The organism is Pseudomonas sp. HMSC063H08, from assembly GCF_001813645.1.
In the GTDB taxonomy this organism is placed as follows: Bacteria; Pseudomonadota; Gammaproteobacteria; order Pseudomonadales; family Pseudomonadaceae; genus Pseudomonas; species Pseudomonas aeruginosa.
The window spans coordinates 42,538-99,266 of the sequence record NZ_KV813626.1 but is presented as its reverse complement, the minus strand read 5'-3'; the positions used below and the strand labels follow the sequence as shown (position 1 = coordinate 99,266).

Genomic DNA, 56,729 nt, shown 5'->3' with positions numbered 1-56,729 from the left:
CGCACTGGATGGCGAAGGTGCCCGCCGCCACCGCCTCCATGCCCAGGCCGGCAGCGATCCCATAGCCGACCGCGAAACCGCCCCAGACCCGCACCAGAGACAGCAGCAACGGCCGCCATGTCTCGTGCAGGCGCAGACCGGCCAGCGACAGGCCGAGCATCACCAGCATCAGCGGCACGGTAATCCCGCCCAGCAGGCGGGTCACATCGCGCAACGGCGGCGGCAGGCTCCAGCCCAGGGCGATCAGGCCCAGCGCCACGGCCAGGGCATAGATCATCGGGTTGCGCAGGATGCTCGCCGGGGTGATATCGCCCGAAGCGAACCAGACGCCGAGCGTCGCGTGACCCACCTGGATCAGGGTGGAGAACGCCACCGCATACACCAGCGCCTCCTCGCCGAAGGCCAGGTAGGCGATGGGGATGCCCATGTTCCCGGAGTTCGGCAGCATGATCGACGGCAGGTAGCGCCGCACCGGCATCCGCAGCAGGCGCAGGGAGACCAGGCCCAGCAGGGCGAACGCCAGCACCGCCAGCGCGGTGGCGAGGAACACCCCGGCCACCATGCCAATGGACAGGCCGGGGCGGTCCAGCGACGACAGCAGCAGGCAGGGAAAGCCGACGTTGGCCACCAGGAACACCAGCGCGCGGGTATCCACCGGCCCGGCGGAACGGCTCCAGGCGAAACCGATCCCGGTGCAGAACAGGATTGGCAGCACCACCGCGACGAACTGGGCGATCACAACCCCACCTTGAAGCCCAGTTCCAGCTCCGCTCGCAGGCGGCCGTGGCCGTCGAAGTTGAGCCGGCGCATCTCGCGCAGTTCGTTGGCGCAGAAGGCAGTGCGCCCGTGCAACACCGCGGTGTTGTCGAGCACCAGGATTTCCCCCGGCTCGAGCTTGATCCGCAGTTGGCAGGCCGGATCCTCGAGCGCCGCCACCAGTTCGGCGAAGGCCTCCACCGCCACAGGGTGCTCGACCACCTCGGCCGCCCCGTCGTTCTGCCGGAACTTGATGCCCAGCGCCTCGCCGTTCAGGCGGAACACCGGCTGGGTGCTGCTCTGGTGCTTGCGCACGATGGTCAGGGCGTCGCCGCGCAGCAGGCCGAGATGCTTGGTCGGCATGCGCCGGCGCAGGCGCTCGAAGGCCAGTCCGGCGCTGGCCAGCAGAGTCTCCCCGCCCTCCCGGGCGTTGCGCACGCATTGCAGGCTGCACAATTGCTCCGGGGTGTCGAGGAAAGCGCCGTCGGTGTGCAGCTTGTGCTCCAGCGGCGTGGAGCCGAGGTAGCCGCTGACATACCGCGCATTGCTGATCGGCACGATGCCGTCGGCGTCGGCGCGCGGGTGGGGGGCGGCGCGGCCGAACAACTCCTTGAGCGCGAGAAGTTCCTGCCTGTCTTCGCCCTGTTCGCTGCGCAACAGCAGGAAACCAAACTCGTTGAGGGTCCGGATGATCGCCGATTGTTCCTGGCGGGATAACTTCACCAGCGTTCTCACCGAAACTTTCACGCGTTCGAGATCGAGTGTCGCGTCGAACAATTTGCTATCGAGATTCATATGACCGCTCTCCTCCGAAAGAAAATCAGGAATGCCGCCGACGCGCAGGGCGAGGCCCGGCGCTGGCGCCGCGCTGTCGTAGTGATGGGCAGGCTAGATGCGGGACGCGGCGGTTCGCCGCGAGATACTTGGAGTTGTTTCCGGGGAGGGTCGGGAGAATTGTCGGAAGGGAAAACTGGAAGAATTGGCAGTGCCGATTTTGTATCTGAATATATGGGGCGATTAACGAACGAAATGATCGAGGAATAACCTGCGGATTACCCGCGTGAAACTTTCATGACGCGATATACGCAGAATCCCCGACCAACGGCTGGATACTTCGCTCGATCCAGTCATTGGTTGGGTCGGTGCAAGAATTTCGAAACATATTACAAATTGCTACGAAACGGCGCCGCCTCGGCCGTCCCCGGCTCGGCGTCACTCCGCCGCCTGCGCCACGGCCTTGGCCTTCGCCAGCTTGCCGGCCGCCTCCAGCAGTTCCGGCGCGGCCCACTGCTCGGCGCTGAATTCGCGACGGATCAGGCCGAAACGCTTGGCCGCCTGGATCGAAGCATCCAGCCGGCCAAGGAAATCGGCGTCTAGGCGCGGCGACAGGGCGTCGCCCAGCTTGCGGCCACGGTACTCGCTCTGCAGGATCACCACCGGGTAGCTGGCCTGCTTCGACACCAGTTCGATGTAGGCGTCGCGGTTCTCCTCGCGGGCCAGCCAGTCCTGGGCCTGCAACTGCACCTTGAGCAGCCGCTCGGTGATGTCCGGATGGGCATCGACGAAGGCTCCGGAGCCGACCAGCAGCGCCTGCAGGGTGCCGGCGCCGTTCAGGTCGCGGGTGCTCAGCGGAATTTCCGCGAGCCCGCGGTCGCGCAGGGCGAACAGCCCGGCCAGGCCCCAGGTGGCATCGATCTGCCTGGCTGCGAGGGCGGACAGGGCGGCGCTGAAGTCGAGGTTGATCACCTTCAGGTCCTTCTCGCTGAGACCGACGCTGGCCAGGGCATTGTCGAACGACAACTGGCTGGCGGTGCCACGAAAGATGCCTACGCGCTTGCCCTTGAGATCCTCCAGGGTCTTGATCCCGGACCCCGGCTGCACGCCGAGATAGTGGTTGACCCCTCGCGCGGTAGCGGCCAGCAGACGGCTGTCCAGGCCTCCGGACTTGCCGATGATCGCCGCCAGGTCGCCGAGGTAGGCGAAGTCCACCTGGCCATTGGCGAACGCTTCGTTGACCACCGGACCGGCGCCCTTGAAGAAGCTCCATTTCACCGCGATGCCGTCGTTGGCGAACTCCTTCTCCAGCAACTGCCGGGTGTAGAGCACGTCGACCACGCCGCCACCCGAGTGCGAGCTGCCGGCGCTGACGTCCGGCACCGCGATGCGGATTTCCTTCGGCGGAGCGGCGCTCGCCAGCGGCACGTAGGCACCGAGCAGGCCGGCGAGGACAGGCACGGCGAACAGACCGAGCAGGGAAGACGTAAGCGCTTTCATGGGGCGGCTCCTTGGAACGGGAAGAGAGGGATTCCCGCCGGGAGCGGGTGAGCGGCTAGCTATGCACAGCGGCGCCTCGAAAATAAATAATAAAAATTCATTTTTTTATAACCATAAGCAGTATAACAGGCCGCACGGGCCTCTCCGCGTCATATGCAGCCAGAGCATGGAAAATATTCTCCAAATGCATTTGCCGCTGCCTGGCGCCTTTCTTTAAATGACCCTTCTTAGCGAAAAAACGCATTGATGTGGCGATTTATATTCCCATGAAGAATATCGATAAAACCCTTTCGCCCGCCTGGAGCCGGCCCCTGCCGCGCCTGGCGCCGCCGCCCTCCGCGGCTTTCGCCCGGCGCCTGGGGGACAGCCTGCTGCCCTGGTTGCTGCCGCTCGGGCTGGCGCTGCTGTGGTGGGTCGCCAGCCATCGCCACTGGATGTCGGCCCAGGTGCTGCCGACTCCCGAGCTGGTCTGGCAGAGCGCCCGCGAGTTGCTCGCCGGCGAACTCTGGAGCGAATTGGCGATCAGCCTGCGGCGCCTGGCCTGGGGCCTGCTCGCCGGGGTCGCCAGCGGCGCCGCGCTAGGCGCCTGGCTGGGCTTCAGTCCGCGTGCCGAGCGCCTGGTCTTCCCCACCTTCAGCGCCCTCGCGCAGATCCCCACGCTGGCCTGGATCCCGCTGTTCATGCTGTTCTTCGGCATCGGCGAACTGCTCAAGCTGGTGGTGCTGGTGAAAGCGGTCGTGGTGCCGGTGACCATCCATACCCTGGTCGGCGTGCGCGACGCCCAGCCCAAGCTGCGCGAAGCCGCCGCGGTGCTGCGCCTGCCGCCACGCCTGCTGGTCTGGCGGCTGATCCTGCCGGCGGCGCTGCCGGCCTTCCTCACCGGGCTGCGCCTGGCCCTGGCGCAGGGTTGGACCTCGCTGCTGGCGGTCGAGCTGCTGGCTTCCAGCGAGGGCATCGGCTACCTGATGGTGCAGGGCCGGCAACTGTTCATGCTCGACATCGTGTTCGTCTGCATCCTCGTCATCGGCCTGGTCGGGGTGGGCATGGACCGCGCCATCCAGTGGCTCGACCGCCGCCTGCTGCACTGGCCGCAAGCCGCCACCGGCGAATTCCGCCGGCGCCCGCCGGGACGCGGCTGGCAGCGCCTGCAGGTCTGGCTGCCGCCGCTGGCGCTGCTGCTCCTGTGGCAGTCGGCGAGCAGCGCCGAATGGGTCGATCCGGCGATCCTCGCCAGCCCTCTGGAAGTGGCGCGGGCGACCTGGAGCGGAGCGCTCGACGGCAGCCTCCCGGGCGCCCTGTTCGACAGCCTGAAGCGCACGCTCGGCGGCCTCCTGCTGGGCGGCGGCCTGGGTTTCCTCGGCGGCCTGCTGCTCGGCCTGTGGCGCCCGGCGGAACGCTTCTTCGGCCCCACTTTCGCGGCACTGCGGCAGGTGGCGATCTTCGCCTGGGTGCCGCTGCTCACCGCCTGGTTCGGCCTGGGCGAACCGGCCAAGCTGACGTTCGTCGCAATCGCCGCCTTCTTCCCGCTGCTGCTGGCCACCCAGCGCGGCATCGCCAGCCTGCCGCCGAGCCTCGGCGAGGCGGCCCGGGTGCTGCGCCTGGGTCCCTGGCGACGGCTGCTCCGGCTGGTCCTGCCGGGTGCCGCCCCGTCGGTGTTCGCCGGCCTGCGCCTGGCGCTGATCTACGCCTGGCTGGGAACCATCGGCGCCGAGTACTTCATGCCCTCCGACGGCGGCATCGGCAGCCTGATGATCGGCGCCCAGCAACTGTTCCGCATGGACCTGATCGGTGCCGGCATGCTCCTGGTCGGCCTCACCGGCGCCCTGCTCAATGCTCTCGGCCAACGCATCGAAGCGCGCGCCACGCGCTGGAGACACGCATGAACGCACTCACCGCGCCCGCCACGGGCACCCCGCTGGTCAGCTTCCGCCAGGTGCGCAAGCACTTCGCCGTGGACGGCCGGCGACTGGAAGCGATCCAGCAGTTCGACCTGGAGATCGGCGAGGGCGAGTTCATTGCCATCGTCGGCGCCAGTGGCTGCGGCAAGTCGACCCTGCTGCGCCTGCTGATCGGCCTGGACCGCGACTACGACGGCGAGATCCGCGTCGACGGCCGGCCAATCGCCGGCATCGGCGGCGAACGCGGCATCGTGTTCCAGGAGCACCGCCTGTTCCCCTGGCTGACGGTGCAGCAGAACGTCGCCCTCGGCCTGGTCAACGAAGCCCTTGGCGAAACCGACAAGGCGGCGCGGATCGACGAATACATCCGCCTGGTCGGCCTGCACGGCTTCGAGCGTGCCTACCCGCACCAGTTGTCCGGCGGCATGGCCCAGCGCGTGGCGATCGCCCGCGGCCTGGTGGCCAGCCCGCGCCTGCTGCTGCTCGACGAGCCGTTCAGCGCCCTCGACGCACTGACCCGCCAGCAGTTGCAGGAAGAGTTGCTGGCGATCCGTCGGCGCACCCGCATCACCACCCTGCTGGTCACCCACGACGTCGAGGAGGCGCTCTACCTGGCCGACCGGGTGGTGGTGATGGAGCCGCGCCCGGGGCGGATCAGGCGGGTGGTCGAGGTGGACCTGGCGCACCCGCGCGAGCGCGGTGGCTTCGACTTCCTGCGCCAGCGCGAAGCGCTGCTGCACGAACTGACCGCCGACGGCGAGTACGTCGCGCCGCCGCCGCGACGGGTGGAAAACCTGCCCTTCGAATTCCTCGCTTGCTGAAAAGCCCCTTGCCCTGGCCCTTTCCCCCTGCGGGAAGGGCGGGGGCGAGGGCCCCACCCTCTCCTCCCATCCAGACGAGACCCGCGCATGAGCAAACGCCCCAACTTCCTGGTGATCGTCGCCGACGACCTGGGCTTCTCCGATATCGGCGCCTTCGGCGGCGAGATCGCCACGCCGAACCTCGACGCCCTGGCCATCGCCGGCCTGCGCCTGACCGACTTCCACACCGCCTCGACCTGCTCGCCGACCCGCTCGATGCTGCTCACCGGCACCGACCACCACATCGCCGGGATCGGCACCATGGCCGAGGCGCTGACCCCGGAACTGGCAGGCAAGCCGGGTTACGAAGGGCATCTCAACGAGCGCGTGGTGGCGCTGCCGGAGCTGCTCCGCGAGGCCGGCTACCAGACCCTCATGGCCGGCAAGTGGCACCTCGGTCTGAAGCCGGAACAGACGCCCCATGCACGCGGTTTCGAGCGTTCCTTCTCGCTGCTGCCGGGCGCCGCCAACCACTACGGCTTCGAGCCTCCCTACGACGAAAGCACTCCGCGCATCCTCAAGGGCACGCCGGCGCTCTACGTGGAAGACGAGCGCTACCTCGACACGCTGCCGGAGGGTTTCTATTCCTCCGATGCCTTCGGCGACAAGCTGCTGCACTACCTCAAGGAGCGCGACCAGAGCCGGCCGTTCTTCGCCTACCTGCCGTTCTCCGCGCCGCACTGGCCGCTACAGGCGCCGCGGGAGATCGTCGAGAAGTACCGCGGTCGCTACGACGCCGGTCCAGAAGCGCTGCGCCAGGAACGCCTGGCCCGGCTCAAGGAGCTGGGCCTGGTGGAAGCGGACGTCGAAGCCCATCCGGTGCTCGCCCTGAGCCGCGAGTGGGAAGCCCTGGACGACGAGGAACGGGCGAAGTCGGCGCGGGCGATGGAGGTCTACGCGGCTATGGTCGAGCGCATGGACTGGAACATCGGCAGGGTCGTGGACTACCTGCGCCGGCAGGGCGAGCTGGACAACACCTTCGTCCTGTTCATGTCCGACAACGGCGCCGAAGGCGCCCTGCTGGAGGCCTTTCCGAAATTCGGCCCGGATTTGCTGGGCTTTCTCGACCGGCACTACGACAACAGCCTGGAGAACATCGGCCGCGCCAATTCCTACGTCTGGTATGGCCCGCGCTGGGCCCAGGCGGCCACCGCGCCGTCGCGCCTGTACAAGGCGTTCACCACCCAGGGCGGCATTCGCGTGCCAGCGCTGGTGCGCTACCCGCGGCTAAGCCGGCAGGGTGCGATCAGCCATGCCTTCGCCACGGTGATGGACGTCACCCCGACCCTCCTCGACCTCGCCGGTGTCCGCCACCCAGGCAAGCGCTGGCGCGGCCGCGAGATCGCCGAACCGCGCGGCAGGTCGTGGCTGGGCTGGCTTTCCGGCGAGACCGAGGCGGCCCACGACGAGAACACCGTGACCGGCTGGGAGCTGTTCGGCATGCGTGCGATCCGCCAGGGCGACTGGAAGGCGGTGTACCTGCCGGCCCCGGTGGGCCCGGCCACCTGGCAGCTCTACGACCTGGCCCGCGACCCGGGCGAGATCCACGACCTCGCTGACAGCCAGCCGGGCAAGCTGGCGGAGCTGATCGAGCATTGGAAGCGCTACGTCAGCGAGACCGGTGTCGTAGAGGGGGCTTCGCCTTTCCTGGTGCGATAAGCGGAACCTCTCCCCTCGCCCTCTCCCTTCAGGAGGGAACGTCTGGCCATAAGGTCGGGGAGAGGGGCTACTTCGCCGGGCGGAACGAGGCGCCCCGGGTCAGGCCGAGAAACCGCCATCGATGGTCAGGCTGGCCCCGGTGATGTAGGCCGCTTCCGGCCCGGCCAGGTAGGCGACGAAGCTGGCGATTTCCTCGCTGCGGGCGTAGCGCGGCAGCGCCATCAGGCCCTTGAGGGTCTCGGCGAAGTCGCCGTCGTCCGGGTTCATGTCGGTATCCACCGGACCCGGCTGCACGTTGTTCACCGTGATCCCGCGCGGGCCGAGGTCGCGGGCCAGGCCCTTGGTCAGGCCGACCAGCGCCGACTTGCTCATCGCGTAGGTGGCGCCGCCGGCGAACGGCATGCGTTCGGCATTGGTGCTGCCGATGCTGATCACCCGCCCGCCGTCGCCCATGTGCTTGACCGCCGCCTGGGTGGCGACGAAGACGCTGCGCACGTTGATCGCCAGGGTCCGCTCGAAGTCGGCCAGCGGCAACTCTTCCACCGAACCGAGGGCGAGGACGGCGGCGTTGTTGACCAGGATGTCGATGCGTCCGAAGCGAGCCGCCGCTTCGTCGACGGCGGCGACGAGCGCGGCCGCGTCGGCGCTATCGGCATGCAGGGCCAGGATGCTGGCTCCGGCGCCTTCGAGTTCGGCCGCCAGGGCCCGGGACTTGTCCGCCGAGCTGACGTAGGTGAAGGCGACGCTGGCGCCTTCGGCGGCCAGCCGGCGAACGATGGCGGCGCCGATGCCGCGGGAACCGCCCTGGACGAAGGCGACTTTACCGGCGAGGGATGCAGAGGATACGGACATGGAAATCTCCATCGGAGTGGATAGACAGGCCCCGAGTTTCCGTCGTCCATTGCAGACCTGGTAGCGGGTAATCGCTATATTCAGCCGATACCAATGGTTTATGCGGGCCCTTTCCCATGGAAACCCTCAGCAACATCCAGTGCTTCGTCCGCAGCGCCGAGGCCGGCAGCTTCGCCGAGGCCGCCAGGCGCCTGGGCCTGACGCCGGCCGGGGTGGGCAAGAACGTCGCCCGCCTGGAAAGCAACCTCGGCGTGCGCCTGTTCCAGCGCAGCACCCGGCGCCTGACCCTGACCGAAGCCGGGGAGCGTTTCCTGCAAGAGGTCGGCGGCAGCCTGGAGGGCATCCAGACCGCTCTCGCCAACGTCTCCAGCGTCGGCAACCAACCCAGCGGCACGTTGAAGGTCAGCATGGGGCTGGCCTTCGGCCGCGACTACATCCTGCCGCTGCTCGGCGAGTTCCTCGAACGCTATCCCGACATCGTGCCCGACTGGCATTTCGACAATCGCCAGGTCGACCTCATCGGCGAAGGCTTCGACGCCGCCATCGGCGGCGGTTTCGAACTGCCTCCCGGGGTGGTGGCGCGCAACCTGACGCCGGGCCACCTGATCCTCCTCGCCTCGCCCGCCTACCTCCGCGACAAGCCGCCGATCCGCCATCCAGGCGACCTGGGCGGCTTCGACGGGATCCGCATCCGCTCGCCGCAGACCGGCCGCGTGCGCTCCTGGCCGCTGCGCCGGCGCAACGGCGAGGAGGCGCCGATCGAGCTGCGCGAACGCATGACCATGAGCGACCCGGAAGCCACCTGCGAGGTCGCCGCCATGGGCCTGGGCATCACCCTGGTATGCATGCAGCACGCCTATGCCTACCTGGAGTCCGGCGCCCTGGTGCGGGTCCTGCCGGACTGGTACGTCGACGCCGGCAACACCAGCCTCTACTACGCGGCGAACAAGCTGCTACCGGCCAAGACCCGGGTCTTCGTCGACTTCGTCGTCGACTACTTCCGCCGCCAGGACCTGGCCCGGCGCTTCTCCGCCTTCCCAACCGGCTAGCGCCAGCCATCCGTCGCTTCGGCAACCGGGAAAAGGCCCTGGCACCGGCCTCGCCGGAAAAACGGCAGTTTGACATTACCGATTGGGACTCTAGTTTTAGAAAACGCCGCCGACGAGCTTGGAAGGTGTCTTCCGCACGGTCCCGGGACCACCTGGAAGCCCTGCTCCGATCCGGCACATGGAGTGCAGCATGCGCGAGTCCCTCGGTGTTTCGTTACCATCCCGGCCCCTGCTGCTGAAGCTGGGCCTGCTTTCCCTACCCTGGGCGTTGTGTGCCGGGCTGCATGCCGTCGGCCTCGGCGTCTGGCTGGCCCTGGCGCTCGGTTGGTTCGCCAGCCTGGCCATGCTCTTCCTCCTCCTGCGCGACTCTCGGCAAGCGGTAGCTAACGCCAGCCCGCAGGCGGATGCCGCTTCGCCGGCCTGGAGCGCGGCGCAACGGGCGCTCGCCGACGAAACCGCGCAACTGGACGGCCACGCCCGGCAGATCGATGAACTGCTGCATTCGGCGATCCGCCAGCTCAGCGACAGCTTCCACGGCCTCGCCGAACGCATCGATACCCAGCGCGGCCTGTCCCATTCGCTGATCGAGCGCTACGACGGGCGCGGCCAGGTCGACGAAGGCATCAACTTCCAGGACTTCGTCAGGACCACCCAGCAGACCCTCAGCCTGTTCGTCGAGGCTACCCTGGAAACCAGCCGGACCTCGCAGCAACTGGTGGAACGCATGGACCAGGTGCGCCTGAAGATCACCGAGATCCTGCAATCGACCCAGGACATGGACGCCATCGCCAAGCAGACCAACCTGCTCGCCCTCAACGCCGCCATCGAGGCCGCCCGAGCCGGCGAGAGCGGCCGCGGCTTCGCCGTGGTCGCCGATGAGGTGCGCGCGCTGTCGACCCGCTCCACGGAGTTTTCCGCCGCCATCCGCAAGCACGTCGACGTGGTCCACCACGAGATCCAGGACGCCGAGAGCGCGATCTCGCAACTGGCCGACAAGGACATGTCCTTCGCCCTCGATTCCAAGCAGAAGATCCAGGGCATGCTCGATGACCTGGAGGCGATGAACCGGCACACCCTGAAGGTCATCCACGAACTGGACCGGCTCTCGCTGGAAGTCGGCCAGGGCGTCGATGCGGCGGTCACCGCCTGCAATTCCAGGACATGGGCAGCCAGTTGCTCGGCCAGATGCGCAAGCACCATGCGCGTCTTGGCGCCTTCGCCCTCGGCCTCGGCGCGCTGGAGGCGCGGCCGCGCCAGGAATGGCCCGAACGGGTCGCGCGGGAGGTCGAGGAACTGCGCCGGCCCTTGCCCAGCCCGGTGAGCCAGAACAGCGTCAACGTGGGCGAAGTGGAATTGTTCTGAGGGGTATCGATAGCCAATCCGTCTAACCGGATAACTATCCGACGAGAAACCGGCGCCAATAATTGAAATCCACCGGACATTGTCTTTACTGGAACTAGCAAAGGGCCATCAGAGCCCTCCGTCACAGCCACCTGGCACACACCACCTTCGCCGCCGAACTTGGCGCTGCGGTAGGGACACCGTGAGGACGCAAGACCATGGGCAAACCGATTCTGATCGTCGACGACTCGGCGTCTATCCGCCAGATGCTGAGCTTCACCCTGAAGTCCGCCGGCTACGAGGTGGACGAGGCCGCGGACGGCAAGGAAGGCCTCGGCAAGGCCCAGAGCAAGAGCTACAGCCTGGTGTTCACCGACCAGAACATGCCGAACATGGACGGCCTGTCGCTGATCCGCAGCCTGCGCAACCTGGCCGGCTACCGCAGCGTGCCGATCCTCATGCTGACCACCGAATCGAGCGACGCGATGAAGCAGCAGGGACGCAGCGCCGGCGCCACCGGCTGGCTGGTGAAGCCGTTCGACCCGCCGAAACTGCTCGAAGTGACACGCAAGGTCCTGCCCTGATTCCCGTTCCCCCGCGGGGGAGGTCCCATGCCCCAGGATATGAGCCAGTTTCTCCAGGTGTTCTTCGAGGAAACCGAGGAACACCTGGCCACCCTCGAACTCCTCCTGATCGGTCTCGACCTGGACCGGCCGGACAGCGAGACGCTGCACAGCATCTTCCGCGCCGCGCATTCGATCAAGGGTTCCAGCGGAATGTTCGGTTTCGACGACATCACCGCCGTCACCCACGAACTGGAGACCCTGCTCGACCGCATCCGCTGCGGCCAGATGGGCCTACGGCCGGACATGATCAGCTCCTTCCTCGAAGCCCGCGACGTACTGCAGCGCCTGCTCGACGCCCATCGCAGCGGCCGTCCCGACCCCGGGGTGCCGTTGCTGGAGACGGTCGAGCGGCTGCGCGGCTGGCTGCGGGCGCCGGAGCAGGAAGCGGCGGAGGAAGGCTTCGGCCTGTTCGACGACGCGCCCACCAGTCCCGCCAGGGAAACCGCGGACGACGATGCCTTCGGCTTCTTCGACGAAGGCCCGGGCGCTCCGGAACGAGCGGCCGCGCCGGAAGCGTTCGGGCTCTTCGACGAGGCGCCCGGCGCACCGGCCGCGAGCGAAGCGTTCGGCCTCTTCGATGACGCGCCGGGCTCCCCGCCCACGGAGGAACGCGCCTTCGGCCTGTTCGACGGCGCCCCCGGCAGCCCCGCCGCGCCCAGCGCGCCCGCGCAAGCCGTCGCCGCGCCGGCCAGGGGCGCAGTCGCGCCCGTGCGTGGCGACGGCGAGTCCGGCTCGATCCGGGTCAGCGTGGAAAAGATCGACAGCCTGATCAACCTGGTCGGCGAACTGGTGATCACCCAGGCCATGCTCGGCCAGCTCGGCGAGCAGCTCGATCCGAGCCACCACGAGCGCTTGCAGCACGCCCTGGCCCAGCTCGAACACAACACCCGCGACCTGCAGGAATCGGTGATGTCGATCCGCATGCTGCCGATCAACTTCATCTTCAGCCGCTTCCCCAGGCTGGTGCGCGACACCGCCACGCGCCTGGGCGGCAGGTCGAGCTGCACCTGCACGGCGAGCACACCGAACTGGACAAGAGCGTGATCGAGAAACTCAGCGATCCGCTCACCCACATCGTCCGCAACAGCATCGACCACGGCATCGAAACACCCGCCGAACGCCTCGCCGCCGGCAAGCCGGCGAGCGGCACGGTGAAGCTCGCCGCCAGCCACCAGGGCGGCAGCGTGGTGGTGGAGGTTTCCGACGACGGTCGCGGCCTGTCGCGTCCGCGCATCCTCGCCAAGGCCCGCGAGCGCAACCTGCCGGTGCATGACGGGATGAGCGACGCCGAGGTCTGGCAACTGGTGTTCATGCCCGGCTTCTCCACCGCCGAGACGGTCACCGAGCTGTCCGGACGCGGCGTCGGCATGGACGTGGTGAAGCGCAACATCGGTGCCATGGGCGGGCGCATCGACATCGACTCGGCGCCCGGCATGGGCACTCGCATCGGCATCCGCCTGCCACTGACCCTGGCGATCCTCGACGGCCTGATCGTCGCCGTCGAAGCGGTCAACTACGTGATTCCGCTGACCTACATCGTCGAGTCGTTGCAGGCGCGCAGCGACGACGTGCGCGGCCTCGGCGGCGAAGACAACGCGATGATCCGCGTGCGCGGCGAGTACCTGCCGCTGTTCAGCCTGCACGAGCTGTTGCGCATCGGCGGCGAAGCGCCGGCGCCGGAGCAGGGCATCGTGGTGATCCTCGAGTCCGAGGGGCGCAGCTTCGCCCTGCAGGTGGACGAACTGGTCGGCCAGCAGCAGGTGGTGATCAAGAGCCTGGAACAGAATTTCCGCCGCGTGGAGGGTATCGCCGGCGCCACCATCATGGGCGACGGCAGCGTCGCCCTGATTCTCGACGTCGATGCGCTGCCACGCCTGGCGGCGCGGGAGGACACCGCCGATGAACGGCACTGAGGCAAGCCAGGCGAACGGCCCGGCGCAGGAATACCTGACCTTCACCCTGGGCCGCGAGGAGTACGCCATCGACATCCTCCGCGTGCAGGAGATCCGCGGCTACGACCAGGTCACCGCGATCGCCAACGCGCCGCCCTTCATCAAGGGCGTGATCAACCTGCGCGGGGCGATCGTGCCGATCGTCGACCTGCGCATCAAGTTCCACCTCGCCGAGGTCACCTACGACCCGTTCACCGTGGTGATCATCCTCAACATCGGCCGGCGCATCGTCGGCGTGGTGGTGGACTCGGTATCCGACGTGATCGCCCTGGGCGGCGACGCGATCAGGCCGCCGCCGGAGTTCGGCGCCAGCTTCGACACCGAATACCTGCTCGGCCTGGCCACCGCGGGCGAGCGCATGTTGATCCTGGTGGACATCGAAAGACTGATGACCAGCCGCGAAATGGCGCTGGTCGACGAAGCCGCGGCCTGAGCGGCGCCAACGAGGGATAGGCAGGGGATATCGAAATGGGTCTGTTCAATGCACATGCGGTGGCGCAGCAACGCGCCGACCGGATCGCCACGCTCCTCCAGTCGTTCGCCGACGGCCAGCTCGACACCGCCGTCGGCGAGGCCCCGGCGCCCGGCTACGAGCGTCTCTACGACAGCCTGCGGGCGCTGCAGCGGCAACTGCGCGAACAACGCGCCGAACTCCAGCAGGTGGAAAGCCTGGAGGCGGGGCTGGCGGAGATGAGCCGCCAGCACGAAGCCGGCTGGATCGACCAGACGATTCCCGCCGAACGCCTGGAAGGTCGCGCGGCGCGCATCGCCAAGGGCGTCAACGAACTGGTGGCCGCGCACATCGCGGTGAAGATGAAGGTGGTCAGCGTGGTCACCGCCTACGGCCAGGGCAACTTCGAGCCGCTGATGGACCGCCTGCCGGGCAAGAAGGCGCAGATCACCGAAGCCATCGACGGCGTTCGCGAGCGCCTGCGCGGGGCCGCCGAGGCGACCTCGGCGCAACTGGCCACGGCGGCCTACAACGCGCGGATCAAGAGCGCGCTGGACAACGTCTCGGCCAACGTGATGATCGCCGACAACGACCTCAACATCATCTACATGAACCGCACCGTCAGCGAGATGCTCGGCCGCGCCGAAGCGGATATCCGCAAGCAACTGCCGAACTTCGACGCCGGCCGCCTGATGGGCGCCAACATCGACGTGTTCCACAAGAACCCGGCGCACCAGCGGCACCTGCTGGCCAACCTCACCGGCGTGCACAAGGCCGAGCTCAACCTCGGCGGCCGGCGCTTCTCCCTCGACGTGGTGCCGGTGTTCAACGACGCCAACGAACGCCTCGGCTCCGCCGTGCAATGGACCGACCGCACCGAGGAACACCGCGCCGAGCAGGAAGTCTCGCAACTGGTGCAGGCGGCGGCCGCCGGCGACTTCAGCAAGCGCGTCGAGGAGGCCGGCAAGGAAGGCTTCTTCCTCAGGCTGGCGAAGGACCTGAACAGCCTGGTGGATACCGCCGACCGCGGCTTGCGCGACGTCTCGCGGATGCTCGGGGCGCTGGCCCAGGGCGACCTCACCCAGCGCATCGAGGCCGACTACCAGGGCACCTTCGGCCAGCTCAAGGACTTCTCCAACGAGACCGCGCTGAGCCTGTCGCGGATGCTCGGACAGATTCGCGAGGCCGCCGATACCATCAACACCGCCGCCAGCGAGATCGCCAGCGGCAACGCCGAACTGTCGGCGCGCACCGAGCAGCAGGCGTCGAGCCTGGAGGAAACCGCCTCGAGCATGGAAGAACTGACCAGCACGGTGAAGCTCAACGCCGAGAATGCCCGCCAGGCCAACTCGCTGGCGGCCAATGCCTCGGAAGTGGCGACCCAGGGCGGCACCGTGGTGCAGAAGGTGGTCAGCACCATGTCCTCGATCAACGAGTCGGCGCGCAAGATCGCCGACATCATCGGGGTGATCGACGGCATCGCCTTCCAGACCAACATCCTCGCCCTCAACGCCGCGGTCGAGGCAGCCCGCGCCGGCGAGCAGGGCCGCGGCTTCGCGGTGGTCGCCGGGGAAGTGCGCACCCTCGCCCAGCGTTCCGCCGCCGCGGCCAAGGAGATCAAGACGCTGATCTCCGACTCGGTGGACAAGGTGGAGAACGGCAACACCCTGGTGGCCCAGGCCGGACAGACCATGAGCGACATCGTGGTGGCGATCCGCCGGGTCACCGACATCATGTCGGAGATCGCCGCCGCTTCCGCCGAGCAGAGCACCGGCATCGAAGAGGTGAACAGCGCGGTCTCGCAGATGGACGACATGACCCAGCAGAACGCCGCGCTGGTGGAGGAAGCCGCGGCCGCCGCCGAGGCCATGCAGGAGCAGGCGGGCCTGCTCAACCAGTCGGTGGCGGTGTTCAGGCTGGACACTCCGCCGAGCGTGGTCCAGCTCGCCAGCGCGCGGCCGTCCGCGCCACGCCCCAGCGCGCCGGCGCCGCTGGCCCGCAGCGGCATGGCGCGGGCCAGCAAGGCGCGCAAGGAAGACGGCTGGGAAGAGTTCTGAGACCACGCCGCGCCTCCGCCAGGCGGAGGGCGGCAAGCCCTTAGGGTCGACCAGGGAAACCCGACGCCAATGCCCACCTCCACGCCTTCGCCGGTGTTCGGCAACCAGGAGTTCCACTACACCCGCGAGGACTTCCAGCAAGTACGCGAGCGGCTCTACCGGCTGACCGGCATCAGCCTGGCCGAGAGCAAGGCGCAACTGGTCTATAGCCGCCTCTCGCGGCGCCTGCGCCTGCTGCGGCTCGGCAGCTTCGCCGAATATTTCACCCACCTCGACCGCGAGCCGGGCGAGCAGCAGTTGTTCGTCAACGCGCTGACCACCAACCTCACCGCATTCTTCCGCGAACGCCACCACTTCCCCCTGCTCGCCGACCTCGCCCGCCGCCAGTTGCAGCGGCATCGCCCGCTGCGCATCTGGTCGGCGGCGGCGAGCACCGGCGAGGAACCCTATTCGATCGCCATCACCCTGGTGGAGGCGCTGGGCAGCTTCGATCCGCCGGTGAAGATCGTCGCCTCGGACATCGACACCGGGGTGCTCGACTGCGCCCGCCTGGGCGTCTATCCGCTGGAACGCCTGGAGCAGATGCCGGCGCCGCTGAAGAAACGCTTCTTCCTCCGTGGCACCGGGCCCAACGCCGGCAAGGCGCGGGTGGTGGAGGAACTGCGGCAACTGGTGGAGTTCCGCCAGATCAACCTGCTGGAAGCGGACTGGTCGATCGCCGGGGAACTCGACGCGATCTTCTGCCGCAACGTGATGATCTACTTCGACAAGCCGACCCAGACCCGCCTGCTGGAACGCATGGTGGCCCTGCTGCGGCCGGAGGGCCTGTTCTTCGCCGGGCATTCGGAGAACTTCGTCCACGCCAGCCACCTGGTGCGGCCCGTCGGCCAGACCGTCTACAGCCCGGCCTGATCGCGATGAATCTCCAGGCCCGGGAAGGCGCGCCGCTGAACCGCTACTACGATCCGTACTTCGCCTGCGATGCGGTGAAGCTGTTGCCCGGCGAGTACTTCGCCAGCGGCGAAGACCTGGTGATCGTCACCGTGCTCGGCTCCTGCGTCTCGGTGTGCCTGCGCGACCCGCTCAACGGCATCGCCGGGATGAACCACTTCATGCTCCCCGAGCGCGGCCTCGGCGGCGACCCGGCCTCGCCGTCGGCGCGCTACGGCAGCCACGCCATGGAACTGCTGATCAACCGCATGCTGGCCCTCGGCGCCAGCCGCGAGCGCCTGCAGGCCAAGGTCTTCGGCGGCGGCTCGGTACTGCGCCAGATCAGCGCCGCCATCGGCCAGCGCAACGTCGAGTTCACCCTCGACTACCTGGCCACCGAGCGTATCCCGCTGCTCGCCAGCGACGTGCTGGAGGCCTTCCCGCGCAAGATCTACTTCTTCCCGCGCAATGGCCGGGTCCTGGTGAAGTCCCTGGTGGAGCTGAAGAACGACACCGTGCTGCAGCGTGAACGCGACTACCGCCGCCGTATCGATCGCAACGCGGACGGCGGCCCCATCGACCTGTTCTGACTCTCCGGGAGAGCCCGCCATGCCCATCAGTGTCCTGGTCGTCGACGATTCCGCCCTGATCCGCAGCCTGCTCAAGGAGATCATCCAGGCCGACCCGGAGCTGCGCCTGGTCGGCTGTGCGCCGGACGCCTTCGTCGCCCGCGACCTGATCAAGCAGCACGCGCCGGACGTGATCAGCCTCGACGTGGAAATGCCGCGGATGGACGGCCTGACCTTCCTCGACAAGCTGATGAAGGCGCGGCCGACCCCGGTGCTGATGATCTCCTCGCTCACCGAGCGCGGCTCCGAAGCCACCCTGCGCGCGCTGGAACTGGGCGCGGTGGACTTCATCGCCAAGCCCCGGCTGGGCATCGCCGAAGGCATGCAGGCCTATGCCGAGGAAATCCGCGCCAAGCTCAAGACCGTCGCCCGCGCCCGCCTGCGCCGCCGTGCGGCGGACGCGCCGGCGCCGCCGGAAAGCGCAGCGCCGCTGCTCAGCACCGAGAAGATCATCGCCCTCGGCGCCTCCACCGGCGGCACCGAGGCGCTCAAGGAAGTGCTGCTCGGCCTGCCGGCGCACAGTCCCGGGGTGGTCATCACCCAGCACATGCCTCCCGGCTTCACCCGCAGCTTCGCCGAGCGCCTGGATCGCCTGACCCGGCTCAGCGTCAGCGAAGCGCGCGACGGCGACCGCATACTGCCCGGCCACGCCCTGGTCGCGCCGGGCGACCACCACATGGAGGTGCAGCGCTCCGGCGCCAACTACGTGGTGCGTTTGAACCGCCAGGCGCAGGTCAACGGCCACCGCCCGGCAGTGGACGTGATGTTCGAGTCGCTGGCTCGCTGCGCCGGGCGCAACCTGCTCGCCGGCCTGCTCACCGGCATGGGCAAGGACGGCGCGCGCGGGCTCCTGGCGATCCGCCAGGCCGGCGGCTACACCCTGGCCCAGGACGAGGCTACCTGCGTGGTCTACGGCATGCCCCGCGAAGCGGTGGAACTGGGCGCCGCGGAAGACGTGCTGCCGCTCGAACGGATCGCCGCCGCGCTGCTCCAGCAAGCCGCCCGGCGCGGCAGCGGCAACCGCCTCTGAGCGGGATCCTGGCCGGCCCGCTGCGCTTTTTCGCCGCCCCCCGCAACCTCCCCCGCCGAGACCCCGCCGACGACAGGCCCGAACCACGGGCCTTTGCCTGCTCGCCATCATTGTGACGTCAAATTAATGGCGAAATAAAACCAAATTACGTTGCCTGAAATAATGCACATCTGCACAATTGGCCCTTTCGCCAAAAGTTCGACACACGCTTTCGATCCATGATTTCGGCCGCGGGCCGGGCGAGAAACTGATAGGGATAGCCATGGCGGCGAACTGGGGGTTGCGCGGCAAATCGGTGGTGGCGCTGTTGCTGGCCTGTGCCCTGGCACTGGTCCCGGCGGTGCTGCTGGGCTGGCGCGCGATGGACGACATCCGTACGCACTTCGGCCTGGCCTACGCGAAGAACTTCACCCTGCTGCACCGGCAGAAGATCCTCGCCCCGGTCTCCCGCGAACTGGCGTTGTCGCGCCGTTTCGCCGAATCGGTGGTGACCCGCGACTGGCTGCTGAAGGAAGACGACCCGGCGCGCCGCGCGCTGTTCTTCCGCGAGGCCGAGGGCTACCGCGGCGACTTCCGCGACCACGCCTACTTCATCATCGCCAGCGGCTCCCAGCACTACTACTTCAACGACGGCAGCCAACCCTACAGCGAACGGCCGCGCTACACCCTGGAGGCCGGCGACCCGGAAGACGCCTGGTACTTCAATACCCTGCGCAACAGCGCCGCCTACAACATCAACGTCAATGTCGACAGCAAGCTGAACCTGACCAAGGTCTGGTTCAACCTGGTGATCCGCGACCAGGGCCGGCCCATCGGCCTGGCCGGCAGCGGCCTGGACCTGAGCGGCTTCCTCGACGACTTCATCATCGCCCGCGAGCCGGGCGTGACGCCGATGATCGTCGGCGACGACGGCGCCATCCAGGCCCACCCGGACCGCCGCCTGATCGCCTACAGCTCCGCCGCCGGCGGCGCCAGCGAACGCCACCGGGTGTTCGACCTGCTCGACCAGCCGGAACAGCGCGACGCCCTGCGCGAGGCCATGCGCCTGGCCCGCGCCAAGGCCGGCTCGGTGCACTGCCTGTGGGCCGGCCTCGACGGCCGCCAGCAACTCTTCGCCGTGGCCTACATTCCCCAACTGCGCTGGTACGTGCTCACCGCCGTCGACCTGCACGCCGCCCAGGTCCTCGACAACCGCTGGCTTTGGCCGCTGGCGGGCACGTTCCTGCTGTTGCTGGTGGCCCTGCTGCTGGGCTTCGCCTATGCCGTCGAGCGCCTGCTGTTGCGCCCCCTGCGCAGCCTCAAGCGCTCGGCCAAGGCGATCGCCGCCGGGCGCTACGACACGCCGCTGCCGCTGGCGCGCCAGGACGAGATCGGCTCGCTGTCGAAGGCCTTCGCCAGCATGGCCGACCAAGTCCGCCGGCACACCGCCGAGCTGGAAGACAAGGTCCAGGAGCGCACCCAGGCGCTGGAGGAAGCCAACCGCGAGATGGCCGCCGCGCAGAAGAAGATCGGCGACAGCCTCGACTACGCCAGCCTGATCCAGCGCGCGATCCTCCCCGACCGCCAGCTCAGCGCCACCCTCGGCGAGCATCACTTCATCCTGTGGAAACCGCGCGACGTGGTCGGCGGCGACTTCTACGTGTACCGCGAGCAGGCCGACGGCTACCTGATCGGCGTGGTCGACTGCGCCGGTCACGGCGTGCCCGGCGCGCTGATGACCATGCTCGCCCGCGCCGCCATCGACCACGCCATCGAGGCGGTGGGCAGCCGCGACCCGGCGGCGATCCTCGGCGAGACCGACCAGGCGATGCGCAGCATGCTCAGCCAGGAGCAGATCCCCCAGGCGCTGGCCACCAACATGGATGCCGGGCTGGTCTGGGTCGACCGCCGGCGCCGCCAGCTGGCCTTCGCCGGGGCGAAGATCTCGCTGTACGCCAGCGACGGCGAGGAGGTCCAGGAACTCAAGGGCGCGCGCCGGGCGATCGGCGACAAGCGCCGTGGCGACTACCGCAACATCGAGGTACCGCTGGCGCCGGGCTGGACCTTCTACCTGAGCACCGACGGTTTCCTCGACCAGGCCGGCGGCGAACACGGCTTCGGCTTCGGCAGCCGGCGCTTCGCCGACATGCTCCGCGACCACGCGCGGCAGCCGCTCCCCGAGCAGGCCGAGGCCTTCGTGGCGACGCTCGCCGAGTACCAGGGCGAGCACCCGCAACGCGACGACATCACCATCCTGTCCTTCCGATTCGACTAGGGGCACCCATGGAAACGCTAGACCTGCTGGCCATGCGTGAAAGCTACACCCGCCAACGCATCCTGCTCTGCTTCAACGGACCGATCTCGCGCAGCCTGATCGAGGAGATAGGCCACGCGCTGCGCAACTACCTGCACGCCGAACAGGCCAAGCCGAGCGAAGCGATGGACGTCTTCGCGGTGTACATCGAGATGACCCAGAACATCCGCCACTACGCCAATCTCAAGGGCTACGGCGAACACGAGGCGGCGGCCACGGTAGCCATCGCCCGCAACGAGGACGGCCACTACGTGGTGTCCGCCGGCAACCTGGTGGAACGCGACGACGGCCAGAGCCTGGTGCGCAGCATCCAGGCCATCGCCAACCTCGACAAGGCCGCCCTCAAGGCCGCCTACAAGGAGCAGCTACGCCGCCCGCGCGACAGCGGCTGCGCCAGCGGAGCCGGTCTCGGCCTGCTGGACATCGCCCGCAAGTCCAGCGAACCACTGGCCGCATCGCTGAAGGAACAGCCCGACGGGCGCGCCTTCTTCAGCCTGCGCGCCGTGATCTGACCCCGTGTTTTAGGAAGAACACCATCATGAGTGACCTGCACATACCCGGCACCCAGTCCACGCCCGCCATCCAGGGCGACTGGCAGGCCGGACGCCTGTCCATGCAAGGCGATTCCTACCCGGAAAACTCCTATGAACTGTTCGGCCAGGTGATCGACTGGGTCGAGCGCTTCCTCGCCGACGGGCAGCGGCCGCTGGAACTGGACCTGCGCCTGCTGTACCTGAACACCAGTTCGATCAAGGCCATGATGGACATCCTCGACCTGCTCGAAGAGGCCCACCAGGGCGGTCGCCCGGTCAGCCTGCGCTGGCACTACGACCGGCGCAACGAACGGGTCGCCGAGCTGGCCGAGGAGTTCCGCGAGGATTGCAGCTTCCCCTTCGCAATCCAGGCCCACGACGAGTAGCCGACGATGAGCCGCGAACGCGAACTGGACGCCTGGATCGACGGCCTGCTGGCCGATCCGCAGTTCCACGGACATCCGCTGCACCAGGCGCTGGCCCGCCTGCGCCAGCAATCGCTGGAGCAACTGGTGCGGCTGGAGCGCATCGCCCGGATCTCCGACGGTTTCCAGTCGATGGCGCGGGAGCAGAACCTGTCGCTGTCCGAGCGCTACCACAAGCAACTGCGGCGCCTGGAAAAGGTGGCGCGGATCTCCGACCGCTACCAGCAGATGATGCGCGACCTCAACCTGGCGCTGAAGGAAGCCTCGATCCGCGACCCGCTGACCGGCCTGCCCAACCGACGCATGCTGCTGGAGCGCCTCAGGGAGGAGAACGAACGCTCCCAGCGCCACGGCCAGAGCTACGTGCTGGCGATGCTCGACGTGGACTTCTTCAAGCAGGTCAACGATACCTGGGGCCACGACAGCGGCGACCGGGTGCTGGTGGAAATCGCCCGGGCCATGGAGTCCGAGCTGCGCGAATACGACCTCTGCGGCCGCTGGGGCGGCGAGGAATTCCTCCTGCTGCTGCCGCAGACCCGCCTGCAGGACGCCGGCCCGGTACTCGAGCGGGTGCGCGACAGCGTACGGACCCTGGCGGTACGCGTCGGCACCGAGGCGCTGAGCGTCACCGCCAGCGTCGGCGTCACCGAACACCGCATCGGCGAAACCTATTCGCAGACCGTCAATCGCGCCGACGCCGCACTGCTCGACGCCAAGCGCAGCGGCCGCGACAAATGCGTGTTCGCCGCGCTCCCGCCGCTTCCTGCCCCTTCCCGCCCGGCTCCAGCGCGCTGAGCCTCCTCAGGCGTCCAGCCGCTGCGGCCGCACCTGGCCTCGGCTGAGGTCCACCAGCAGCGCCTGAAGCGCCTCGAAGCGCGCCACCGGCAACTCCAGGGTCAGGACGACGCCGTCGGCGCCGTAGTCTTCCGCCGCCACGCTGGCGCCCAGCGCCAGGCTGCGCGCCTTGAGCAGCGCGTGGTCGGCGAAGGCACAGGCGAAGCGCACCCGGCAGCGCTCGACCAGCTCGCTGCGCGGCGCCTGCTGCAGGCACTTGGCCGCGCCGCCGCCATAGGCGCGGGCGAGGCCGCCGGTGCCGAGCTTGATGCCACCGAACCAGCGGCTGACCAGCACCGCCACGCAGTCCATGTCCTGTCCCTCGATGGCCGCCAGGATCGGCCGCCCGGCGCTGCCGCCGGGTTCGCCGTCGTCGCTGAAGCGATACTGCGCGCCGCACTTCCAGGCCCAGCAGTTGTGTCCGGCGGAAGCGTCGCGGTGGGCGGCGATGAACGCCTGCGCCTCGTCCTCGTCGGCCACCGGCGCGGCGATGGTGTGGAAGCGGCTCTTGCGGATTTCCTCGCGGTATTCGGCGAGGCCTTGCAGGGTGCTCGGCATCGCGTTCAGGCCGCCGGCGGGGTCAGTCCGCAGCCCTTGAGGATGATCCGCACCAGGTTGTCGGCGGCGGCGGCGAAGTCCTGCCTGGACATGCGCTTGCGGCCGGTGACCAGGCCGATCTGGCTGGCGAAGTCGGCGTAGTGCTGGGTGCTGCCCCAGAGCAGGAAGATCAGGTGCACGGGATCCACCGGGTCCATCCGGCCGGCGGCGATCCAGGCCTCGAAGACCGCGGCGCGGCCGCGGAACCAGCTGCGGTAGTCCTGGTTGAAATGCGCGGTGAGGCACTCGCCGCCGCTGATGATCTCCATGGCGAAGATCCGCGAGGCCAGCGGGTAGCGGCGGGAGAACTCCATCTTGGCGCGGATGTAGCGGGCCAGCGCCTCGGCCGGATCGTCGTCGACGCCGAGGGTGTTGAAGGTACTGTCCCAGAGTTCGAGGATGTTGCTCAGCACCGCCGTGTAGAGGCCCAGCTTGTTGCCGAAGTAGTAGTGCAGGTTGGCCTTGGGCAGGCCGACGTTCTGCGCGATGGTGTTCATGCTGGTGCCCTTGAAGCCGTGGCGGGCGAACTCCTCCTCGGCCGCGGCGAGGATCGCCTCCTCGTTCTTCTGGCGGATGCGCCCGGCCGGCTTGTCGCGGGCGGCCGGGTCGTGGGCGGGCACTGTCAGGGTCATGCGCAGGTTTCCATCGGCGTGATCCCCGCGTTGATACCCCAGCCCGGCCGCGGGACACAAGCCAGGCGCGGAAAAATTTGCAAACGCCCGTATCAACCCAGCGGCTTGCGCCAGCGCGCCAGGGCGCCGCCCTTCGCGCTGGCCTGCGCCGCTTCGGCAACGCGCTCCTCGGGCAGCAGCAGATTGAGCAGGATGGCGGTGATGCCGCCGCTGGTGATCGCCGAGTCGAACAGGGTCTTCACCACCGCCGGCATCTGGTCGAGCAGGGTCGGCTGCGCGGCCACACCGAGGCCGACGCCGAACGAGGCGGCGATGATCAGCACGCTGCGGCGGTCCATCGCGGTCTGGCCGAGAATGCGGATGCCGGCGGCGGCGACGCTGCCGAACATCACCAGGGTGGCGCCGCCGAGCACCGGCTTGGGGATCTGCTGGAGGATCGCGCCGACCCAGGGGAACAGGCCGAGCGCCAGCAACACGCCGCCGATATAGATCCCGACGTGCCGGCTGGCCACCCCGGTGAGCTGGATCACCCCGTTGTTCTGCGCGAAGGTGGTGTTCGGGAAGGCGCTGAAGGTGGCTGCCAGCAGGCAACTGACGCCGTCGCCGAGCACCCCGCCGCGCAACCGCTGCAGGTACGCCGGCCCCTCCAGGGGTTGCCGCGAGAGCATGCAGTTGGCGGTCAGGTCGCCGACCGTCTCGATGCTGCTGATCAGGTAGATCAGCGCCACCGGCAGGAAGGCCATCCAGTCGAAGGCGAAGCCGAAGCGGAACGGCTGCGGCAGGCTGACCAGCGGCAGCTCGGGCAACGCCCGCGGAACGAACAGGCCGGTCGCCCAGGCCGCCAGGGTACCCAGCGCCAGGCCGATGACGATGGCGGCCAGGCGCAGCCAGGGCAGGCGCGAGCGGTTCAGCAGGACGATGCTCAGCAGCACCAGCGCGCCCAGCGCGAGATTGGCCGGTGCGCCGAAGTCCGTGGCCCCGGCTCCGCCGCCGAGGTCGGTGATGCCGACCTTGATCAGGCTGACGCCGATCAGGGTGATGACGATGCCGGTGACCAGCGGCGTGATCACCCGGCGAAGATGGCCGAGGAACCGACTGAGGACGATCTGCACGAAGGCGCCGAAGAAGCACACGCCGAAGATCATCGCGAGGATCTCCTCGGGACCGCCGCCGCGCTGCTTCACCAGCATCCCGGCGGCCAGCACGGCGCCGAGGAAGGCGAAGCTGGTGCCTTGCAGGCAGATCATCCCGGCGCCGATGCCGAACGGCCGGCGCGCCTGGATCAGGGTGCCGGCGCCGGAAACCATCAGCGCCATGCTGATCAGGTACGGCAGGTGCTCGCCGAGGCCGAGCAGCGAGCCGATCACCAGCGGCGGAGTGACGATGCCGACGAAGCTGGCCAGCACGTGCTGTAGCGCGGCAAGGAAGGCGGGAAGCGGGCGCGGCCGGTCGTCGAGGCCGTAGATGAGGTCGTTGGGGCGTTGGTCTTCGCTGTGCATCGGGGCCGTCTCAGGGTGGCGCTCCTCGGGCGGCGAGGAGGATGCACGGCTTCTGCAAAAAGCTGTCCAGGTGATCAGCTTATTCCTGCCGCTCAGGCTGCAGGGCGCGCCCGGCGTGGGTCGAGCGGACAACGGGAGGCAAACGCAAGGATCACGGAGGCGACCGTCGCGCACCGTACCGATGCACGGCGCGCAATGACGGGGCGCGCTGGCGGGGCCGGGCCGGCAGCCCCGCGCGACGGACTCAGAAGTGGTACTTGACCAGGAAGCTGGCGGTGTTCTGGTCGGTGGTGAAGTACTGCGAGTCCTTCACACCGTACTTGTCGGACCAGTAGTCGTACTCCAGGCCCACGTACAGGTGCTTCGCCTCGTAGCCGAGGGCCTTGCCCAGATCGTACTTGACCTGTGGGTTGAAGTGCAGGTTGGCGTGGTAGTCGCTCTGGTTGCGGCGGCTGGTGCTGGCGCTCTTGTTGTTGATCACCCAGTCCATGTAGCCGTCGATGAGGATGTCGGAGTTGCCCACCGGAATGGTGTAGGACCACACCGGGGTGATCTGCCAGGCGCCGGCGCGCACGCGGTTGCCGTCGGGCTTGCGGTAGTAGAAGTTGAGCTGGAAGTAGTCGAAGCCGGGGATCGCCAGGTCGAAGCCCGGGCCGAGCAGGTAGGCCTCGGTGTCGCCTTCGCCGAACTCGTAGGTGCCGGCCAGCAGCACGTCCTTCACCGGGCCGAAGGAGAGGTCCGCTCCGGTGAGCTTGCCGAAGCTCAGGCGCGGAGTGATCTCGCCGTAGTAGGTGTTCTTGCCGTTGCTGGCGTCTTCCTTGCCGTTGTAGTTGATCTGGTCGAAGAAGATGAACAGGTCGCCCCAGGTCCAGCCGCTGGCATGTTCCAGGGTGAAGGTCTGCTGGATCGGCGGGTTGATCTTGAAGTTCTTGCCGTAGAGGTAGGTCAGGCTCTCGTTGTGCCAGAGCAGCGGCCCCGAGTCGGTCTCGTGGGTCGGCGTCATGTCATGGTCTTCGGCGACAGCCTGGCCTGCGGCCAGCAGCCCCCCGGCTAGCATCACGGTGGCGAGTGTGCGGCTCATTGAAACGCTCCTGGAGTGAATAGCTTTTTTTCTAGTGGGCGAACCTGTCCGAGCGGTCAGGCCTCGCCATGGATAGCAAGAACGAAGCCAAGACGGCGCGGGCGCTTCGCCGGGTTTCCAACGGCGAAGGGAACGCCTGTTTTTTCAGTGTTCTGGACAAAGGCGGCGAAATGCCTCCAACCTCTCTACGACGGCAAAAACCTGACCCCAAGGACAGTTTCTGCCTTGCGCTGGTGCGTGGTCGGGAGGGGCGTGCTCGACTTTGGGATGGCAGCGCGAAGAAAACTGGATACACAAAAGCGTTTTGTGACAAAAAGAATCAGTAGGATTTTGTACACAAAACACTGCGTGGTATTTCTACACATCACCGCCCCGGCGTTCGGGCGAGAAGCGGCGCGGATGATGCCAGAGACGACGGGCGGAATTCATCCCCGAATGGGGTTTTTCGTCGGGTTTCAGGACGCCCGGGCGTAAATTCGCCAGGGCCTGGGAGACTCCGGTGGCATGACATCCAGAAGGCGCTCTCGATGTCGCGTAGCGGAGCGCGCTCGAGTACGGGTCGCCTGGCAGCCTATGCCTGCCGGGACTTCTTGCTTCGCCATCCGCAGGGCGGATACGCCTTGGGCATTATCCGCCGGACAGGTCTCCCCGCCTCACCCACATGGGTCCCCTCACCACACCGCGATCTGCGAATCGGTGCGCGGCTCGGTGCCGCCACAGAGCACGCCGCTGGCCGGGTCGCGCAGGACGATCTGGCCGCGCCCGTAGCTGGTCGAGTCGTAGGCGATCTCCACCTGGTGCCCACGCTGCGCCAGCTCCGCCGCCAGCGCGCGCGGCGCGGCATGTTCGATGCCGACGCGCAGCCCGCCCAGCCACTGCCAGCGCGGCGCGTCGAGGGCAGCCTGGGGGTTGAGGCCGAAGTCCACCAGGTTCATCACCATCTGCACGTGGCCCTGCGGCTGCATATAGGCGCCCATCACGCCGAACGGGCCGAGCGGCACGCCGTCCTTGCTGAGGAAACCGGGAATGATGGTGTGGAAGGTCTGCTTGCCCGGCTCCAGGCAATTCACGTGGTCCGGATCGAGGCTGAACTCGGCGCCGCGGTTCTGCAAGGCGATGCCGGTGCCGGGCACCACCACGCCGGAGCCGAAGCCGTGGTAGTTGCTCTGGATGAACGAGACCAGGTTGCCCTCCTCGTCGCCACAGGCCAGGTACACCGTGCCGCCCGGCCTCGGCTGGCCGGGGCTGGGATCGAGCGCGCGCTCGCCGATCAGCGCACGGCGGCTGGCGGCGTAGTCCTCGTGCAGCAGTTCCTCGACCGAGACCCGCATCGACTGCGGCTGGCTGATGTAGTGCAGCCCGTCGACGTACGCCAGCTTCATCGCCTCCAGTTGGCGATGCCAGGTCCGCGCGCAGTCGCGCTCGCCGAATTCGAAGCCCTTGAGGATGTTCAGGGTCATCAGGGCGATCAGGCCCTGGCCGCTCGGCGGAATCTCCCAGACGTCATAGCCACGGTAGTTCAGCGAGATCGGTTCGACCCACTTCGCCTGGTAGCCGGCCAGGTCCTCCGCGCGCAGGTAGCCGCCGCTGCGCTCGGCGTGGCCGACGATGGCCCTGGCCAGCTCGCCGCGATAGAAGCTTTCGCACTGGCTGCGCGCCAGCTCGTCCAGGGTGTCGGCCTGGCCCGGCTGGCGGAACACCTCGCCAGCGCGCGGAGCCCGGCCGTCGATGAGGAACTCGTCGAACCAGGCCCGCAGCTCGGGCCGCTGCGGCAACGCCGCACGGAACTTGTCCAGGCCGCTCTGCCACAGGCGGGCGATCACCGGCGAGACCGGAAAGCCATCGCGAGCCAGCTCGATCGCCGGCCGCAGCAGTTGTTCGAACGGCAATTTGCCGAAGCGCCGCGACAGTTCGGCCCAGGCCGCCGGACAGCCCGGCACGGTGACCGGCGTCCAGCCGTACAGCGGCATCCGCTCGTGGCCGGCGGCGCGCACCCGCTCGCGATCGAGCAGGCCCGGCGCGCGCCCGCTGGCGTCCAGGCCGTGCAGACGGCCGCGGGTCCAGACCAGGGCGAAGGCATCGCCGCCGATCCCGCAGCCGGTCGGCTCGACCACCGTCAGCGCGGCGGCGGTGGCGATCGCCGCGTCGATGGCGTTGCCGCCACGGCGCAATATCTCCAGCCCGACCTGCGCCGCCTGCGGCTGCGAGGTGGCGACCATGCCGCGGCGGGCATGGACCGGCGAACGTTGCGAGGCGTAGGGAAGCGCGTGGGCGGAGAAGTCGAGCATCGGCGTGGGCTCCGGGAAACTTGAGGCGGCAGGTTAGCCCTGCCAGACTCTGCCGACTAGCGACACGACGCCAAGTCATGACGATGAACGGACAGCCTGCGGAACTGCACCGCCCGATTCCCACCCTCGCCCGCCTGCCACGGCCGGTCTACGCGCGCGCCGAAAGCCTGCGCGCCGGCTCCTGGACCTCGCGCCACCGGCACGCCTGGGTGCAGCTTTCCTACGCCATCAGCGGCGTGCTCGGCGTGCATACCGCCGAGGGCAGCTTCTTCGCCCCGCCGCAGCGGGCGATCTGGATTCCGGCGCAACTGGAACACGAGGTGGTCACCTCCACCCGCGCCGAGATGCGCAGCCTGTACATCCGTGGCGACGCCTGTGCCTGGGCGCCGACGCGCTGCCGGGTGCTGGAGGTGACGCCGCTGGCGCGCGAGCTGATCAAGAGTTTCTGCGAGTTGCCGGTGGACTACCCGGAGGGCGACAGCGCCGAATCGCGGCTGGTGCAGGTGCTGCTGGACCAGTTGCGGCTGCTGCCGGAGGTCGCCTTCTCCCTGCCGATGCCGCGCGAGCCGCGCCTGCTGCGGCTGTGCCAGGCACTGATCGACGAACCGACCCAGAGCCTGACCATGGGCGACTGGGCGCAGCGCCTGGGCACCTCGGAAAAGACCCTGTCGCGCCTGTTCCAGCGCGAGACCGGGATGAACTACCGGCTCTGGCGCCAACGCCAGCGCCTGCTCGCCTCGCTCAACGCGCTGGAGGCCGGCGACAGCGTCACCGGCGCCGCCCTGGACAGCGGCTACGACTCGACCTCGGCCTACATCGCCGCCTTCAAGGGACTCTTCGGCTTCACTCCCGGCGAACTGTTCCGCCAGCGCTGAGCCCGGCGAAGGGCCCAGCGCGCGGGGCTCAGAACACGTCGATGGGATAGTCGACGATCACCCGGTATTCGTCGATGTCGTTGTCCACCGCGCTGTAGCCGCCGGTGCCGCGGTGGGTGGCCCAGCGCAGGCGCAGCGAGAGGTCCTTGGCCGGACCGCCCTGGACCACGTACTGCAGGTCGAGGTCGCGTTCCCAGTGCTTGGCGTTCTTGCCGTCGGCGCTGTACCAGCCGCCGTAGCCGGGGCTGTCCGGATCGACCCGGGTCAGGTCCAGCTTGCCGCGCGAGTACGAGGCCGAGGCGCTCAGGCCGGGCAGGCCGAGGGCGACGAAGTCGTAGTCGTATTGCAGCTTCCAGGACTTCTCGTTGGGACCGTTGAAGTCGGAATACTGCTGCGAGTTGTCGAGGAAGATGCTGTCGCCCTGGTTGATGTAGTCGAACGGCGTGTTGCCGTTGACCTTCTGCAGCACCGCGGTGACGGTGTGTTGCTTGTAGCCGACCGCGAAATGCAGGCTGTAGGTGTTGTTGTCGATCCGGCCGAGCAGCGAGTCGCCGCTGTCGACGGTCTTGTAGTAGTGCGCGCCGGGGTTCAGCGACCAGTTGTCGTCGATCTCGTAGGTGTAGTCGACGTCGGCGTAGTACTGCTTCCAGACGTTCTGCAGTTCGGCGGCGTACAGGCTGCTGGTGAAGCCCTCGATACCGCCCCAGGTGCCGCCCAGCCAGCTGAGATGATGGCTGTCGCGGTCGCCCGGCAGTTCGCCGTAGTACGAGCCGAGGCGACGGTGGCCGCTCTGGTTGTAGTACTTGGTGAAACTGACCTGGCCAGCCGTGAGGGTCAGGTCCTCGAAACTGTTGTTGGTCAGGCTCACGCCGCGGAAGGTCTGCGGCAGCATGCGCGACTCGCCGCCGGCGACCACCGGGTTGCTGAGGAACTGGTCGCCCAGCTTCAGCTCGGTGTCGAAGGCGCGGATCTTCAGCGCCGCCCCGCCACTGGAGAACTCATCGGGCGCCTTGCCGGATTCGTAGCCTTCCTTGCTCGGCGCGGTGATCGGCAGGATGCTGGTGCCGCCGGTACCGCCGCCGCCGTCGAGCTTCAGCCCGAGCATGCCGTAGGCGTCGACGCCGAAGCCGACCACGCCGGGCGTGTAGCCGGACTGAAAGGTGGCGATGAAGCCTTGCGCCCATTCCTTGCTGTCGTGCCCGGAAGCGTGCCGGCGGTCATGGTTGAAGTAGTAGTTGCGGGTCAGCAATTGGAGGCTGGAGCCTTCGATGAAGCCTTCTTTGGCTTCCCCCTCATCGGCCCAGGCGGCGGACGCGGTGCACAGCGCCAGCGCCATCGGCGTCAAGGCGAACAGATTCCTCATTGCGGTTGCTCCTTCTTACAGCGTGGTGAAATCCGGCAAGGCCGGAAAGCGTGTTGTGGTGTCGTTCCCGGCGACGCTTCTGCTGGCGTCGCGCGGGCGATCGCTCCCATGGGGCGCCCAGCCGGGCGCAACCCGAAAAAAAAGGCCGCTGGTATCAGCGGCCTTGAGAAGACGTCGAATAGGAGCAATCAAAGTTCGGCGTCGGGAAGTCTTGCCAGTGTATTTCCGGACACTGGAAACCGGCTGGAACACAGTCGGACTCTTCTACTGAAAGTCTCTTCGACTCATCGGGCTTTAGGCTTTCCACGTCCCGCTCTTGCATGGCGAGATCGATGAAGACAGAACGAATATCGTCGACAGCCAGCGACAATTATCCATTGAGCTGGCGCGATTATATTTTTTTGCCACTATCGGAAAAACCCGATATCCAACGAAAGTCTTTTACATATTCTGCAAGAATTGTCCGAACGGTCAGGAAGGCAAAAAAAACGCCGCATATCATATGCGGCGCAAGGACAGGGTACCCAGGCTCACGCTTCCCGAGTACCCGGGGGAAGCCATGGCGCGGCTGGCGCCATGCGCTAGATCAGGAGTCGCTGCGGGCCCCGGCCTGCGCGGCGGAGGCGGAAAGTTCCTGCTGGTGCTCGATGGCCTGCTGGTTGGCGTCGACCATGCGGTTGGTCATCAGCGAGGACTCTTCGGCGAAACCGGCCTGGGAAAATGCGAGGGAAAACAAACTGAGTATGGCGGCAGCAAGGATCTGGCGATTCATGGCGGGTCTCCGATGACACCCTGTTCACTTGGGACAGGCGCCATATTAGTTAACCGCCATGCTCGGAAAAATAGCCAAACAGACGAGAGAGTATTACCTCAATAACAACAATCCTTCACTGTGCCCAGTAACTTGAACTTTGCATGGTGGTTTCGTCGCGGGCGAATGCCTGGGGAAGTTCCTGTTGCAACAGATCGACCCAGGTGCGGATCTTCGCGTCCAGGTAACGCCGCGAGGGATACAGCGCATAGATGGTCCGCTCGTGCATGGCATGGCCGGGCAACACCCGTAGCAGCTCGCCGTTGCGCAGCGCCGCGGCCGCCACGTAGCTGGGCAGCAGGGCGATGCCGAGGTCGGCCTTGGCCGCCTGGGCCATGACCTCGGCGACATTGACCATGAAGGTGTTCTGCGGGCTGACGGTGCGCTCGCCCTGCTCGTCGGCGAAGATCCAGCCCTCCGGGTAGGCCGGATCCTGCAGGCGCAGGCAGACGTGGCGCTCCAGGTCGTCCACCGAGCGCGGCACGCCGTGCTGTTGCAGGTAGCCGGGACTGGCGCAGAGTACGCTGTGGATGCTGCCCAGGCGCTGGGCGACGAACTCCGAGTCGGGCAACTGGCGCTCGCCGGTGATCAGCACGTCCTGGCCTTCCTCGAGCATGTCCGGGTTGCGCTGGGACAGGGTCAGCTCGATCACCACGTCGGGGAACAGTGCGCCGTAGCGGGCGATCATCGGCACCAGGTGATGCTGGCCCATGCCCATCAGCGACTGCACGCGCAAGCGGCCGCAGGGGCGGATGTGCGCGCCGGCGGCTTCGGCCTCGGCGACCTCGATGTCCTCGAGGATCCCACGGCACCGCTCCAGGTAGCGCTCGCCGGCCTCGGTCAGGGCCAGGCGCCGGGTGGTGCGGTGCAGCAGGCGCGTCTGCAGGTGCGCCTCCAGGTCGGAGATCAGCCGCGATACCTGCGCGGTGGACAGGTCCAGGGCCTGGGCGGCGGAAGTGAAGCTGCCGCTGTCCACCACCCTGGCGAACACGCGCATGCCTTGCAATGTGTCCACTATTACCTCGGTTGCAAAACAGATTCGTAAATTGGTCGGATTTTCCCTGGCGCCGGGCTGCCTATACTGGCCGCCGTCGCCGTAGCAACGCCGGGCATACCCTGCCCGGCGTCGGGGCGGATGGCCCACCCACCGTCCGCTCTCCTTCCCCCCGCACAGACTCTGCTACGGCGGCGCCCCCTTCCCCTTCCGTCGCGCTCAGCGTCCCGGTTCCGGAATCCGGTACCAGGCGACGTACAGCGCCGGCAGGAAGATCAGCGTGAGCAGCGTGGCGGCAACGATGCCGCCGATCATCGCATAGGCCATCGGCCCCCAGAACACTTCGCGGGCGATGGGGATCATCCCCAGGCTGGCCGCCGCCGCCGTCAGCAGGATCGGCCGGGTGCGGTGGTGGGTGGCTTCCAGCACGGCTTCCCAGGGCGTCTTGCCGTCTTTCTCGAAGGCATCGATCTGGGTCACCAGGATCACCGAGTTGCGGATGATGATGCCGATCAGCGCGAGAATCCCGAGGATCGCCACGAAGCCCATCGGCGTGCCGGTCGGCAGCAACGCCGCGACCACCCCGATCAGCCCCAGCGGCGCGACGCTGGCCACCAGGAACAGCTTCTGCACGCTCTGCAACTGGATCATCAGGAAGGTCGCCATGAGGAACAGCATCAGCGGCACCACCTTGGCGATCGGGCCCTCGGCCTTGCCGCTCTCCTCCACCGTGCCGCCCACTTCGATCCGGTAGTTCGCCGGCAGGCCGTCGGCGAAGCGCTTGACCTCCGGCGCCAGCTTGGCGACCAGGTCGGTGGGCTGGATCTCGCCGCGCAGCGACGCCTTCACCGTGATCGTCGGCTTGCGGTCGCGGCGCCACACCAGCGGCTGCTCCAGCTCGTAGCTGACCTTGGCGAACGCCTTGAGCGGGATCGAGGTGCCGCTGGGCGTGACGATCTGCAGGCTCTCCAGGGTCTCCAGCGAGCCGCGCTCGCTATCCTCGGCGCGGCCGATGACGTTCACCAGGTAGATGTCGTCGCGCACCTGGGTCACCGCGCTGCCGGTCACCACGCTGTTCATGATCTGCGCCACGTCCTCGGAGGACAGCCCGAGCTGGCGCGCCTTGTCCTGGGCGATGTCGATCTTGAGCATCTTCCCGGGCTCGTTCCAGTCGTAGACGATATCGCCGATGTTCGGGTTGCCGTCGAGCACGCCGGCCAGGCCCATGGCGTACTCGCGGACCTTGTCGATCTGCGGTCCGCTGACCCGGTACTGGATCGGCCGTCCCACCGGCGGCCCCATCTCCAGCGGCTGCACGTAGGTGCTGATGCCGACGTAGTCCTTGCGCAAGCGATCGCGCAGGCGTGCGGCGACGCGCTCGCGGGCCTCCAGGTCCTTGGTGACGATCACCAGCTGGCCATAGAAGTTGTTCTGCAACTGCTGGTCCAGCGGCAGGTAGAAGCGGATCGCGCCTTCGCCGACGTAGGCGCTCCAGTGGTCGATGTCCTCGTCGTCCTTCAGCGTCGCTTCCAGGCGGTCCATCACCGCCCTGGTCTCGTGGATGCTGCTGTTTTGCGGCAGGTTGAGGTCGACCAGCAGTTCCGGACGGTCGGAAGACGGGAAGAACTGGTGCTGGACGAACTTCATCAGGAACAGCGACACGCCGAACAGCAGCGCGGTGAGGAAGATGGTCGTCCAGCGCCGGCGCATCGCCAGGTGCAGCAGGCTGTCGAAACGCTCGGCGATGCGCCCCTTCTTCTGCTCCGACTTGTGCTTGAGAGTCTTCGGCAGGATGTGCACGGCGATCACCGGGGCGAACAGCACCGCGACGATCCACGACAGCAGCAGGGCCACGGCGATCACCGCGAACAGGGTGAAGGTGTACTCGCCGGCGGAGCTGGCGTTTAGCCCGATGGGCACGAAGCCGGCCACCGTCACCAGGGTCCCGGTGAGCATCGGGAAGGCCGTCGAGGTGTAGGCGTAGGTCGCCGAGTCGTGCAGCGAGTCGCCCAGTTCGAGGCGCGTGATCATCATCTCCACGGTGATCATGGCATCGTCCACCAGCAGGCCGAGGGCGATGATCAGCGCGCCGAGGGAAACCCGCTGCATGGTGATGTCGGTGTATTCCATGAACACGAAGACCATCGCCAGCACCAGCGGGATCGAGCAGGCCACCACTAGCCCGGCGCGCAGGCCGAGGCTGACGAAGCTGACGATGAGGACGATCACCACCGCCTCGAACAGCGCCTGGGTGAAACCGCCGACCGCCTTCTTCACCACCTGGGCCTGGTTCGACACCTGGTGCACGCCGACCCCGACCGGCAGTTCGCCGGTGATCTCCTGCATGCGCGCATTGAGCGCCTCGCCGAACTCGAGGATATTGCCGCCCTCCTTCATCGCCACCGCCAGGCCGATGGCCGGCTCGCCCTTGTAGCGGAACAGCGAGGTCGGCGGGTCGACGAAATCGCGGCTGATGCTGGCCAGGTCGGACAGCCGGTAGAAACGATCGTTGACCCGCAGGTTGACCGCCTGCAGGTCCTTTTCCGAACGGAAGTTGCCGGAGGTGCGCACCGAGATGCGCTCGGGGCCGGCCTCGACCACGCCGGACGGGGTCACCGCGTTCTGCGCTTGCAGGCTCTGCACGACCTGGCGCTGGTCGAGACCGAGGGCGGCCAGCTTGCGGGTGGAGAAGTTGAGGTAGATGACCTCGTTCTGCGCACCGATCATCTGCACCTTGCCCAGGTCTTTCACCGAGCGGATGTCCAGGCGCACCTTCTCCACGTAGTCGCGCAGCTGGCGGAAGTCCAGGCCGTCGGCGGTGAAGGCGTAGACGCTGCCGAACACGTCGCCGAACTCGTCGTTGAAACCCGGTCCCTGGATGCCTTGGGGGAATTCGCCCTGGATGTCGGATATCTTCTTGCGCACCTGGTACCAGATATCCGGGATGTCGCCGGCCTTGGTGGTGTCCTTGAGGTAGACGAAGACCGTCGACTCGCCGGGTCGCGTGTAGCTCTTCACGTAATCCAGCGAGTCCAGCTCCTCGAGCTTCTTCTCGATGCGGTCGGTGACCTGCTCCAGGGTGTCGTCCACCGTGGCGCCCGGCCAGCGGGTCTGGATGACCATGGTCTTGATGGCGAACGAGGGATCCTCCTCGCGCCCCAGGTTGAGGTAGGAGAACACGCCCATCACCAGCGATACCGCCATCAGGTACCAGACCAGGGACTGGTGGCGCAGGGCCCAGTCCGACAGGTTGAAACCGCCCTTCATCGCGCATCCTCGTCGAGTTTGATCTTCTGGCCGGGCTTGAGGCTGTTGACTCCGGCGCGGACCACCCGGTCGCCGTCGGCCAGGCCCTGTCCGATCACCACCTGGCGTTCGTCGCGGCTGAGCACCTGTACCTCGCGCAGGGCCACGCTGGACTGTTTCCCATCGACGACCCAGACCTGGGTCTTGCCGTCCCGCTCCAGCAGCACGCTGGCCGGCAGCACGCTGCGCACGCTACCGGCGCTGCTCAGCTGGACCTGGATGGTCGAGCCGAGGCGGAACGCCTCCGGCGTCTGCGCCAGGCTCAGGCGCACGCGACGGGTGCGGGTCGAGGCGTCGGCCTGCGGACCCAGCTCGCGGATGCTGCCGGTGGTCCTGGCCTGCGGGTCGAGCTGGGCGCTGACCAGGAAGCGCGCGTCGGCCGGCAGGCTCTCGGCGACCTCGGTGGGCAGGTCGAAGACCGCCTCGCGCACCTCGGGCCGGGCCAGGGTGACCACCGCCTGGCCGGCGCTGACCACTTGCCCGGCCTCGGCGTGCCAGGTGGTGATGACGCCGTCGAAATCGGTCACCAGGCGCGTGTAGGAAAGCTGGTCCCTGGCCTGCTGCACCGCCGCTTTGGCCTGGTCGAAGCTGGCCTGGCTGGTCTTCAGGCGGGTCCGCGCATCGTCCAGGCGCGCCTGGGCGGTGACGCTGCGGGCGAACAGTTCTTCCTGGCGCCGGGCATTGGCCTGGGCGTCGATCAACTGCGCCTCGGCGCTGGCCAGGTCGCCCTGGCTGGCGCGCAACTGGTTCTGCTGGTCGGTGGGGTCGAGGGTTGCCAGCAGCGCGCCCTTGCCGACGAAGTCACCGACGTCGAACAGGCGCGAGGCGATCCGTCCGTTGGTGCGGAAGCCGAGCACGCTCTCGTAGCGCGCCTGGATGCTCCCGGCGAAGCGACCGAGGTCGTCGTTCTTCAGGGTCTTCACGGTCACCGTCAGCACCGGCCGCGGCGGTGCCGGCGGCGGCTCGTCGCCGCAGCCGGAGAGGAGCAGGGCGAAGCCGAACAGGCCGGCGAGGGAAAACGGCTTCATGGCTGGCCTCCGCCCACGGCGTCGCGGCTGGCGGTGCTCTGGGTCGGCTGCGGCGGCTGGGCCACCTCGACCACCTGGCCCGGATGGAGCAGTTGGCCGCCCACCGTGACCACTGTCTGGCCCGCCTCCAGGCCACCGTCGATGACCACCTTCTCGCTGGCGTAGCGTGCCACCCGCACCGGTTGCAGGCGCACCTTGCTTTCCTGATCGAGCAACCAGACCGCCGGCTGCTCGCCGTCCTTGGACAGCGCCGACCAGGGCAGCACCACGCTGTGCGCGGCCGGCGCGGCGACGCTGGCGTTGACCACGCTGCCGAGGCTCATTTCCGCCGGCACCGAGTCGAGGCCGACCTTGACCTTCAGCGTACCGCTGCGCTCGTCCACCGTCGGGGTGATCTCGCGGACCTTGCCGCTGGCGGTGACTTCCGGCTTGCCGAGCAGGCTGACGGTGATCCGCTGGCCGTCGACATCGTGGCTGAACAACGACTCGTAGACGTTGAACACCGCGTCGCGCTCGCCGTCGCGGGCCAGGGTGAAGATCGGCACGGTGGCCTGCACCACCTGGCCGACCTCGGCCTGGCGGGCGGTGATGACCCCGGCGTCGGAGGCACGCAGCTCGGTATAGGAAAGCAGGTCGCGGGCGTTGGCCAACTGCGCCTGGGCGGCCTTCAGCGAACTCTGCGCGCTGCGCACCGAGGCCAGCGCCTGGTCGTACTCGCTCTGGCTGGTGTAGCCCTTGGGCAGCAGCGCCTTCTGCCGCTGGTAGTTGAGGTCGGCGAGCTTCGACTGCGCCTGCTGCGCGGCGACCGCCGCCTGGGCGTTCTCCACGTTGCTGCGCTGGTCCTGCGGGTCGAGCCGCGCCAGCACCTGGCCAGCCGCGACGTGGTCGCCGACATCGACCAGGCGCTCGACGATCTTGCCGCCGACACGGAACGACTGGTCGGCCTGTACCCGTGCCTGGATGTCGCCGGTGATCGAGGTGGCCGAGGCGAACTCGGCCATCTTCACCGTCTGCGCCAGCACACGGACGTGTTCCTCGGCGGGCGGCTCGGCGCCGCAACCGACAAGCAGGCTGGCGCACAGGATGGCGGGCAGCGCCATCCGCGACCAGCGACCTTTGGAATGAAAAGCGCCTCTGGCGTCTGACATGCCTTCCCCTTCGCGATCCATACAGATACCGGCCGATACGGCCGGAAACTCCCAGAATTGGCAGGGATTCTAGCCGCGTCCCCAAGGATTGCGACTATCAGATGGAAGCGGGGGTTCCTTTTCCAAACTTGTGGAGGGGATCGCCTCCGGCGTCAGGTGAACAGACGCGCGCTCAGCTCGCGGCTGGCCTCCAGCAGCAACGGCAGGAAGCGACTTTCCAGTTCGGCGCGGGAGACCCGCCCGGCATGGGTGCCGACGTTCAACGCGGCGAGCACGTGGCCGGCGGAGTCGCGTACCGGCACCGCCAGCGAGCGCAGGCCGACTTCCAGCTCCTGGTCGACGATGCACCAGCCCTGGCGACGAATCTCCACCAGGCACGGCAGCAGGGTCTCGGGGGGTATACAGGGTACGGCTGGTCTTGGCCTGCATCTCCACTCCGCCGAAGTAGGCGTGCAGCGCGTCGTCGTCCAGCGCGGCGAGGAGGATGCGGCCCATCGAGGTGCAATAGGCGGGCAGCCGGCTGCCGACGTTGAGGTCCACCGAAATCAGCCGCTGGGGAGTGGCCGAACGGGCGATGTAGAGCACGTCGTCGCCCTCCAGGGTGGCCATCGAACAGGCTTCGTGGAGCTGTTCGCTGAGGCGGTCGAGGATCGGCTGCGCAGTGATCGCCAGCGGCGTCGACGACAGGTAGGCGTGACCGAGGGTGAGCACCTTCGGCAACAGCGAGTAGGTGCGCCCGTCGGTGGTGGCGTAGCCAAGCTGCATCAGCGTGTGCAGGCAGCGACGCACGGCGGCGCGGGGTATCTCGGTGCGGTGGCTGATCTGGGCGATGGTCAGGTGCCGCTTGCGCTCCTGGAACGCATGGATCACCGCCAGGCCACGGGCCAGCGAGGTCATGAAGTTGGGATCGCCGGTGAAGGCCTCGATGCGCTTGGCTGGCGAAAGGACGGTCGGCGGCGCCAGGGTGGCGGGGTGTTCCGGGAGTTCGCTCATGGACGTTCGGGCTCGGGTCACGGAAAGGCTTGCCGATTATCGGACACTCGTTCGATCATCGCAATTGACCGGAGCGCCTCCGACTGTAGTACTGTCGGGGCTACCCATCGCCCTCCGGGAGTAATGTCAGGTACCCATCGGCGGGTTCTGGGTACGCCCTTGCCGCTCCGGCAAGGGCGCCCTTCCTTCCCGCGCGTCCCGCGCGATCGATGCGCCTAGAAGTCGAAGAACACCGTCTCGTTGTCGCCCTGGATGCGGATGTCGAAACGGTAGGCGAGCTGTCCGTCCACTTCGCAGCGCCGCGCGAGCAGGGTGTCGCGACGCGGCGCCTGCTCGATCAGGTTGAGCATCGGACAGGCGGCGTTGGCCTCGGCCTCGTCATCGAAGTACAGCCGGGTCTGCAAGTGGATGTTGATGCCGCGGGCGAACAGCGAGACGTTGATGTGCGGCGCCATCGGCACGCCCTGGGCGTTACGCACCCCCCCCGGCTTGACCGTGTGCAGGGTCCACTCGCCGGCATCGAAGGTGGTGGCGGTGCGGCCGAAGCTGTTGAACGGTCGCTCCGGATCGTAGCGCTCCTGGTAGCGGCCTTCGCTGTCGGCCTGCCAGAACTCCAGGAACGAGTCGCGCACCAGGTGGCCGTTGCCGTCGTAGACGTGGCCGAGCAGGAGGATGTGCTGGCCCGGCGCGTCTTCGCGGGCCATGCGGTTCCAGATCTCCAGGTCGCGGGTCGGGTTGCCGGCGGCGGCCAGCGCCAGGCCGATGTGGACGTAGGGACCGGCGGTCTGGGAAGGGGTTTCCCGCAGCAGTTCGTGGCTCATGGTCGGCTCCTCAGGCGTTTTCGAAGAAGGTCTTGCGCTGCCCGCGCAGGACGATGTCGAAGCGGTAGGCCAGGCAATCCATCGGGTTGGCCATGCTCATGTCGAGCCGGCCGATCAGGCTCTGCGCCGCCTCCGGGTCGGCAAGGGTGCGGATGATCGGGCACTTGGGGATCAGCGGGTCGCCCTCGAAGTACATCTGGGTGACCAGCCGCGCGGCGATCGCCGGGCCGCTGACGGACACGTGGATGTGCGCCGGACGCCAGTCGTTGGGGCCGTTGCGCCAGGGATAGGGCCCGGGCTTGATGGTGCGGAAGTAATAGTGGCCCTCGCTGTCGGTGAGGGTCCGGCCGACGCCGCCGAAGTTCGGGTCGAGCGGCGCCAGGTAGCGGTCGTTCTTGTGCCGGTAGCGCCCGCCGGCGTTGGCCTGCCACATCTCCACCAGGGTGTGCGGGACCGGCTTGCCGTACTGGTCGAAGACCCGGCCGAACATGATGATGCGCTCGCCCTGGGGCAGGCCGCCGTGGTCGAAGTTGAGCAGCAGGTCGTTGTCGTGGCGGCCGAGCCTGAGGTGGGAGAAGTCCGGCCCGCTGGTTTCCGAGAGCGATTGCGGGATGCTCACCAGCGCCTGGCTCGGCGAGCGCGGCACGGAGGTCTTGTAGTCGGGGGTCAAGGCTTTGGGGTGCCAGTTTCGGTCACGGATGACGAAACGACGGCTTTCGGCGTCGTGCATGTCGGGCTCCTGTTATTCGCGTTATCGGTCGCCAGGCTTGTGGATTCAGGCATGGAAAACGAAGTCTTGCGCAGGAGGCGGGGCGGGGACAGTGAATTATCCGGCCCTATACATAACCATTTGGTTATGCTTCATCAGTGCAACTCGGCGGCCACCTCGCGCAACACCGCGCTGAACCATTGCGCCCCCAGTGGCAACGGCAAGGCCGCGTTGTGGCACAGCCCGACCGAACCGCCCGGTTCGCGGATACCCAGGTCCAGCTCGGCCAGCTCGCCATTGCCAACGTCCAGGCGCACGGCATCGCGCGGCGCCACCCAGATCGCCTCGCTGCGCAACACATAGCTGCGGCTGAGGGTCGGCGAGAGGGTTTCCAGGCGCTGTCCGGCGAGCGGGATGCCCCATTGCACGAACAGGCTGTCGGCGTGGCGGCGGATGGTGGTGCCGACCAGCGGCAGCACCAGCGGGAATTCGGCCAGCCGCTGCGGGTCGCCGAGGGGCGCGGCGAGCAAGGGGTGGCCGGGACGCACCACCAGCATCATCGACTCGCTGTACAGGTGCTCGAAGGTCAGGCCCTGGATGTCCGGGCTATCGGTCATCCGCCCGACCACCAGGTCCAGCTCGCCGACCTTCAGTTGCGCCAGCAGGTAGGCGCTGGGTCCGGTGGCGACGCTGACCACCAGGGCGCCGTGGCGCCGGTGCAGGCGCCGGATCACCTCGGGCACCACCAGGCTCTCCACCGTCGACAGCACGCCGACCCGCACCGTCTCGACCTGCGCCTCGTGGCCGCGCAGGGTGTTCACCCCGTCGCGCAGGGCCTGCACGCAGGGGCCGGCATAACGCAGGAAGGTCACCCCCGCCTCGGTCAGCTCGGCGCCGGCCTTGCTCCGTTCGAACAGCCGCGCGCCGAGGATTTCCTCCAGTTCCTTGAGGGTCTTGGAGATCGCCGGCTGCGACACCGCCACGGCATCCGCCGCCTTGGCGAAGCTGCGCTGGCGGGCGACTTCGAGGAAGCAGGCGAGGTGGCGGAACTTGATGCGGTTGTCGAGGTTCATGGGGCGGCCGTGGCGGCGAGTGGTGCGGGCATGGTACCCAACGGGCGGGTTGGGAACGAGGTGTGGCGTGCGGCGAGGTCGTGCCAGGCGGTACTCCGCCTTCCTTTCCCCAAAGGGAGAAGGCACTAGATGGCGGAACGACTCACGTGCCGGGCAATCCCTTCCCTGGGGGAAGAAGGAACCGGATGGAGCATGGTCGGGCAGCATCGCGCCGACCCTTCGCCCTTCAGGGGGGCCTCCACGTCCAGGAGGACGCCGGGGGAACCCCACCTGGAGCGGGCGCCGACTCAGAACTCCACCGTCGTCGACACCTGGAACTGCCGGGGCTCGCCCATCGCCACGTACAGTCGATTGGCACTGGACGGGTAGTAGGTGCGGTCGAACAGGTTCTTCACGTTGAGCTGGAACTTCACGCCGTGTCCGCCGAAGCGGGTGTCGTAGCTGGCGAAGGCATCGGCCACGGTGTAGGACGGCAGGTCGAAGGAATTGGCCGGGTCACCCGGGCGCTTGCCGACGTAGCGCGCGCCGCCGCCCAGGCGCAGGCGGTCGCCGCCGAAGAGCTGGCCGAGTTCGTAGACCGCCGACAGCGACGCGGTGTTGCGCGCCACGTTCTGCAGGCGCTTGCCCTCCAGGGTCGGGTCCTCGGTGACTTCCGCGGCGAGCCAGGCGTAGCTGCCGATCAGGCTCCAGCGTTCGCTGAGCTGGCCGGTGAGGTCCAGCTCCAGGCCGCGCGAGCGGACCCGGCCGGCGGCGCGCACGCTGCTGTTGCCGGCACCGTCCAGTTCGTTGACCAGCACGTTCTTCTTGCGGATGTCGAACAGCGCCAGGGTGCCGCTGAGACGCCCCGGCACATCCAGCTTGGCGCCCAGCTCCCAGGAGGTCGCCTGCTCCGGCAGGATCGCCGAATCGATGGTCTCGCCGGTGCTCAGCGGGGCGATGGTCGAGTTCGGCTTGAACGAGCGCGTGTAGCTGCCGTACAGCGAAACCTCGTCGCTCAGGCGGTAGACCAGGCCGCCGCGCGGCACCCATTTCTGCCCGTTGATATCGGTGTTGGCGTTGAACGGCCGGCCGCGCCCGGCGAGCTGGTCGTAGATCTGGTAGCGCGCGCCGCCGACCAGGATCCAGCGTTCGTCCAGGTGGATCGAGTCCTGGAAGTACAGCGAGTCGCTGCGCAGCTTGTCGGTCTGGTCGCTGTCGCCGGCGACCACCCGGGTCGACGGCACCACCTGGCCATAGACCGGGTCGAGGTAGTCGAAGCGACTGGTCTTGCTGTCGCGCAGCAGGTCGGCGCGGAAGATCTTGCGCTTCTCGTGGTCCATGCCGAATTGCAGGTCATGTTGCATCCCGGCCAGTTGCAGCGTTCCGCTCAGGCCGAGGGTGGCGAAGCTGTCGCTGCTGACCGCGCCGTGGGTGCCGTCCATGCGCCGGGTCAGGGTGCCGTCGGCGTTCACGGCCATCACCCGGGCCTGGTTGTCGTCGTAGGTCTCGCGACTGTAGCCGTAGCCGAAGTGGGCCTTCCAGGTGTCGTCGAGCTGCCGTTCGAGATCCAGGCGGGTCAGCTCGGAACGGCCCTCGGTGATGTTGAAGGGCTCGTCCAGGCGCCGGCTGCGCGGGATGTCCAGCGGGCGGTTGGTACGCGGGTCGATGGCCGTGCCACGGTCGAACGGCGTGGTGAACTCACGGTGCTCGTAGCTCAGGTTGACCGTCGTGTCCTCGCCGTACCAGGCCAGCGAGGGCGCCACCAGCGTCTCGCGGCTCTTGCCGAAGTCGCGCCAGTAATCCTCGTCCTCATGATCGAGGATCATCCGGTAGGCCAGTCCGCTGTCGCCCAGCGGGCCGGTGGAGTCGAGCTGGCCGCCGCTGCCGTTGCGCCCGTGGGCGTAGGCCGAGCCACGCAGGGTCAGGGCGTTGGCTTGTTGCAGTTGCGGCTTCTTGCTCACCACGTTGACCACCCCGCCCGGGTCCTGGATGCCATAGAGCAGGGATGCAGGCCCCTTCAGCACCTCGACGTGGTCGGCGGTGGCGGTGAAATTGCGGCCCTGCACCGAGGGCATGCCGTCACGCATGATCGAGCCGTCGCGGTTGTCGCCGAAGCCGCGCTTCATCACCGCGTCCTGGGTACCGCCAAGGGTGTTGGCCTGGGTGATGCCGCTGATGTTGCCCAGCGCGTCGTCAAGGTTGCGCGGGCGCTGGTCCTGCAGCGCCTGTGCCGGGACCACGCTGATCGCCTGGGGGATATCCAGTAGCGGCGCATCGCCGCGGCTGATCGAGGCGTTGGCCGCCGGCCGGTAGCCCTGCGCCGGGGCGGCGGCGGAGACCGTCGTGGCATCGAGGTCGAGCGCGCCGCTGGCGGGGATCGGTTCCAGGGTCAGGGTGCGCTCGTCGATCCGCCGCGCGCGCAGGCCGCTGCCCTGCAGCAGGCGTTGCAGCGCCTCCTCCGCGTCCAGCGAACCGTGCAATGCCGGGGCGGTCGCCTGCGGCGGCAGCTCGGCGGTGTAGAGCAGCGTCTGCCCGCTGGCCCGGCTGAACGCGTTGAGCGCCTGGGCCAGCGGCGCGGCAGCCTGGCTGAAGCGGTAGCGAACCGCCTCGGCGGCCTGCGCGGTGGCGGCGAGACAGCCGAGGCTGAGGAACAGGGCGGGGAGAGTACGCAGGGCGAAGCGCGGGAAGGGGGTCATGGGTTGCTCGTGTCGGTCGCTTTTCTAATGCGAATCAATCGCGGTCATGAGCACTACACGAAGCGGCGCCGGATTTACCTCACCCCGCAGCGCAAAAAAATTCTTCGCCGGGAAAAATTCCTGCGCCAAACGGAGCGGGGCCGCCGTCAGCGAATCACCACCAGGCGTCCGAACAGGATCTGCTGGCGATAGCCGAGCACCGCCTGCAGCGACTTCAGCGCGGCTTCGGGATCGTCGCTGCGGAAGCTGCCGCTGACCGGCTGGCGGCCGAGCGCGTCGTCGAGCAGGAGAATGCGTCCGGGGTAGTAGCGAGCGAGTTCGTCGAGCACTTCCGCCAGCGGCCGCCGGTAGAAGCTCAGCCAGCCCTGGCGCCAGGCCAGCGCGGCGGCGGCGTCGATGGCCACGGGCCGGCCCAGCCTGCCGTCGGCGAAGCCGACCTGCTGGCCGGCGCCCAGCACTTCCTCGGCGGCGCCCGCGCCCGTGCCGGCGCTCACCGCGACCCGCCCTTGCAGCACGGTGACGCGGGTCTCCCCGGCGCCGCGACGGACCTCGAACTCGGTGCCCAGTACCCGCGCCCGGCCTTCGCCGGCCTCGACCACGAATGGCAGCGTGTCGCGCTTCACCCGCAACGCGGCGGCGCCGCGCAGCAGTTCGACCCGCCGCTGGCCGCCGTCGATACGCACGCGCACCGCGCTGCCGGCGTCCAGGCTCAGGTAGGAGCCATCGGCCAGCTTCCATTCGGCGACCTGTCCCGGCGCGGCGACATAGTCGGCACGCCAGTCCTGCAGCCAGTCGCCGGGCTGCCACCAGCCGCCCAGCCAGAGCATCGCCAGCAGGCAGGCGACGCTGGCCAGCGGGTAGGCCCAGCGCCGCGGGTTGCGCGACGCTCGGCGCGGCCGCAGGTAGGCTTCCAGGGCATCGGCCTCTTCGATGGCCAGGCGGCTCGCCGGTATTTCCGTCAGGCGCCAGAGCGCCTCGGCGCGAGCATAGGCCTCGGCATGCGCCGGCCGCTGCGCCAGCCAGTCCTCGAAGGCCCGCCGGGTCGCCGCATCCGGCGTACCGCGCAGGCGCACCAGCCAGGCCTGGGCGGTCTGCTCGAGGACGGGATCGTAGGGCGCGGCGTCGCTATCGGTTCGGGTCATGGCTGGGCGCTCCTTGCCTGCTCGCCGGCCGGGCCGGCCAGGCTCGCCTTGCAGGCGTCGAGGGCGCGCATCATATGTTTTTCCACGGCGCTTTGGGAAAGCTGCATGGCCTGGGCGATCTCCGCGTAGGTGCGACCGTGGATGCGATTGAGCAGGAAAATCCGCCGGGTCCGCTCGGGCAGGCCGCGCAAGGCGGCCTCGACCCGGCGCCACTGGTCGCCGGCCTCGAGCGCCTGCTCGGGACCGACCGGCTCGCCCTGGCGCTGCTCCGGCAGCCAGTCGTCCAGTTGCCGCTGCCGCGATCCTTCGCCACGCAAGTGGTCGATGGCCAGGTTGCGCGCGCTGCGCAGGAGGTAGCTGCCAAGCTCCTCCACCGGGGCGGCCGGGCGCCGCCAGAAGCGCAGGAACAGTTCCTGGACCAGGTCGGCGGCGGTCGCCCGGCAGCCGACCCAGCGGCTGACCAGGCTTTCCATGCGCTGGCGCTGGGCCAGGAAGGCCTTGAGCAGATCCGCGCGGCGCGCCGCCTCGCCGTCTGCCGGCAAGGCATCCGGGCGCGGGCCGGAGGGTAGGTCGCGGTCGGGCATCGGTGAGGGACGGCTGCACGAAAGCCGGCGCCGGGGCGGCGCCATGGGAATGCTGAGCAGCCCGCAAATGATAATGCTTATCATCAATACCGAGAAGCCGGCGACGACGAAACGCCTTGCGGGTCGCGCGCCGGGTTGCCCGGCGCGCCGCCCCTCACTTCACCAGGCGCGCATCCAGGCTGTTCTGCGCCAGGCGCCTGGCCTGCTCCTCGGTCATTCCCAGGCTCTGCTGCAAGGCATGGAAGTTCTCGGTGACATAGCCGCCGAAGTAGGCCGGGTCATCGGAGTTCACCGTCACCTTCACGCCGCGTTCGAGCATGTCGAGGATGGTGTGCTGGCTCATGTCGTCGAACACGCAGAGCTTGGTGTTGGACAGCGGGCAGACGGTCAGCGGGATCTGTTCGTCGATCAGCCGCCGCATCAGCCGCTCGTCCTCGAAGGCGCGCACGCCGTGGTCGATGCGCTCGACCTTGAGCAGGTCGAGGGCTTCCCAGATGTACTCGGGCGGCCCCTCTTCGCCGGCATGGGCGACGGTGAGGAAGCCTTCGCTGCGGGCGCGGTCGAAGACCCGCTGGAACTTGCTCGGCGGATGCCCGACTTCCGAGCTGTCGAGGCCGACGGCGATGAAGGCGTCGCGGAACGGCAGCGCGTGGTCGAGGGTTTTCTGCGCCTGTTCCTCGCTGAGGTGGCGGAGGAAGCTGAGGATCAGCCCATGGCGGATGCCCAGCAGCTTCTCGCCGTCCTGCAGCGCGGCGCGGATGCCGGCGAGCACCACCTCGAAGGGAATGCCGCGATCGGTGTGGGTCTGCGGGTCGAAGAACGGCTCGACGTGGACGACGTTCTGCGCCTTGCACTTCTGCAGGTAGGCCCAGGTCAGGTCGTAGAAGTCCTGCTCGGTGCGCAGCACGTCGGCGCCGGCGTAGTAGAGGTCGAGGAATTCCTGCAGGTTGTTGAAGGCGTAGGCCTTGCGCAGGGTCTCGACGTCGTTCCAGGGCAGGGCGATGCGGTTGCGCTCGGCGAGGGCGAACAGCAGCTCCGGCTCCAGGGTACCTTCCAGGTGCAGGTGCAGTTCGGCCTTGGGCAAGGCGTTGAGCCATTCGTACATGGGGTGGGTTCTCGATCAGGCTGGTCTTTGCCGGCAAGTTTAACCTGTCCCGGGAGTCAGGCCCGAGGGAAACCCGCGAGCCGCTCCCGCGCGCGACGGGCGGCTCAGGCCGTTTCGCCGCGCCGATAGGCATAGGTCTGCGCGAAGCGCGAGGTCAGCCACTCGCCACAGGTGGTCGGCGGATACTTCGGCGGGTTGTCCGCGTCGAAGCAGCCCGGCAGGCAGCGGATCTCGGTGTCCATGTGCGGTTCGGCGAAGAACGGCATGGAGTAGCGATGCACCCCGCGCGGGCTGATCACCCGGTGCGGGGTCGAGCGGTAACGGTCGTTGCTCCAGCGCGCCATCATGTCGCCGATGTTGACCACGAAGGTGCCGTCGATGGGCGGCGCGTCGATCCATTCGCCCTGGCGGTTCTGCACTTGCAGGCCACCGGCGGCGTCCTGGTAGAGCAGGGTCACGCAGCCGTAGTCGGTGTGCGCGCCGGCGCCGGGCTGGTCGGCGCTCTGCCGGGCGGCGGCCGGCGGATAGTGGATCAGGCGGAATACGCTGACCGGCTGCTCGAAGCGGCGGTCGAAGAAGTCCTCCTCGATCCCCAGGGCGATGGCCAGGGCACGCAGCACGGTACGGGCCAGCGCCAGCATGTCGGCATAGTGTCCTTCCAGCAGGGCCTCCCAACCGGGCAGGTCGGGGTGTCGGTTGGGCCCGTAGAAGGACTTGCCGGCGCGCACGTCGGGATGCTCCGCCGGCAGGTGCAGGGCCATGTCGAAGGTCTCCTTGAAGTCGCTGGGCAACGCCGGGTCGAGCTGCTCGGTGGCGATCGCGCCATAGCCGCGATGGTTGCGGCTACGGGTGATATCGATCTTCAGCTTCTCTTCGACGGGCAGCGCGAAGAACTCCCGCGCCGCCGCCAACAGGGCTTCGAAGCGCGCGGTCGGCAACGGGTGTCCGGCGATGTAGAAGAAGCCCCACTCGCGGCAGGCCTGGTCGATCCGCCGCGCCACGTCGTTCCAGGCGCCACGGTCGGCGCCGTAGAGCGGGGCGATGTCGATGATGGGTAGACGGTCCAATCGCGCTCTCCTCGATGGGCCCTGTACGGAAAGTGCCTGCGCTCGGCGACTTTTTCCATACAAGGCCAGGGCTCACTTCGGCAGGTCGGCCTTGATGCCTTCCACGTAATAGTTCATCGACGCCAGGTCGGCATTGGTCGCGCTGACGCCGGCGGCGAAACGCTCCTTGCCGGACTGGTCGCGGATCGGCCCGGTGAAGGGGTGGAAGGCTCCGCTGCGGATCGACTCGATCAGCCTGCCCGCCTCTTCCCGCACCGGCGCCGGCAGCACCTCCTGGTTCAGCGGCAGGACCACCGTACTCTCGGCCAGGCCGCCCCAGAAGTCCTCGGATTTCCAGGTGCCGTCCATCACCGCCTGGGCCGAGCGGATATAGTGCGGGCCCCAGTCGTTGACGATCGAGGTGAGCACGGTCTTCGGACCGAAGTGCTGCATGTCCGAGGCGTAGCCCACGGCGTACACCCCGCGACGCTCGGCGGCCTGGATCGGCGCCGGGCTATCGGTGTGCTGGAACACCACGTCGACGCCCTGGTCGATCAGCGCGTTGGCCGCGTCGGCCTCCTTGCCCGGATCGAACCAGGTGCTCACCCACATCACCTTGAGTTCGGCCTGCGGGTCGTATTTGTCCAGCGCCAGCTGGATCGCGTTGATGTCGCGGATCACCTCGGGAATCGGAAACGAGGCGATGTAGCCGATCTTGTGGCTGCGGGTCATCTTCGCCGCGAGGAAGCCGCCGACGTAGCGTCCCTCGTAGGAGCGCGACAGGTAGGTGCCGAGGTTCCTGTCGCGCTTGTAGCCGGTGGCGTGCTCGAAGGTCACCTTGGGAAACTGTCGGGCCACCTTGGCGGTGGGGTTCATGTAGCCGAAGGAGGTGGTGAAGACCAGGCCGTAGCCGTCTTTCGCCAGGTTGCGGATGACCCGCTCGGCGTCGGCGCCCTCGGCGACGTTCTCGACGAAGCTGGTCTTCACCTTATCGCCGAAGTGCTCCACCAGTTCGCGGCGGCCCAGCTCGTGCTGGTAGGTCCAGCCGTGGTCGCCGACCGGGCCGACATAGACGAAGCCGATCTTCAGCGGTTCGGCGGCCTCGGCGGCGAGAGCGCAGGCGCCGAGGCCGAGGACGGCGGCAAGGCGGCGCAGGACGGACATGTGGGATTGCGTGCGACGGTGTTTCATGGATGGGCGTGCTCCGGTGAGTGCAGGGTTGGCCATCGGGCGTGGCTTCGCGTTCAGCCCGCCCGCCGATGCAATTACCTGACCACCCGGACAACTCCGCTCAAGCCCGCGCTTCTGCGTGCCGCGCCATGCCGGCGCGGCTGCAGGACGGTGCAGCGCGCCATCGCTTGGTGCATGCCGGCGCCGCCACGATGGCCTACCATGGGCGCTGGCTTTCCGTAACAAGGCACGCACGCGATGACCGCGATCTACCTGGCCGGGCCGGACGTCTTCCGCCCCGACGCCGAGGCCCACGGCGAAATGCTCAAGGCGCTCTGCGCCGAGTTCGGTTTCCTCGGCCTCTACCCGCTCGACCACGCCCTGCCCGCCGACATCCGCGAGCCGGCCGCACAGGCCGCCTGGATCTACCGCGCCAATGTCGGCCTGATCGAGCGCGCCGACTGCGTGCTGGCCAACCTCGAACCGTTCCGCGGCAGCGAGCCGGACAGCGGCACCGCCTTCGAAGTGGGCTACGCCCTGGCCCTGGGCAAGCCGGTATATGCCTACCTCAGCGATGCCGGCGCCTACGCCGAGCGCCTCGCCCGGCTGGCCCCGGAATGGCTCGGCGAGCGCCCCGGCGAGGACCGCGACGGTTGGCAACTGGAGGGTTTCGGCCTGCCATTGAACCTGATGCTGGCGGTGCCTTCGCGGCTGGTCGCCGGCGGTCCGCGCGAGGCCCTGCGACGCCTCGCCGAGGAACTCGGCGGGAACGCCTGAAGCGCCCGCGCCGAGCGCCGGAAGAAGCTCGCGAGCCGCCGCCTATCTGCTGACAGGTAGGCGCCGCCTGGCATGTCGCTTGCTGCCCATAATCCCCGGACAACAACGGCCCCCGCGCGGGGCGTCCGGCATCCTGGGGGGAGCATCCGATGAGCCGATCCAACGGTTCCAGCAGCCGTCGTACCTTCTTGCGCCTGGCGGCCCTGCTGCTGCCCGCCGGCGCCCTGCTCGGCAGCCTGCCGGGCGTACGCGCCGCGGCCAGACCGCGGAAACTCTATCTGGCCGGTCCCGACGTGTTCCGCGCCGACGCCGTCGCCCACGGCGAAGCGCTCAAGGCACTGTGCGCACGCTACGGCTTCGAAGGCCTCTACCCGCTGGACAACGCGCTGCCGAAACAGCTCGCCGAGCCGCGCGAACAGGCGGCCTGGATCTACCGCGCCAACATCGGCCTGATCGAACGCGCCGACGCGGTGCTGGCCAACCTGAACTTCTTCCGCGGCGCCGAGCCGGACAGCGGCACCGCCTTCGAGGTCGGCTACGCCACCGCTCTCGGCAAGCCGGTCTATGGCTACGTCGACGACGCCGGCAGCTACGCCGAGCGGATCCGCCGGCACGCCCCGGAGCTGGTCGGCGAGGATCCGACCGGCGACCGCGACGGCATGGCCCTGGAAGAGTTCGGCCTGCCGCTCAACCTGATGCTGGCGGTGCCCGGCAGGATCGTCGTCGGCGACGCCGAGCAGGCTCTCCGGCAACTCGCCGGGCAATCCCGCGGCTGAGTCCGACCCGTCCCACTCCAGGCAAGGACTTCCCATGCGCAAAGCCCTGCTGTGCTGTGCCGCCCCGCTGTGCGCGGCCGCCGCCTTCGGCGCCGAAAACAACGACGAGAACGCCGCCCGCGAAGGGCTCTGGAACAACCTGCACGTCTACCGCGCGTTCAACCAGCGCGGCGGCCCCTACCTGACCGACGACAGCTACCTGGAATGGGAGTTCGGCGGCCGCAAGGGGGTGCTCGACCTGTACGGCTACATCGACTACAAGAACCTCTTCGACGACGCCAGCTCGGACGTACCCGACGGCGAGAACTGGTTCGTCGACATCGAGCCGCGTCTCTCCATCGACCGCCTGCTCGGCCGCGACTTCTCCATCGGCCCGATCCGCGAATGGTTCGTCGCCTTCGACTACTACTACGCCGACGCGCGCCAGGGACCGGGGCTGAACGTGCTGTGGTCGGGCATCGGCACCAACACCGAGCTGCCCTGGCTGGGTACGGTGGGGCTCAATCTCTACGCGCGCTACATCGACAAGAACTACAGCGCGTCCAACGAGAACGCCTGGGACGGCTACGTCGCCCACATGAACTGGTTCAAGCCGCTGGCGCAGTTCGGCGGCAAGCGCTTCATCGCCTTCCAGGGCTTCTTCGACTACGAGTTCGGCTCGAAGCTGCCCGACAAGGACGATGCCTTCGAGCGCGAATACCGTACCGATAACGGCTTCCAGGCCTACCTCGGGCTCTGGTATCACACCGAACACTGGAAGTTCGGCTACGGCGCCAAGGTCTACCGCAACATGACCCAGTGGCGCGACGGCGAGCAACTGGACGGACACCGCACCGACTCCAGCGGGATCGGCCACTACTTCAACGTCGGCTACGCGTTCTGAGCGCGGCGCCCACGCCGGGCGCCGCGGGAAGCCCGCTCAGGGCAGGCGGGCGATACGCTCGGTGAGCAGGTCGAAGAACCCCTGGGCATCGCCCTCGTTGATCCACTCGACGTTGGCCGGCTGCTTGAGGCCGCCGTACCAGTCGGCCACGGTCTGGCCGAAGGTGATGCCCTCGCGGCTGTCGACCTGCACGTTGATCCGCTTGCCCTTGAACAGCGAGGGCTTGAGCAGGTAGGCGACCACCGTGGCGTCGTGCACCGGGCCGCCCTCCAGGCCGTAGTACTTGATGTCGTACTGGACGTAGGCGTCGAGGATGTCGGCGACGGTCTTGCCGGCTCGGTTGCCGAGGTTGCGCAGCTTGGCGATGCGCTCGGGGCTGGTGAGGATCTTGTGGGTCACGTCGAGCGGCAGCATGGTGATCGGCGCCCCGCTCTTGAGCACGATTTCCGCCGCGTGGGGGTCGGCGAAGATATTGAATTCGGCGGCCGGGGTGATGTTGCCGCCGTTGAAGTGGGCGCCGCCCATGATCACGATCTCGCGGATGCCCTTGACGATGTCCGGGGCCTGGGTCAGGGCCAGCGCGAGGTTGGTCTCCGGGCCGAGCATGGCCAGGGTCACGCTCTTCTCCGGCGCCGCGCGCAAGGTGCGGATCAGGTAGTCCACCGCGTTACCTTCGGCCAGCGGCTGCTTCGGCTCATGCACCTCGACGCCGGTGATGCCTTCGCTGCCGTGTACGTCGGCGGCGTAGATCGGCGTGCGCAGCAGCGGCCGCGGGGCGCCGGCGTAGACCGGGATATCCGGGCGCTTGCCCCACTCGCGGGCCAGCCGGGCGTTGCGCGCGGTCTTTTCCAACGGCACGTTGCCGGCGACGGTGGTCAGCGCCTGGATCTTCAGCTCCTTCGGCGAGGCCATGGCGAACAGCAGGGCGATCACGTCGTCGGCGCCCGGGTCGGTGTCGATGATCAGGGTCCGCGGCGATTGCGCCGCCGCCGTTTCGGCAGCGGACAGAGGAAGGCTGGCGGGCATCAGCAGGGAGAGTCCTAGCAGAAGGCTGCAAAAGCGATTGCGGGGGCGGGCGGCGCGGGACATGGTCGGCTCCTGGTGGGGGATGCCGAAGTCTAGCCGGTTGCAGGCCAGGCGCCGACCTATGCGAACCGACAGAGGAAGCCTGGCGCCTCCTCCGTCGGCGCCCGCCTCACCCGGCGATCAGGGCGCTCGCCGCCTCGCGGTGGCGGGCTATCAGGGCGGCCAGGTCGAGCCCTTCCACGGCACCGTCGACCACTCGCCAGGCGCCGCCGACCATTACCCGGTCGGCGCGGTCGGCAGCGCACAGCAGCAGCGCCGAGAGCGGGTCGTGGCTCCCCGAGAAGCGCAGCTCGTCGAGCTTGAACAAGGCCAGGTCGGCCTGCTTGCCGGGGGCCAGCTCGCCGATGTCGCTGCGTCCGAGCAGGCGTGCCGAGCCACGGGTGGCCCAGCCCAGGGCGAGTTCCGGGGTGATCCGCTCGGCGCCGTAGCGCAGGCGTTGCAGGTACAGGGCCTGGCGCGCCTCGAGGATCATGTTCGAGGCGTCGTTGGAAGCCGAGCCATCGACCCCCAGGCCGATCGGCGCGCCGGCCGCCTCCAGCTCCACGGTCGGGCAGATGCCCGAGGCCAGGCGCATGTTCGAACTCGGGCAGTGGCAGATACCGGTGCCGGCCTCGCCGAGACGACGGATCTCCTCGGCATTGAAGTGGATGCCGTGGGCCAGCCAGGTGCGCGGGCCGAGCCAGCCGACGCTGTCCAGGTAGTCCACGGTGCGCAGGCCGAAGCGCTGCAGGCAGAAGTCTTCCTCGTCGAGGGTCTCCGCCAGGTGGGTGTGCAGGCGTACGTCGTGGCGCGCCGCCAGTTCGGCGCTGGCGCGCATGATCTCCGGAGTCACCGAGAACGGCGAGCAGGGCGCCAGGGCGATCTGCACCCGGGCGCCTTCGCCGCGCTGGTGGTAGCGAGCGATCAGTCGCTCGCTGTCGGCGAGGATGGTCTCGGCCTCCTGCACCGTCTGCTGCGGCGGCAAGCCGCCGTCCTTCTCGCCGAGGCTCATCGAGCCGCGGGTGAGCATGGCGCGCATGCCCAGTTCCTCGACCACCCCGGCCTGCACGTCGATGGCCTGTTCGAGGCCGCCGGGGAACAGGTAGTGGTGGTCGGCGGCAGTGGTGCAGCCGGACAGCAGCAGCTCGGCCAGCGCCACCTTGGTGGCCAGTTCGAGCTTCTCCGGGGTCAGCCGCGCCCAGACCGGGTAGAGGGTCTTCAGCCAGGGGAACAGCGGCTGGTTGACCACCGGCGCCCAGGCGCGGGTAAGGGTCTGGTAGAAGTGGTGATGGGTGTTGATGAGTCCCGGCAAGACCACGTGCCGGCTGGCGTCGAACTGGCTGGCGCAGGGCTGCGCGGGCTGTTGGCCGGCGCCGAGCAGCTCGACGATGCGGCCGTCTTCGACGACCAGGCCGCCGGCGGCGTCGAGACCGTTGGCGGTGAAGATGGCGAGGGGGTTGCGAATCCAGGTGCGGGACATGTGCGGACCTTCGTCGGATCGGCGGGCCGGCGCGAACGCTGCCGGCCCTCGGTTGATGAGAGCCAGCTCAGTGTTCACCCTGTCTGCTGATCCAGGTCCGCGGGGCGACGGGACGCCGCGCGCGTGGCGATATCCTACAAGGGATTGTCGGAGAGGTGTAAGGCTTTCCTCCCGGCGGCAGCCGGGCGCGGTTTGATGGGGGTCAACGGACGACCTCCGGCAGGGGCATAGAGTGGGGGACTGCATAGCTGAAAACGTAGAACGGAAGGAGCCCCGCATGAGCGAAGAACCCACTGTCACTCCCCCCTCCCCCGAGCAACCCGCCGCGCAGCCGGCCAAGCCGGCCCGGCCAGCCGCCCGCCGCGCCCCACGCAAGCCGGCGACCCGCCGCCCGCGGGTGGCCAGCCCGGCGCAGAAAGCCCGCGAGGAGATCCAGGCGATCAGCCAGAAGCCGGTGGCCCTGCAGGTCGCCAGCGCGCCCCACGGCAGCAGCGAGGACAGCACCTCGGCGAGCCTGCCGGCGAACTATCCCTATCACACGCGGATGCGCCGTAACGAGTACGAGAAAGCCAAGCACGACCTGCAGATCGAACTGCTCAAGGTGCAGAGCTGGGTGAAGGAGACCGGCCAGCGCGTGGTGGTCCTGTTCGAAGGCCGCGACGCCGCCGGCAAGGGCGGTACCATCAAGCGCTTCATGGAGCACCTGAACCCGCGCGGCGCGCGGATCGTAGCCCTGGAGAAACCCTCCTCCCAGGAGCAGGGCCAGTGGTATTTCCAGCGCTACATCCAGCACCTGCCCACCGCCGGCGAGATGGTCTTCTTCGACCGCTCCTGGTACAACCGCGCCGGCGTCGAGCGGGTCATGGGCTTCTGTTCGCCACTGCAATACCTGGAGTTCATGCGCCAGGCCCCCGAGCTGGAGCGCATGCTGAGCAACAGCGGCATCCTGCTGTTCAAGTACTGGTTCTCGGTGAGCCGCGAGGAGCAACTGCGGCGCTTCATCTCGCGCCGCGACGATCCGCTCAAGCACTGGAAGCTGTCGCCCATCGACATCAAGTCTCTGGACAAATGGGACGACTACACCGCCGCCAAGCAGGCGATGTTCTTCCATACCGACACCGCCGACGCGCCATGGACGGTCATCAAGTCCGACGACAAGAAGCGCGCGCGACTCAACTGCATCCGCCACTTCCTGCACTCGCTGGACTACCCGGACAAGGACCGGCGCATCGCCCATGAGCCCGACCCGTTGCTGGTGGGGCCGGCCTCGCGGGTGATCGAGGAGGACGAGAAGGTCTACGCCGAGGCGGCCGCCGCGCCGGGCCACGCGAACCTGGATATCCCGGCCTGAGGCGGGCGGTCGCGCCAACGAAAACGCCCGGGGCGCTTTCGCGCTCCGGGCGTCCCTGGTTCGACGGTCGCTGGCCGGGTCACTCCGGCGCGGAGGTCCGGATCAGGTGGTCGAAGGCGCTCAGCGAAGCCTTGGCGCCCTCGCCCACGGCGATCACGATCTGCTTGTACGGCACCGTGGTCACGTCGCCGGCGGCGAAGATGCCGGGCAGCGAGGTCTCGCCACGGGCGTCGACGATGATCTCGCCACGCGGCGACAGCTCGACGCTGCCCTTGAGCCACTCGGTGTTGGGCAGCAGGCCGATCTGCACGAAGATGCCTTCCAGCTCGATCGACTTGAACTCCTCGGAGTTGCGGTCCTTGTACACCAGGCCGGTGACCTTCTGGCCGTCGCCCTTCACTTCGCTGGTCAGGGCACTGGTGATCACCTCGACGTTCGGCAGGCTGTAGAGCTTGCGTTGCAGCACGGCATCGGCGCGCAACTTGCTGTCGAATTCCAGCAGGGTCACATGGGCGACGATGCCGGCCAGGTCGATGGCCGCCTCGACGCCAGAGTTGCCGCCGCCGATCACCGCCACGCGCTTGCCCTTGAACAGCGGGCCGTCGCAGTGCGGGCAGAAGCACACGCCCTTGGCCTTGTATTCCTGCTCGCCGGGCACGCCCATTTCGCGCCAGCGAGCGCCGGTGGCGAGGATCAGGGTCTTGGCCTTGAGGCTGCCGCCGCTCTCGAACCGCACTTCGTGCAGCTCGCCGGAGTTCTTCGCCGGAACCAGCTTGCTGGCGCGCTGCAGGTTCATGATGTCGACCTCGTAGTGACGCACATGCTCTTCAAGCGCCCGCGCCAGCTTCGGCCCTTCGGTCTCCTGCACCGAGATGAAGTTCTCGATGGCCATGGTGTCCAGCACCTGACCGCCGAAGCGCTCGGCGGCGACGCCGGTGCGAATGCCCTTGCGCGCGGCGTAGATCGCCGCCGCGGCGCCGGCCGGGCCGCCGCCGACCACCAGCACGT

48 protein-coding genes and 2 pseudogenes (1 of these 50 running past the window's edge) are annotated in these 56,729 nt (G+C 68.1%); 22 read left to right on the top strand and 28 right to left on the bottom strand.

Going from position 1 to position 56,729, the window contains the following annotated elements; translation table 11 throughout:
• From HMPREF2924_RS32405 to HMPREF2924_RS32395, 3 genes are all read right to left on the bottom strand, one after another.
• On the bottom strand, positions 1-739 hold the 5' portion of the coding sequence (locus HMPREF2924_RS32405) for an AEC family transporter (RefSeq protein WP_003128396.1). Its footprint begins 143 nt before the window's first position; only the first 739 of its 882 coding nucleotides appear in the window; the start codon lies at positions 737-739; its stop codon lies off the left edge, out of view.
• Positions 736-1,551, bottom strand: coding sequence for a TauD/TfdA family dioxygenase (locus HMPREF2924_RS32400; protein WP_003107194.1), 816 nt, complete (start codon positions 1,549-1,551; stop codon positions 736-738). The genes HMPREF2924_RS32405 and HMPREF2924_RS32400 overlap by 4 nt, the downstream gene beginning before the upstream one ends.
• Before the next feature lie 417 nt (positions 1,552-1,968).
• The gene (locus HMPREF2924_RS32395) at positions 1,969-3,030 is read right to left on the bottom strand and encodes an ABC transporter substrate-binding protein (RefSeq protein ID WP_003128395.1); all 1,062 of its coding nucleotides are present in this window, start codon (positions 3,028-3,030) and stop codon (positions 1,969-1,971) included.
• Positions 3,031-3,296: 266 nt separating this feature from the next.
• Between HMPREF2924_RS32395 and HMPREF2924_RS32390 the strand changes: the two genes are divergently transcribed.
• The 3 genes from HMPREF2924_RS32390 (at position 3,297) to atsA (ending at position 7,447) form a co-directional block, all read left to right on the top strand.
• Entirely contained in the window at positions 3,297-4,913 is a 1,617-nt protein-coding gene (locus tag HMPREF2924_RS32390) for an ABC transporter permease (protein WP_003110981.1), read from the top strand.
• Positions 4,910-5,749: an ABC transporter ATP-binding protein gene (locus HMPREF2924_RS32385; protein ID WP_003128394.1), complete on the top strand. Its 840-nt coding sequence runs from the start codon at positions 4,910-4,912 to the stop codon at positions 5,747-5,749. The genes HMPREF2924_RS32390 and HMPREF2924_RS32385 overlap by 4 nt, the downstream gene beginning before the upstream one ends.
• Positions 5,750-5,836: 87 nt before the next feature.
• Positions 5,837-7,447, top strand: coding sequence for an arylsulfatase AtsA (gene atsA / locus HMPREF2924_RS32380; RefSeq protein ID WP_003128393.1), 1,611 nt, complete (start codon positions 5,837-5,839; stop codon positions 7,445-7,447).
• Between the two features lie 99 nt (positions 7,448-7,546).
• On the opposite strand, the gene HMPREF2924_RS32375 is transcribed toward atsA, so the two are convergent.
• On the bottom strand, positions 7,547-8,299 hold the full coding sequence (locus HMPREF2924_RS32375) for a 3-oxoacyl-ACP reductase family protein (protein ID WP_003083953.1): 753 nt from the start codon (positions 8,297-8,299) through the stop codon (positions 7,547-7,549).
• A 116-nt stretch (positions 8,300-8,415) separates the two neighbouring features.
• Here HMPREF2924_RS32375 and HMPREF2924_RS32370 point away from each other — a divergent pair, with 116 nt between their 5' ends.
• From HMPREF2924_RS32370 to siaD, 13 genes and pseudogenes are all read left to right on the top strand, one after another.
• Positions 8,416-9,348 (top strand): LysR family transcriptional regulator, encoded by a 933-nt coding sequence (locus tag HMPREF2924_RS32370; protein ID WP_003083951.1) that lies wholly within the window; start codon positions 8,416-8,418, stop codon positions 9,346-9,348.
• A 178-nt stretch (positions 9,349-9,526) separates the two neighbouring features.
• Complete coding sequence (locus HMPREF2924_RS32365; RefSeq protein ID WP_371915083.1) at positions 9,527-10,669, top strand: methyl-accepting chemotaxis protein; 1,143 nt, start codon at positions 9,527-9,529, stop codon at positions 10,667-10,669.
• Positions 10,670-10,907: 238 nt separating this feature from the next.
• Entirely contained in the window at positions 10,908-11,273 is a 366-nt protein-coding gene (locus HMPREF2924_RS32360; RefSeq protein ID WP_003083943.1) for a response regulator, read from the top strand.
• A 27-nt stretch (positions 11,274-11,300) separates the two neighbouring features.
• Positions 11,301-13,228: pseudogene (locus HMPREF2924_RS32355) on the top strand (chemotaxis protein CheA).
• Positions 13,215-13,700, top strand: coding sequence for a chemotaxis protein CheW (locus tag HMPREF2924_RS32350; RefSeq protein WP_003083938.1), 486 nt, complete (start codon positions 13,215-13,217; stop codon positions 13,698-13,700). Before HMPREF2924_RS32355 ends, HMPREF2924_RS32350 begins: the two are co-directional and overlap by 14 nt.
• Before the next feature lie 35 nt (positions 13,701-13,735).
• Positions 13,736-15,775, top strand: a complete 2,040-nt coding sequence (gene aer2 / locus HMPREF2924_RS32345) for an aerotaxis transducer Aer2 (protein WP_003123817.1) — start codon at positions 13,736-13,738, stop codon at positions 15,773-15,775.
• 69 nt (positions 15,776-15,844) lie between these two features.
• Positions 15,845-16,687, top strand: a complete 843-nt coding sequence (locus HMPREF2924_RS32340; RefSeq protein ID WP_003083930.1) for a CheR family methyltransferase — start codon at positions 15,845-15,847, stop codon at positions 16,685-16,687.
• Between the two features lie 5 nt (positions 16,688-16,692).
• Complete coding sequence (cheD, locus tag HMPREF2924_RS32335; protein ID WP_003102220.1) at positions 16,693-17,295, top strand: chemoreceptor glutamine deamidase CheD; 603 nt, start codon at positions 16,693-16,695, stop codon at positions 17,293-17,295.
• 19 nt (positions 17,296-17,314) lie between these two features.
• Positions 17,315-18,364: a protein-glutamate methylesterase/protein-glutamine glutaminase gene (locus HMPREF2924_RS32330; RefSeq protein ID WP_003083922.1), complete on the top strand. Its 1,050-nt coding sequence runs from the start codon at positions 17,315-17,317 to the stop codon at positions 18,362-18,364.
• Between the two features lie 262 nt (positions 18,365-18,626).
• Positions 18,627-20,618 (top strand): biofilm regulation protein phosphatase SiaA, encoded by a 1,992-nt coding sequence (siaA, locus tag HMPREF2924_RS32325; RefSeq protein ID WP_003083920.1) that lies wholly within the window; start codon positions 18,627-18,629, stop codon positions 20,616-20,618.
• Between the two features lie 8 nt (positions 20,619-20,626).
• On the top strand, positions 20,627-21,169 hold the full coding sequence (gene siaB / locus HMPREF2924_RS32320) for a biofilm formation regulator kinase SiaB (protein ID WP_003083916.1): 543 nt from the start codon (positions 20,627-20,629) through the stop codon (positions 21,167-21,169).
• A gap of 26 nt (positions 21,170-21,195) precedes the next feature.
• Positions 21,196-21,576 carry a biofilm formation regulator SiaD modulator protein SiaC gene (gene siaC, locus HMPREF2924_RS32315; protein WP_003083913.1) on the top strand — a complete coding sequence of 127 codons (381 nt, stop codon included), beginning with the start codon at positions 21,196-21,198 and terminating at the stop codon, positions 21,574-21,576.
• Between the two features lie 6 nt (positions 21,577-21,582).
• Positions 21,583-22,410 carry a biofilm formation regulator diguanylate cyclase SiaD gene (gene siaD, locus HMPREF2924_RS32310; protein ID WP_003083910.1) on the top strand — a complete coding sequence of 276 codons (828 nt, stop codon included), beginning with the start codon at positions 21,583-21,585 and terminating at the stop codon, positions 22,408-22,410.
• A 6-nt stretch (positions 22,411-22,416) separates the two neighbouring features.
• On the opposite strand, the gene HMPREF2924_RS32305 is transcribed toward siaD, so the two are convergent.
• The 4 genes from HMPREF2924_RS32305 to HMPREF2924_RS32290 all read right to left on the bottom strand — a co-directional run bounded on the left by HMPREF2924_RS32305 (position 22,417) and on the right by HMPREF2924_RS32290 (position 26,258).
• Positions 22,417-23,007 (bottom strand): IMPACT family protein, encoded by a 591-nt coding sequence (locus HMPREF2924_RS32305; RefSeq protein ID WP_003102213.1) that lies wholly within the window; start codon positions 23,005-23,007, stop codon positions 22,417-22,419.
• A 5-nt stretch (positions 23,008-23,012) separates the two neighbouring features.
• Positions 23,013-23,678, bottom strand: a complete 666-nt coding sequence (locus HMPREF2924_RS32300) for a TetR/AcrR family transcriptional regulator (RefSeq protein WP_003083903.1) — start codon at positions 23,676-23,678, stop codon at positions 23,013-23,015.
• A 92-nt stretch (positions 23,679-23,770) separates the two neighbouring features.
• Positions 23,771-25,177 carry a uracil-xanthine permease family protein gene (locus tag HMPREF2924_RS32295; protein WP_003102211.1) on the bottom strand — a complete coding sequence of 469 codons (1,407 nt, stop codon included), beginning with the start codon at positions 25,175-25,177 and terminating at the stop codon, positions 23,771-23,773.
• Between the two features lie 244 nt (positions 25,178-25,421).
• Complete coding sequence (locus tag HMPREF2924_RS32290) at positions 25,422-26,258, bottom strand: outer membrane protein OmpK (RefSeq protein ID WP_003083898.1); 837 nt, start codon at positions 26,256-26,258, stop codon at positions 25,422-25,424.
• Between the two features lie 68 nt (positions 26,259-26,326).
• On the opposite strand from HMPREF2924_RS32290, the gene HMPREF2924_RS35715 reads away from it, so the two are divergent.
• Positions 26,327-26,584, top strand: coding sequence for a hypothetical protein (locus HMPREF2924_RS35715; RefSeq protein ID WP_109233049.1), 258 nt, complete (start codon positions 26,327-26,329; stop codon positions 26,582-26,584).
• Positions 26,585-26,929: 345 nt separating this feature from the next.
• On the opposite strand, the gene HMPREF2924_RS32285 is transcribed toward HMPREF2924_RS35715, so the two are convergent.
• On the bottom strand, positions 26,930-28,546 hold the full coding sequence (locus tag HMPREF2924_RS32285; RefSeq protein ID WP_003128380.1) for a gamma-glutamyltransferase family protein: 1,617 nt from the start codon (positions 28,544-28,546) through the stop codon (positions 26,930-26,932).
• Between the two features lie 77 nt (positions 28,547-28,623).
• Between HMPREF2924_RS32285 and HMPREF2924_RS32280 the strand changes: the two genes are divergently transcribed.
• A complete protein-coding gene (locus HMPREF2924_RS32280; RefSeq protein WP_003083886.1) occupies positions 28,624-29,421 on the top strand; it encodes an AraC family transcriptional regulator in 798 nt (265 codons plus the stop codon).
• A 28-nt stretch (positions 29,422-29,449) separates the two neighbouring features.
• Here the strand turns inward: HMPREF2924_RS32280 and HMPREF2924_RS32275 are convergent, their stop codons facing one another.
• From HMPREF2924_RS32275 to HMPREF2924_RS32195, 16 genes and pseudogenes are all read right to left on the bottom strand, one after another.
• A complete protein-coding gene (locus HMPREF2924_RS32275; protein ID WP_003112121.1) occupies positions 29,450-30,784 on the bottom strand; it encodes an OprD family porin in 1,335 nt (444 codons plus the stop codon).
• Between the two features lie 586 nt (positions 30,785-31,370).
• Positions 31,371-31,556: a hypothetical protein gene (locus tag HMPREF2924_RS32265; RefSeq protein WP_003083879.1), complete on the bottom strand. Its 186-nt coding sequence runs from the start codon at positions 31,554-31,556 to the stop codon at positions 31,371-31,373.
• Positions 31,557-31,671: 115 nt separating this feature from the next.
• The gene (locus HMPREF2924_RS32260) at positions 31,672-32,610 is read right to left on the bottom strand and encodes a LysR family transcriptional regulator (RefSeq protein ID WP_003083876.1); all 939 of its coding nucleotides are present in this window, start codon (positions 32,608-32,610) and stop codon (positions 31,672-31,674) included.
• A gap of 198 nt (positions 32,611-32,808) precedes the next feature.
• Complete coding sequence (gene triC / locus HMPREF2924_RS32255) at positions 32,809-35,856, bottom strand: triclosan efflux RND transporter permease subunit TriC (protein WP_003137043.1); 3,048 nt, start codon at positions 35,854-35,856, stop codon at positions 32,809-32,811.
• On the bottom strand, positions 35,853-36,923 hold the full coding sequence (gene triB / locus HMPREF2924_RS32250; RefSeq protein WP_003083872.1) for a triclosan efflux RND transporter adaptor protein TriB: 1,071 nt from the start codon (positions 36,921-36,923) through the stop codon (positions 35,853-35,855). The genes triC and triB overlap by 4 nt, the downstream gene beginning before the upstream one ends.
• Positions 36,920-38,071 carry a triclosan efflux RND transporter adaptor protein TriA gene (gene triA, locus HMPREF2924_RS32245; protein WP_003128363.1) on the bottom strand — a complete coding sequence of 384 codons (1,152 nt, stop codon included), beginning with the start codon at positions 38,069-38,071 and terminating at the stop codon, positions 36,920-36,922. Before triA ends, triB begins: the two co-directional genes overlap by 4 nt.
• A gap of 152 nt (positions 38,072-38,223) precedes the next feature.
• Positions 38,224-39,064: pseudogene (locus tag HMPREF2924_RS32240) on the bottom strand (IclR family transcriptional regulator C-terminal domain-containing protein).
• Between the two features lie 215 nt (positions 39,065-39,279).
• On the bottom strand, positions 39,280-39,885 hold the full coding sequence (gene pcaG / locus HMPREF2924_RS32235; RefSeq protein ID WP_023094473.1) for a protocatechuate 3,4-dioxygenase subunit alpha: 606 nt from the start codon (positions 39,883-39,885) through the stop codon (positions 39,280-39,282).
• Positions 39,886-39,895: 10 nt separating this feature from the next.
• On the bottom strand, positions 39,896-40,615 hold the full coding sequence (gene pcaH, locus HMPREF2924_RS32230) for a protocatechuate 3,4-dioxygenase subunit beta (RefSeq protein ID WP_003102187.1): 720 nt from the start codon (positions 40,613-40,615) through the stop codon (positions 39,896-39,898).
• A 134-nt stretch (positions 40,616-40,749) separates the two neighbouring features.
• A complete protein-coding gene (gene pcaQ / locus HMPREF2924_RS32225; protein ID WP_015502146.1) occupies positions 40,750-41,667 on the bottom strand; it encodes a pca operon transcription factor PcaQ in 918 nt (305 codons plus the stop codon).
• A gap of 287 nt (positions 41,668-41,954) precedes the next feature.
• Positions 41,955-44,342: a TonB-dependent siderophore receptor gene (locus HMPREF2924_RS32220; protein WP_003128354.1), complete on the bottom strand. Its 2,388-nt coding sequence runs from the start codon at positions 44,340-44,342 to the stop codon at positions 41,955-41,957.
• Between the two features lie 146 nt (positions 44,343-44,488).
• Positions 44,489-45,484 carry a FecR family protein gene (locus tag HMPREF2924_RS32215; RefSeq protein WP_003128353.1) on the bottom strand — a complete coding sequence of 332 codons (996 nt, stop codon included), beginning with the start codon at positions 45,482-45,484 and terminating at the stop codon, positions 44,489-44,491.
• Positions 45,481-46,026 carry an RNA polymerase sigma factor gene (locus HMPREF2924_RS32210; RefSeq protein ID WP_003112642.1) on the bottom strand — a complete coding sequence of 182 codons (546 nt, stop codon included), beginning with the start codon at positions 46,024-46,026 and terminating at the stop codon, positions 45,481-45,483. The genes HMPREF2924_RS32215 and HMPREF2924_RS32210 overlap by 4 nt, the downstream gene beginning before the upstream one ends.
• 196 nt (positions 46,027-46,222) lie before the next feature.
• Complete coding sequence (locus HMPREF2924_RS32205; protein ID WP_003128352.1) at positions 46,223-47,173, bottom strand: adenosine deaminase; 951 nt, start codon at positions 47,171-47,173, stop codon at positions 46,223-46,225.
• A gap of 104 nt (positions 47,174-47,277) precedes the next feature.
• The gene (locus HMPREF2924_RS32200) at positions 47,278-48,240 is read right to left on the bottom strand and encodes an isopenicillin N synthase family dioxygenase (protein ID WP_070700864.1); all 963 of its coding nucleotides are present in this window, start codon (positions 48,238-48,240) and stop codon (positions 47,278-47,280) included.
• 72 nt (positions 48,241-48,312) lie between these two features.
• On the bottom strand, positions 48,313-49,410 hold the full coding sequence (locus HMPREF2924_RS32195; RefSeq protein WP_003123811.1) for a BMP family ABC transporter substrate-binding protein: 1,098 nt from the start codon (positions 49,408-49,410) through the stop codon (positions 48,313-48,315).
• Between the two features lie 237 nt (positions 49,411-49,647).
• Between HMPREF2924_RS32195 and HMPREF2924_RS32190 the strand changes: the two genes are divergently transcribed.
• The 3 genes from HMPREF2924_RS32190 (at position 49,648) to HMPREF2924_RS32180 (ending at position 51,825) form a co-directional block, all read left to right on the top strand.
• Positions 49,648-50,166: a nucleoside 2-deoxyribosyltransferase gene (locus HMPREF2924_RS32190; protein WP_003128350.1), complete on the top strand. Its 519-nt coding sequence runs from the start codon at positions 49,648-49,650 to the stop codon at positions 50,164-50,166.
• Between the two features lie 149 nt (positions 50,167-50,315).
• A complete protein-coding gene (locus HMPREF2924_RS32185) occupies positions 50,316-50,942 on the top strand; it encodes a nucleoside 2-deoxyribosyltransferase (protein WP_003128349.1) in 627 nt (208 codons plus the stop codon).
• Positions 50,943-50,976: 34 nt separating this feature from the next.
• Positions 50,977-51,825 (top strand): nucleoside-specific channel-forming Tsx family protein, encoded by an 849-nt coding sequence (locus HMPREF2924_RS32180; RefSeq protein ID WP_003123794.1) that lies wholly within the window; start codon positions 50,977-50,979, stop codon positions 51,823-51,825.
• Positions 51,826-51,861: 36 nt separating this feature from the next.
• Here HMPREF2924_RS32180 and HMPREF2924_RS32175 read toward each other — a convergent pair whose 3' ends face one another.
• On the bottom strand, positions 51,862-52,914 hold the full coding sequence (locus HMPREF2924_RS32175) for a nucleoside hydrolase (RefSeq protein ID WP_003128348.1): 1,053 nt from the start codon (positions 52,912-52,914) through the stop codon (positions 51,862-51,864).
• 106 nt (positions 52,915-53,020) lie between these two features.
• Positions 53,021-54,370, bottom strand: coding sequence for an 8-oxoguanine deaminase (locus HMPREF2924_RS32170; protein WP_003083834.1), 1,350 nt, complete (start codon positions 54,368-54,370; stop codon positions 53,021-53,023).
• A gap of 454 nt (positions 54,371-54,824) precedes the next feature.
• Between HMPREF2924_RS32170 and ppk2 the strand changes: the two genes are divergently transcribed.
• Positions 54,825-55,721 (top strand): polyphosphate kinase 2, encoded by an 897-nt coding sequence (gene ppk2 / locus HMPREF2924_RS32165; RefSeq protein WP_003128346.1) that lies wholly within the window; start codon positions 54,825-54,827, stop codon positions 55,719-55,721.
• 79 nt (positions 55,722-55,800) lie between these two features.
• On the opposite strand, the gene ahpF is transcribed toward ppk2, so the two are convergent.
• On the bottom strand, positions 55,801-56,729 hold a 929-nt coding region (gene ahpF / locus HMPREF2924_RS32160; RefSeq protein WP_070700862.1), incomplete at its 5' end, for an alkyl hydroperoxide reductase subunit F.

Bases quoted from the DNA above. Each gene is read 5' to 3' on its own strand.
- atsA (WP_003128393.1), top strand. From the start codon at position 5,837: ATGAGCAAACGCCCCAACTTCCTGGTGATCGTCGCCGACGACCTGGGC.
- triC (WP_003137043.1), bottom strand. From the start codon at position 35,856: ATGAAGGGCGGTTTCAACCTGTCGGACTGGGCCCTGCGCCACCAGTCC.
- HMPREF2924_RS32400 (WP_003107194.1), bottom strand. From the start codon at position 1,551: ATGAATCTCGATAGCAAATTGTTCGACGCGACACTCGATCTCGAACGC.
- HMPREF2924_RS32170 (WP_003083834.1), bottom strand. From the start codon at position 54,370: ATGTCCCGCACCTGGATTCGCAACCCCCTCGCCATCTTCACCGCCAAC.
- HMPREF2924_RS32385 (WP_003128394.1), top strand. From the start codon at position 4,910: ATGAACGCACTCACCGCGCCCGCCACGGGCACCCCGCTGGTCAGCTTC.
- HMPREF2924_RS32360 (WP_003083943.1), top strand. From the start codon at position 10,908: ATGGGCAAACCGATTCTGATCGTCGACGACTCGGCGTCTATCCGCCAG.
- HMPREF2924_RS32220 (WP_003128354.1), bottom strand. From the start codon at position 44,342: ATGACCCCCTTCCCGCGCTTCGCCCTGCGTACTCTCCCCGCCCTGTTC.
- HMPREF2924_RS32375 (WP_003083953.1), bottom strand. From the start codon at position 8,299: ATGTCCGTATCCTCTGCATCCCTCGCCGGTAAAGTCGCCTTCGTCCAG.
- HMPREF2924_RS32365 (WP_371915083.1), top strand. From the start codon at position 9,527: ATGGAGTGCAGCATGCGCGAGTCCCTCGGTGTTTCGTTACCATCCCGG.
- HMPREF2924_RS32390 (WP_003110981.1), top strand. From the start codon at position 3,297: ATGAAGAATATCGATAAAACCCTTTCGCCCGCCTGGAGCCGGCCCCTG.
- HMPREF2924_RS32330 (WP_003083922.1), top strand. From the start codon at position 17,315: ATGCCCATCAGTGTCCTGGTCGTCGACGATTCCGCCCTGATCCGCAGC.
- HMPREF2924_RS32190 (WP_003128350.1), top strand. From the start codon at position 49,648: ATGACCGCGATCTACCTGGCCGGGCCGGACGTCTTCCGCCCCGACGCC.
- triA (WP_003128363.1), bottom strand. From the start codon at position 38,071: ATGTCAGACGCCAGAGGCGCTTTTCATTCCAAAGGTCGCTGGTCGCGG.
- cheD (WP_003102220.1), top strand. From the start codon at position 16,693: ATGAATCTCCAGGCCCGGGAAGGCGCGCCGCTGAACCGCTACTACGAT.
- pcaG (WP_023094473.1), bottom strand. From the start codon at position 39,885: ATGAGCCACGAACTGCTGCGGGAAACCCCTTCCCAGACCGCCGGTCCC.
- HMPREF2924_RS32350 (WP_003083938.1), top strand. From the start codon at position 13,215: ATGAACGGCACTGAGGCAAGCCAGGCGAACGGCCCGGCGCAGGAATAC.
- siaD (WP_003083910.1), top strand. From the start codon at position 21,583: ATGAGCCGCGAACGCGAACTGGACGCCTGGATCGACGGCCTGCTGGCC.
- siaB (WP_003083916.1), top strand. From the start codon at position 20,627: ATGGAAACGCTAGACCTGCTGGCCATGCGTGAAAGCTACACCCGCCAA.
- HMPREF2924_RS32370 (WP_003083951.1), top strand. From the start codon at position 8,416: ATGGAAACCCTCAGCAACATCCAGTGCTTCGTCCGCAGCGCCGAGGCC.
- HMPREF2924_RS32265 (WP_003083879.1), bottom strand. From the start codon at position 31,556: ATGAATCGCCAGATCCTTGCTGCCGCCATACTCAGTTTGTTTTCCCTC.
- HMPREF2924_RS32180 (WP_003123794.1), top strand. From the start codon at position 50,977: ATGCGCAAAGCCCTGCTGTGCTGTGCCGCCCCGCTGTGCGCGGCCGCC.
- HMPREF2924_RS32195 (WP_003123811.1), bottom strand. From the start codon at position 49,410: ATGAAACACCGTCGCACGCAATCCCACATGTCCGTCCTGCGCCGCCTT.
- HMPREF2924_RS32295 (WP_003102211.1), bottom strand. From the start codon at position 25,177: ATGCACAGCGAAGACCAACGCCCCAACGACCTCATCTACGGCCTCGAC.
- HMPREF2924_RS32175 (WP_003128348.1), bottom strand. From the start codon at position 52,914: ATGTCCCGCGCCGCCCGCCCCCGCAATCGCTTTTGCAGCCTTCTGCTA.
- HMPREF2924_RS35715 (WP_109233049.1), top strand. From the start codon at position 26,327: ATGGATAGCAAGAACGAAGCCAAGACGGCGCGGGCGCTTCGCCGGGTT.
- HMPREF2924_RS32185 (WP_003128349.1), top strand. From the start codon at position 50,316: ATGAGCCGATCCAACGGTTCCAGCAGCCGTCGTACCTTCTTGCGCCTG.
- HMPREF2924_RS32215 (WP_003128353.1), bottom strand. From the start codon at position 45,484: ATGACCCGAACCGATAGCGACGCCGCGCCCTACGATCCCGTCCTCGAG.
- HMPREF2924_RS32290 (WP_003083898.1), bottom strand. From the start codon at position 26,258: ATGAGCCGCACACTCGCCACCGTGATGCTAGCCGGGGGGCTGCTGGCC.
- siaA (WP_003083920.1), top strand. From the start codon at position 18,627: ATGGCGGCGAACTGGGGGTTGCGCGGCAAATCGGTGGTGGCGCTGTTG.
- HMPREF2924_RS32205 (WP_003128352.1), bottom strand. From the start codon at position 47,173: ATGTACGAATGGCTCAACGCCTTGCCCAAGGCCGAACTGCACCTGCAC.
- HMPREF2924_RS32340 (WP_003083930.1), top strand. From the start codon at position 15,845: ATGCCCACCTCCACGCCTTCGCCGGTGTTCGGCAACCAGGAGTTCCAC.
- HMPREF2924_RS32305 (WP_003102213.1), bottom strand. From the start codon at position 23,007: ATGCCGAGCACCCTGCAAGGCCTCGCCGAATACCGCGAGGAAATCCGC.
- pcaQ (WP_015502146.1), bottom strand. From the start codon at position 41,667: ATGAACCTCGACAACCGCATCAAGTTCCGCCACCTCGCCTGCTTCCTC.
- HMPREF2924_RS32280 (WP_003083886.1), top strand. From the start codon at position 28,624: ATGACGATGAACGGACAGCCTGCGGAACTGCACCGCCCGATTCCCACC.
- aer2 (WP_003123817.1), top strand. From the start codon at position 13,736: ATGGGTCTGTTCAATGCACATGCGGTGGCGCAGCAACGCGCCGACCGG.
- triB (WP_003083872.1), bottom strand. From the start codon at position 36,923: ATGAAGCCGTTTTCCCTCGCCGGCCTGTTCGGCTTCGCCCTGCTCCTC.
- HMPREF2924_RS32275 (WP_003112121.1), bottom strand. From the start codon at position 30,784: ATGAGGAATCTGTTCGCCTTGACGCCGATGGCGCTGGCGCTGTGCACC.
- HMPREF2924_RS32395 (WP_003128395.1), bottom strand. From the start codon at position 3,030: ATGAAAGCGCTTACGTCTTCCCTGCTCGGTCTGTTCGCCGTGCCTGTC.
- HMPREF2924_RS32300 (WP_003083903.1), bottom strand. From the start codon at position 23,678: ATGACCCTGACAGTGCCCGCCCACGACCCGGCCGCCCGCGACAAGCCG.
- siaC (WP_003083913.1), top strand. From the start codon at position 21,196: ATGAGTGACCTGCACATACCCGGCACCCAGTCCACGCCCGCCATCCAG.
- HMPREF2924_RS32285 (WP_003128380.1), bottom strand. From the start codon at position 28,546: ATGCTCGACTTCTCCGCCCACGCGCTTCCCTACGCCTCGCAACGTTCG.
- pcaH (WP_003102187.1), bottom strand. From the start codon at position 40,615: ATGCACGACGCCGAAAGCCGTCGTTTCGTCATCCGTGACCGAAACTGG.